Here is a 55,960-nt window from a genome sequence, read left to right as displayed (position 1 = left end):
CTCGCTCAAGTCGAGCGCGATATCGCGCTATCGGCCAGTTTCTTTCGCGAGCATCGAATCGTTCCGTCGTTTTATCGCTGCGATCTGTCCAGCCAGCGGGACGCCGCTTCGCTCGCCGGGCAACTGATCGACTACGACGCGCTCGTGCTCGTGCCGCTCGATTACCCATGGGTCGAGCGGATGATTCAGGACATGGCCGACGCGAATGTGCCCGTCGTCACGGTGTTCTCCGATTTGCCGTCCAGCGCTCGCGCTGCCTATGTCGGTGTCGATAACCGCATCGCGGGACGAACTGCCGCTTTGCTCATGGGCCGCTTTATCGGATCTCGCATCGGCACTGTGGCGGTGTTGTCTGCATCGTCGCGGCTGCACGACCAGCTCGAGCGTCGCACCGGTTTTCTACAGGTGCTCGAAGAGGACTTCCGCAACCTGCGCTGTGTCACCGAATCCGATTTCACTGAAGACGACGAGAGCGCTGGGCTCGCGGTGCAAGGGCTGATCGCCGGACACCGCGATCTGGTCGGCGTCTACGTGACGGGCGGCGGTATTTGCGGCATCGCCGCTGCGTTGCAGGAGCTCGGCGACAAGGCGCGCGTCGTTCTGATCGGACACGAATGCACGGGCGACGCACGCACGCAACTTTCCGAGCGCGCGATCGACGTGATCCTCGATCAGGACGTGCGCGGCATCGTCCATTGGGCGGGCCTTGTGGCCATCAATTTTTTGAACGACGTGCGTGGCGTGCCTGGCATTCCGACGCCCGAAACCCGAATTTATCTTCGTGAGAATGCGCGTGCCTGACACTCGCGACGCGCGGAACGTACTGTGAATCCGCCAAGGCCCGAATACAGCGTCCGGCGCATGGGCGCTGCCCGTCATCAGGTTGAAGACCCAAGAAGACAAGGAGAAGACAAATGTTACGTCTGACGTCAGCAAGGGTAATCGCGGCGGTTTTCGCGTCGATGGGGCTTTGCTTTGGATCGGCGGCGCACGCGCAAGACAAGCAGCTCACGCTCTGTTGGGCCGCGTGGGATCCGGCCAATGCTTTAGTCGAATTATCAAAGGACTTCACAGCCAAGACCGGCATCAAGATGAAGTTCGAATTCGTGCCGTGGACGAGCTACGCGGACCGCTTCCTCAATGAGCTCAATTCGCACGGCAAGTTGTGCGATCTGATCATCGGCGATAGTCAATGGATCGGCGGTGCCGCGGTCAATGGGCACTACGTAAAGCTCAACGACTTCTTCGCGAAGAACAAGATTTCGATGGACGATTTCGTGCCGGCCACCGTCGTCGGCTACGCGGAGTGGCCGAAGAACACGCCGAACTACTGGGCGTTACCGGCGATGGCGGACGCAGTGGGATGGACCTATCGGAAAGACTGGTTCGCAAGACCTGAGCTGCGCGCCGAGTTCAAGCAGAAATACAACCGTGAACTCGAGCCGCCGACCACGATGGATGAGCTCAAGCAGACCGCCGAGTTCTTCCAGGGCCGCAAGATCGACGGAAAGACCGTGTACGGCGTCTATATCTTCACGGAGCGCGGCTCGGAAGGCATCACGATGGGCGTGACCAACATGCTCTACAACTACGGCTTCGAATATCAGGATCCCAAAAAGCCCTATCACCTCGAAGGCTTCGTCAATTCGCCCGGCGCCATCAAAGGGCTCGAGTTCTACAAGGCGCTTTACAAATGCTGCACCGCGCCGGGCATGACGAACGCGTATATGCAGGAAGGACTCGACGCGTTCAAGTCAGGTCAGGTTGCGATGCAGATGAACTGGTTCGCCTTCTTCCCCGGACTTTATAAGGACCCGAATGTCGGCGGCGACAAGATCGGATTTTTTGTGAATCCGAAGGAAGTCAAACAGTTCACCCAGCTTGGCGGGCAGGGCATATCGGTCGTCTCGTATTCGGACCACAAAGCGGATGCGCTCGAATACATCAAGTGGTTTGCACAAGGCGACGTGCAGAAAAAGTGGTGGCAACTCGGCGGCTACTCGGCGGCGAAGTCGGTCGTCGATGCTCCCGACTTCCCGAAGAGCGCACCGTTCGCGCCCGCCTTCCTGAAGTCGATGTCCATTGTGAAGGATTTCTGGGCGGAGCCGGCCTACGCCGAGTTGTTGCTCGATATGCAAAAGCGCGTGCACGACTACGTGGTGGCCGACAAAGGCACCGCGAAAGAAGCGCTGGATCTGCTGGTCAAGGACTGGAACAAGGTCTTCAAGGCAGAAGGGAAGAACTAGGACGGCAGGGACGCCGACGCGCGGCACCGGGCCGAACGGCGACGCGTGTTCCCGTTTAAAAGGAGTCAGGCATGTCGGTCAACAAGCCTTTTCCTTCAGAAGGGTTGCAGGCAAAAACGCAGGCGCGCGCAGCGGCGCGCCTGCGCGGACTGTCGGACCGGACCATTGCCTGGATGTTCATCCTGCCGACCATCGTGCTGCTGCTGGCGATCAACATCTTTCCGCTGATCTGGGCGTTGCGGCTGTCGTTTACCAACTTCAAGTCGAATATGCCAAGCGTACCGGCGCGTTTTGTCGGCATCGGCAACTACACGGACATCCTCACCGACGAAGACATCTGGTATGCGATGCAGGTCACCGCGCGCTTCGTGTTCTGGTCGGTCGGACTCGAGGTTCTGCTCGGGTTCGGCCTTGCGCTGCTGATCAACCGCCAGTTTCGCGGCCATAGTTTCTGGACGACGCTGATCCTGCTGCCGATGATGCTGTCTCCCGCCGTGGTCGGCAACTTCTGGACTTTCCTGCTGCAACCGCAAACGGGCCTCTTCAACGACATCGTCAGTTTCTTTACGGGCATTCCGCCCGGCTCGTTCCAGATGATCGGTGACGTGCCGCTCGCGCCGTGGACCATCGTCATGGTCGACACATGGATGTGGACGCCCTACGTGATGCTGATCTGCCTTGCCGGTCTGCGCTCGATTCCCGACTACATCTACGAGGCCGCCGAAGTGGACCGCGCGTCGCCGTGGCGCCAGTTCTGGTCGATCACGCTGCCGATGACGCTGCCGTTCCTGATGCTCGCCATCCTGTTTCGCGGCATCGAGAACTTCAAGATGTTCGACATGGTGAACCTGCTGACGTCGGGTGGTCCGGGTTCCGTGACCGAAACCGTGTCGATCACGCTCAAACGCGCCGCGTTCGAGAAGTGGCAAACCGGTTATTCGTCCGCACTGGCGATCATTCTGTTTGTCGTCGTGTTTGGCGCCGCAAATATCTATGTGAAGGCACTCAACCGGGTGAAACAGCGATGACCGATCTTGCCCTTCAACAATCCGTCGTGGCTGCCTCGCCGCGCGGCAAGACGTTTGCCGCCGTAGTGGTGATCGCGTATGCGCTGATTGCGGTCTTGCCGATTGTGTGGATCATCCTGACGAGCTTCAAGTCGCAGGAGGACGCGATTGCGTACCCGCCCGTCGTGATGTTCCAGCCATCGATGGAAGGCTACGTGAATCTGTTCACCATCCGTTCGCGGCAGACGCCGGAGTTCATCGCGAGCCTGCCGCCCGCGCAGACCTGGTACGACCGCGATGTGCGCAAGCGCAATATGGTGATCGCGGGGCCGTCTAAGGTGGTGCCGCGTTTTATCAATTCGCTCGTCATCGGCTTCGGCTCGACGTTTCTTGCCGTATTTCTGGGCACGCTTGCAGCGTATGCATTCTCGCGCTTCAAGGTGCCGATGGCCGACGATCTGCTGTTTTTCATCCTGTCGACACGGATGATGCCGCCCATTGCCGTTGCGATTCCAATCTATCTGATGTATCGCGCGCTCGGTCTGGCAGACAGCTACCTCGGCATGATCGTGCTGTACACGGCCGTGAATGTTTCGCTTGCCGTGTGGTTGCTCAAGGGCTTTATCGACGAGATTCCGCGCGAATACGAAGAAGCCGCGCTCGTCGACGGATACACGCGTCTGCAGGCATTTATCAAGGTGGTTCTGCCGCAGGCGATCACCGGCATTGCCGCCACGGCCATTTTCTGTCTGATCTTCGCGTGGAACGAGTACGCGTTCGCCTTGTTGCTGACAAGCGGCGACGCGCAGACGATGCCGCCGTTTATCCCGTTCATCATCGGCGAGGGCGGTCAGGACTGGCCGGCCGTTGCGGCCGCCACGACCCTGTTCGTGCTGCCGATCCTGTTTTTCACGGTCGTGCTGCGCAAGCACCTGCTGCGCGGCATCACATTTGGAGCGGTGCGCAAATGAAAGTGCAACCTGTCCTGCCCCGCCGGCGCCTGTTTCGCCGGCGCTACTGCGAAGGCGCTTCGACGGTGCTGATCGGCGTCGGCATTGCGATGCTCGTGCAACCGTTCGCGGTCGATCTCTACACGTGGTCGTTTGCCGTCATCCTGGTGGGCGCGCTGGCTTTCGTCGTGACCAGCCACTTTCCGGACTGAGCCATGTCGACGATCGTTCTTTCGAATCTTCACAAGCGCTTCGGCGATTTCACGGCCGTGCGCAATACCAACCTGACGGTGAGCACCGGCCGCTTCGTGGTGCTGCTCGGGCCGTCCGGCTGCGGCAAGACGACTACCTTGCGCATGATCGCCGGGCTCGAGCTGCCGACGTCCGGGCACATCCATATCGACGGCGAAGACGTCACGGCGCTGCGCGCGCGTCAGCGCGACATTGCATTCGTGTTCCAGATGTTCGCGCTCTATCCGCATATGAGCGTGCGCAACAACATCGCGTTTCCGCTGAAAAACGAGGGCATTTCGCGTCGTGAGATTGCCGCGCGTGTCGAATCGGCTGCCCGCATGCTGCGCATCGAGACGATGCTGGACCGCAAAACGGGCGGGCTCTCCGGCGGCGACCGTCAGCGCGTTGCGTTGGGACGCGCAATCGTTCGGCATCCGAAGGCCTTTCTGATGGACGAGCCGCTCGGCACGCTCGATGCGGATTTCCGCGAACTGATGTGCCTTGAACTGCGCAAACTGCACAACGCGCTCCATGCCACGACCGTCTACGTGACGCACGATCAAAGCGAAGCGATGGCAATGGCCGACGATATCGTGGTAATGAATCAGGGCGAAGTCCTGCAGTCCGCGTCGCCGCACGAGATCTATCACTTTCCCGCCACGGTTTTTGTCGGCAATTTCATCGGCAGTCCGCCGATGAACTTTCTGCCCGTCGACACGGCGGTCGAAGCGGGAGCGGAACAGGTCTCGCTCAACGGCGAGCCGGTGCCGGTGCCGCTTGTCGAAGCGTCTGCCGCGAAGGCATTGCTGGGCATCCGGCCCGAGCACGTCCTGATCGACGGGCGCAGCGCGTTGCGCGGGCGCGTGATGGCCGACGAGTATCTCGGCTCGCATCAGATTCTGGTCGTCGATACGCCGCTCGGCGTGGTGCGCGTCAGGGTCGGCAAAAATGAAGGGCAGGCGGCCGGGGCGCAGGTCGGCTTGTCGTTTCGCAGGGAACGCACATTGCTGTACGACGCTGCGAGCGGCAAGCTGCTACCGAGCGCCGCACGCCAGATGGCCGTCAATGGCAACGGCAACGGCAAAGGGGGCGCGTATGTCTGAAATCAGCTTGCAGCACGTGACGAAGCGTTTCGGCGATATCGTGGCGGTGGATCAGGTGTCGATCGACGTGAAGGAGGGCGAGTTCGTCGTGCTGCTCGGCCCGAGCGGCGCAGGCAAGACGACCACGCTGCGGCTGATCGCGGGACTCGAACGGCCCGACGAAGGCGCGATCGTTATCGATGGCGAAGCGGCGACCGATACCCACCCCGCGGATCGCGACGTCGCGTTTATCTTCCAGCAATATTCGCTGTATCCGCATCTGACGGTAGCAGGCAATCTCGCCTTTCCGTTGCGTTCGCCACGGCGGCGCCTGAGCGAGGCTGAAGTGAGCGCGCGCGTGCAGGAGGTGGCCCAGATGCTGCACATCGAGTCCAAGCTCGGCAACATGGCGACGCATCTGTCGGGCGGCGAAATGCAGCGCGTGGCGATCGGGCGCGCGCTGGTGCGCCGGCCCAAAGTCTTTTTGATGGACGAGCCGTTGTCGTCGCTCGATGCGAAGCTGCGCGAGGAACTGCGGATCGAACTGAAGCGGCTGCATCGCACGATCGGCGCGACGATCGTTTATGTGACGCACGACCAGGTGGAGGCGACGACGCTTGCCGATCGTATCGGCATACTCGAACATGGCCGCGTGGTGCAGATGGGCACGCCACGCGAAGTGTATGGCAATCCCACTTCGCTTAGCGCGGCGCAGCGTCTCGGCTCTCCGCCGATCAACGTGCTGCCTGCGGCGCTGTTCGATTCCAGTGCGATTCCGGAGGGCACGGCGACGGTCGCGATCCGCCCGGAAGACATCGTGTTGCACGCGCCCGATGCGCACGATGGGATCAGCCTTCGCGTGCTCGAATATTCTCCGCTTCGCCATCTGCTGATTCTCGATCGCGAAGGTATCCCGATTGTCGCGACGACCATGACCGAGCGCAATTTCGCGCCGGGGCAAACGGTCGGCGCATCGCTGCCGCCGCGCAGCCTGCTCTATTTCCGCTCCGACGGCAGGAGGATTACCGCATGAACGGCAAAACGGTCATGGCGTGCATCGAGGCTGCGCATGCCACGTTGAAGGAGCACACCGATGAAATCGCCGCGCTCGATCAGCAGATCGGCGACGGCGACCATATCTTCAACCTGTTACGGGGCGTCGATGCGCTGCTGGCGTTGCGGGCCGATATCGAGGCCAAAGCGTTTGCGCCCGCATTGGACCTGGCCGCGTCGAAGCTGCTGTCGACCGTGGGCGGATCGTCAGGGCCACTATTCTTTTCGCTCTTGCATGGGATGGCGAAAGCGTCGGCCGAACACGGCGACGCGGACGCGCCCGGCGTGGACGACATCGCGCGGATTTTCGCAGCGGGCGTGGACGCCGTCGCGCAGCGCGGCAAGGCGGGCATCGGCAGCAAGACGATGATGGACGTGCTGATTCCCGTCGCGTCGCGTCTTGCGGAACTGGCTGACAGTCATGCGTCGCCGGAGGCGGTGCTCGACGCATTGCCTCAGGTCGCTGAAGCAAGCATGCTCGCGACCCGCGACATGCTTGCGACCAAGGGGCGCGCGTCCTTTCTCGGCGAGCGCTCGCGCGGTCATATCGATCCGGGAGCGCGCTCGACGCAGTTGATGATCGGTGCCATTTGTGCGCGGCTTGCGCAGGACGGCGAGTGAAAGGAGCGTAGGCCATGAAGAAATTCATCAACCACGTCGACGACTTTCTCGCTGAGAGTCTGGCCGGGTTCGCCGCTGCGCATAGCGACCTTGTCGTTCTCAATCAGGAGCCGGTATTTGTGCGGCGCAAGACACTGAAGCCGGGCAAAGTCGCGCTGATCTCGGGCGGCGGGTCGGGGCACGAGCCGCTGCACAGCGGCTTCGTCGGCTACGGGATGCTCGACGCCGCATGCCCCGGCCAGGTTTTCACATCGCCGACGCCCGATCAGATGATGGCGGCGGCCAACGCCGCGGATACGGGGGCGGGCACGCTCTTTATCGTGAAGAACTATTCGGGCGATGTGATGAACTTCGAAATGGCGTCGGAGATGTCGGACTTGCCGAATGCGATGGTGTTGATCAACGACGACGTGGCCGTCGAAAACTCCAGTTACACGACGGGCCGGCGCGGCGTGGCGGGCACCGTGATCGTGGAGAAACTGGTGGGGAGCCTCGCCGAAAGCGGCGCCGACCTCGAGCAATGCAAAGCCTTCGGCGATCGGATCAACAAGCACACCGCGAGCATGGGCGTTGCGTTCTCGAGTTGTACGGTGCCCGCGGCGGGAACATCGACGTTCAAGATCGGCGACGATGAAATCGAAGTCGGTGTTGGAATTCACGGCGAACCGGGGCGGCGGCGCGCGCGCTTTGCCGCGGCCGATGTGATAGCAGGCGAACTGCTGACGGCGATCGTCGCCGATCTGAAGCCGAAGGCCGGTGCGCAATTGCTGGTGCTCATCAACGGCCTCGGCGGTACACCGCCGGGCGAACTCTATCTGTTGTTCAATTCGACCCGCTTATGGCTGCAACAACGGGGTTTGAACATCACGCGCGTGCAGGTCGGTTCACTGACGACCTCGCTGGAAATGGCCGGTGCGTCGATCACGGTTTGTGTGCTCGACGAGGAAATGACGCGGCATTGGGATAGTCCGGTGCATACGCCGTCGCTGCGTTGGGGTTGTTAGCGGTGCGCCCGCGCCTTATTGGTGCATGCGCGAAGCTGGTGCGTGCCGACCTGTTTTCGGAAGACACGGCCGACGGCCCACGCAGGTGATTCGTCAGGAGCGGATCGCGGGCGCACTTGTGTCCGAACCGGGCGCCTGAATTCCACGGTGATTGGCGCGCTTATTGCTCAAGGGCTGCGCAGCCGTCCAGAACCTTCAATGGAATTCAGAACAATGAACCGTATCCGCCGCACCTGGCTCGTCGCGATGTCCATCGCCGTCGCCGTCCCGCCGCTTCTGTTGAACTCCACGCCCGCGCGAGCCGATGCGCTCAACGCCATCATGCAAAGCGGGGTGCTGCGCGTGGCCGTGCCGGAGGACTACCCGCCGTTCGGCTCGATCGGTCCTGACATGCAGCCGCGCGGATACGACATCGATATGGCCGCGGTGATCGCGAAGTCGCTCAAGGTGAAGCTGCAACTCGTGCCGGTGAATAGCGCGAACCGCATTCCGTATTTGCAGACCAACAAGGTCGACCTTGTGATCTCGTCGCTCGGTAAGACGCCCGAGCGCGAAAAGGTCATCGATTTTTCGACGGCCTATGCGCCGTACTTCCAGGGCGTGTTCGGGCCCGCGAACGTCAAGGTGAGCAGCGCCGCCGACCTGACGCCGAATCTGACGGTCGGCGCGACGCGCGGCGCGCTGGAGGAAATTGCGCTCACGCAAATGGCGCCGAAGGCCAATATTCACCGCTTCGAAGATAACAACGCGACGATTCAGGCGTTTCTCTCGGGCCAGGTGGACCTGATCGCGGCAGGCAACGTGGTGGCCGCCGCCATTCTCGCGAAAAATCCCCCTCGCCGCCCGGAGATGAAATTCATCATCAAGAACTCGCCCTGCTTCGTTGGCCTGAACAAGAACGAGCCGGCGCTGCTCGCGAAGGTCGACGACGCCATCGCGCATGCGAGGCAGGACGGTACGCTCGAGGGCATTTCGAAGAAGTGGCTCGGCCAGCCGCTCCCCGCGGGCCTCTGAACCGCTATTGACGATCGCTGCGCGGCAGGCGTCGGGCGTCTGTTCGACATCGCCATGCCGCGCGTGTGTGCGCCTCATCGGCGTGGGATTGACGTTGTCGAACGGATTAGGGTTTCATGAGTTATCAGCTTGAATTCAGCGACCTCACCGCTTATGCCGGCATGTTCGCAAGCGGCGCCGCGGTGACGCTCGGGCTTACCGCAGTCGCCACATTTCTTGGCCTCGCGGTCGGCGTAGGGGGCGCAGCCGCGTGCAATACACGCACGCCCGGCCTCAACTGGCTGCGCGGCTCGGTGCGCGTATACGTCGAGGCGATCCGCAATACACCGTTCCTGATCCAGTTGTTCTTTCTATTTTTCGGCCTGCCCGCACTCGGCGTTCATATCGGCGAATACGCGGCCGCGGTGCTTGCGATGACGCTCAACCTTGGCGCGTACTCCGTCGAGATCGTGCGCGCCGGCGTGGCCGCCGTGCCGCGCGGCCATCTCGAGGCCGCTGCGGCATTGGCGATGTCGCCGGCACAGACCTTTCGCCATGTCGTGCTGCCGCAGGCCTTCGCGAAGGTGTTTCCCGCGCTGGTAAGCCAGATCGTGATCACGATGCTCGGCTCCGCTGTCGTATCGCAGATCTCGGTAGCCGATCTCACCTACGCGGCAAGCTATATCCAGTCCCGCAATTTCCGCGCATTCGAAACCTACTTCGTCATCACGCTCGCGTATCTCGGGCTTGCGCTCGTCCTGCGTGTCACATTGAATGTCGCCGGCCAGCGCCTGTTCGCCCGGAGCATCGCGCGATGATCGAATTCACGTTCTGGCAGATTCTGGAAAATCTCCTGCTCGCGGCGCGCTGGACGATCGTGCTGTCGCTGGTGTCCTTCATTGCCGGCGGAATCGTCGGCGTCGCGCTACTCGTCATGCGTGTGTCGGACTCGCCCTGGCTGCGCGGCGGCGTGCGCATTTACATCGAGATCTTTCAGGGCACGCCGCTCCTGATGCAGATTTTCGTGGTGTTCTTCGGCCTGCCGCTTGCAGGCATCAACGTCGAACCATGGCTGGCCGCGACGCTCGGCCTCACGTTTTTCACGAGCGCCTACCTCGCCGAGATCTGGCGCGGCTGCGTCCAAGCGATTCCGAAGGGGCAATGGGAAGCATCGGCGAGCCTGGCGATGAACTATTTCGAGCAGCTTCGCCATGTGATTCTCCCGCAAGCAGCGCGCATCGCGATCGGGCCGACGGTCGGCTTCGGCGTGCAGGCAATCAAGGACACCGCCCTCGTGTCGATCATCGGCTTTACCGAGCTTACGAAGGTCGGCACAGCCATATCGAACGCGACGTTCCGGCCGTTCCTCGTGTACGGCCTCGTCGCCGTCATCTATTTCGCACTCTGTTATCCGCTCACGCTGTCCGCGCGTGCGCTGGAAAGGAAATGGCATGCCGCTCGTTGAAGCCAAAGGCGTCGAAAAGAACTTCGGCGCGAATCAGGTCCTGAAAGGCATCGACTTCGCCGTTGAGCGCGGGCAGGTGGTCACGATCATCGGGCGCAGCGGCTCGGGCAAGAGCACCTTTCTGCGCGCGTTGAACGGGCTCGAGAGCATCGACGCCGGTTCGATCGAGATCGACGGGGAGCACATCGACGCGCGGCATGCGGATTTGCGCGCGCTGCGCATGAAGGTCGGCATGGTGTTCCAGCAATACAACCTGTTCCCGCATCTTTCCGTCGGACAGAACGTCGCGCTTGCGCAGAAGGTGGTGAGGAAGACGCATCGCGAAAAGGCGTATGCGATCGCGGAAAGCATGCTCGAACGGGTCGGGCTCGCGGACAAGTTCGACGCTTTTCCCGACCAGTTGTCCGGCGGCCAGCAGCAGCGCGTCGCGATCGCGCGCGCTCTTGCGATGAAGCCGGCCGTGCTGCTGTGCGACGAGATTACCTCGGCGCTGGACCCGGAACTGGTCGGCGAAGTGTTGAGCGTCGTCGAAAGTCTCGCGAACGAGAACATGACGCTGATCATGGTCACGCACGAAATGCGCTTCGCGAAGGCGGTCAGCGACCGCGTCGTGTTCATGCATCAAGGGCGTGTATGGGAAAGCGGCACGCCGGAGGACATCTTCGAAAGACCTTCGACGGTCGAGTTGCGACGTTTCGTCCAATGATTCGCGTGCAGCGGCAGGTCTTATTGCGTTAAACCGGCCGCGTTTGTTACACGTACTCTTTCCATGGACAGCGATCGATTCACGCTGTCCGTGCGTCTCTCTCCGATCTCATCGGCACACCTCCGTCTCTTCAAGCCAACTGTCACGACAGACGCTTCCTCTCAGGCGTCGACGGTTTAGATGTCGTAGCGACGACATCCGGATATCACGCGGATAAAACGGCGCAAATCCCTTCGCGCTGCCAATTTTTTTGCTCTATTTTTTGCCGTCCGTGAGCATTTCACGGCGAAAAAATATTGAAATTCTTCTTGTGTCGTTCTTTTTTGTCGTTCTAAATTCGCCGGAACGAACGACCTACCTGATGTTGGTGAGCATCCCACAGCTAGCCTAAACGAATGCCGGTTCGATGCCGGATTCCTTCGGGAATAGCTACCGGGCAAGAAAGCAGTTGCTGACCTGTTCAATACGATTAGTCATCCAAATTTAAATAATATTCACATAACCGGGTTGAGAGAAATGCTTAAGTCCATTCAAGGCTGCTCGGCGGCTATTGTCGTGCTCGCCGCCATTGCCGCAAAACCGGCATGCGCGGAAGTGACGTTGTACGGAATTCTCGATACGTTCGTCGGTTACACCAACGCGGGCGGTAAAGGGGCGCAGACCGCGGAACAGAGCGGCGGCCTGTACGCAAGCCGTATCGGACTAAAAGGCAGCGAAAATCTCGGCGGCGGCTTGCGTGCGACGTTCAACCTCGAGAACGGCATTCTGACCAACAACGGCGCGGCTTCGGATTCGACGCTGGCGTTCAGCCGCAGCGCGTGGGTGGGTCTTGCGAGCCCCTATGGCGAGGTGCGCTTCGGGCGGCAAAACTCAGCGCTGCTGATCATGCACAGCAAGTTCGATGCATTCAACGGCGGTACGTACGGGTCGTTGCTGCACAACGCATCGACGTTCTCGTTCCGCTACGACAACATGATCACGTACTGGTCGCCGAACGTTGCGGGCTTCACATTTTCCGGCGGCGTGAGCCTGGGCGGCCAAACGTCGCCGCACGACGCATTGAACGCGTACGTAGGGGCGATCGACTACCAGCGCGGTCCGGTCTATCTCGGCGTGAGTCATGCCGAGCAGAACGGCGCAAACGGCGAAGTGCTCACGAAAACGACCTTCGCCGGCGGCAGCTATCAGTTCGGCAAGCTGACGGGCTACTTCGGCTTTTATCGCGGCAATAATCTCGGCTCGAATCTCAACACGAATGTCGAGGGCAAGTATCACAGCGTGTACTGGTTATCGGCTGGGTACCTCGTTACGCCCGCTTTGCGCGTGACGGCAGGCCTCGGTTATGTGGAAGACAGCACCGCGCAACATAACAACGCCGGGGAAATCAGTCTCGGGACCTTCTACAACCTGAGCAAGCGCACGCTGCTCTATGCGACCGTCGCACGACTCGTCAACCGGCATGGCGCGACCTACGCACTGATCGGAAACGGGCCGTTCACACCCAATACGCCAGCGCGCGGCGAAGGCGTAACGGGCGCGCAGCTGGGCATCGTGCAGTTTTTCTAACGATGTGAATCACGTGACTGTAGCGATGAAAGACGCGATACAAGACGGATCAACGTTTGAGCGAATGCCCCTGTTTTTCTCATCTGAACAGCTCAAAAGCACTCAATTTTTTCGCGTGCAATTTTTTTATGGCTGTTCTAAGTTAACTCAACGCCTGCCCAGAAACATGCTTGTGAGCAGCTCACGAATCGAAGGAGAGATGTCGTGAAAGAGTCAACCGTTGCGTCGCCGGTGCAGTTGATCGATTGCTCGAACGAAGCCAAGTTGCTTAGCGAGCGCGCATGCGCAACCATCCGGCATGACATTCTGTCCTGCGTGATCGAACCCGCGGCAACCCTGACCGAGGCTTCGTTGATGGCGCGTTACGGCATCGGCAAGGCGACGTGCCGGGTTGCGCTGCAGCGGCTCGCGCAGGAAGGTTTTCTGCGGGCAGTGCCGCGGCAAGGCTACGTGGTGCGGCCGATCACGCTGAAAGACGTCGAGGAAGTATTCGCGCTGCGCCTGCAGCTCGAGCCGCTTTCGGCGCGGCTTGCCGCGGGCAGGGCCGACATCGCGCTGCTCAGGGAACTCGAACGCGCGTGCCGCAACGACGATGTATCGCTTGGTATCAACAACCGCATCGGCATCTTCATGGACGCGAACGCAGCGTTTCATATGGCGGTTGCGGAAGCGTCGGGCAACAGCCGGCTCGTGAAGACCCTCGGCGGTCTGCTCAACGAAATGGCGCGGCTCGTTGCGCTCGGCTTCGGCGTACAGAAAACGAAGCCTGAAATACGACACGACCACACGAAGATGATCGATGCGCTCGAGAGCGGCAATGAGCGCCGCGCGGAACAGATTGCCTACAGGCACGTCGCGACGTTTCGCGACATGACAATGGAGAAAGTGATGGCCAGTCTCAGGGACACTCACGCCGGCTCGCCGATCGTGCCGCTGCGAGGCACACGATGAGCGCGATGCCGATGCGGGTCGTGGCGGCGGCGCCGGCAAGCGAGACGGTGCGTCATGCGGTCGAGCTTGCGCATGTGTCGAAGCGCTTTGGCAAGCTGGCTGTGCTCGACGACATTTCGCTCGCGGCACCGGTAGGCTCCGTGCTCGCCATCGTCGGCGCGTCCGGGTGCGGCAAGAGCACGCTGCTCAACATCATCGCCGGGCTCGTGAAGGCGGATAGCGGCAATGTGCGGATCGACGGCGTGGCGGGCAAGCGCTCCGAGGACACGCGCGTGATCAGCTACATGTTTCAGGAGGACCGGCTGCTGCCGTGGCGCACGATTGTCGCCAATGCGGAGTTCGGACTCGAGGCGGGATCGCTCAATGCGAATGTGCGCCGCGAGCGCGCGCTCGAGATGCTGCACATGACGGGCCTCGAAGGTTTCGAAAACGCGTATCCGCACGAACTGTCGGGCGGCATGCGCAGCCGGGTCGCACTCGCACGCAGCCTCGTCGTCAGGCCTTACATCCTGCTGATGGATGAGCCGTTCTCGAAGCTCGATCCGCAGATGCGCTCGCAAATGCACGCAGAACTTTTGCGCGTGCGCGAACAGCTGAAGATGACCGTGGTGTTCGTCACACACGATGTCGAAGAAGCGATCGTGCTGGCCGACCGGGTCGTCGTGTTGCGGCCGCGTCCGGGGCGCGTGCGCGACATGCTCACGATCGATCTCGCGCGCCCGCGGGACCCGCTTGCGGCCGACGTGGCTGAAACCGTGCGCCGTGTGCGCGCCCTGATCTAAGGACAATGCAATGTCGTCGGTTCCCGTGGCCTCTTCCGATTTAACGACTCGATCCGCACGGATGAGCGGCTTCATACGCGTCGCGTTGCAGCGTCTGTCTCTCGTGGCGGTGCTGCTGGTTTTATGGTGGCTCGCCGCACAGCGCGTGCCGGCATTCATTTTGCCGGGCATCGGCAAAACCTGGGACGCGCTGCGCGAACTCGTCGCGTCCGGTACCTTTACCGAAGATCTCAGCATCACGCTGTACCGCGTGGTGTCGGGCTTCGTGCTCGCGGCGCTAGTGGGTACGCCGCTCGGTATTCTGCTCGGTTCGAACCGGCGCCTCGGCCACTACTTCGAACCGGTGCTGTCGGTGCTCAATACGGTGTCCGCGGCGATCTGGGCGATCTTTGCGCTGATCTGGTTCGGCATCTCGAATGGCACGACGATCTTCGTGGTTTTCATGGAAGCGATGCCGCTGATTTTGACCAACGTCTGGCAGGGTTCGCAAAGCGTCAATGCAGAGTATGTCGAGCTCGCCCGCAGCTTTCAGATGTCGCGTGCGAAGGTGATGACGAAAATCTACCTCCCGACCGTGCTGCCCTACTTCTTTTCCGGCGCACGGCTTGCGTTCGGTTTCGGCTGGCGCGTGTCGCTCGTCGCCGAAACGATCGGTTCGTCGAATGGCGTCGGCTACCGGCTGCGCCAGGCCGCGGATCTCGTGCAGACCGACCAGGTCTTTGCGTGGACGCTGACGTTGATCTGTCTGATGGTGCTGCTCGAATACGGCATTCTGAAGCCGATCGAGAACTACCTGTTCCGCTGGAAGAGAAGAGTGTGACGCGCTAACGCGGATCACACAGAGTCTGCTGATTGTTGTTGCTGCATATATATAGGATTCCAAATGAGTGAAAAGAAGATGAAAGCGTTGATTCTCGATGAGCATGGCGATGTCGACAAGCTGCGGGTCGGCGAGAAGCCGATGCCGAAAGCAATTGCGCAGCACGTGGTGATTCGTGTGCGCGCGTCGTCGTTCAACTATCACGACGTGTTCACCGTCAGAGGCATGCCTGGCATCAAGGTGCCGCTGCCGGTCGTGATCGGACTCGACATGGCGGGCGAGATCGTCGAAGTCGGCGACGACGTCGAAGGCTGGCAGGTCGGTGCGCGCGTGCTGGTGAATCCGCTCAACAAAAAGAAAGGCCTGATGGGCGAAATGCTCGACGGCGGCATGGCCGAGTACTGCCTCGTTGCCGCCGATCAGCTGATCGCGATGCCCGACGAAGTGAGCTTCGAGCAGGCGGCGTCGTTGCCTGTGGCATACGGCACCGCGCATCGCATGATCGTCACGCACAAGACGATCAAGGCCGGCGACCGCGTCGTGATTCTCGGCGCGAGCGGCGGTGTCGGTACGGGCTGCGTCGTGCTGGCCAAGATGCTCGGTGCCGAAGTCGTGGCCGCGGCGGGCAGCGCCGACAAGGCCGAGCGACTGAAGGCGCTGGGCGCGGACCACGTGATCAACTACAAGGAGGTCGATTTTTCGAAGTGGGTCATCGAGAAATACGGCAAGCCGCAGCGCCGCAACTATGAAGGCGGTGCGGACGTCGTGATCAATTTCACGGGGGGCGACACATGGGTGCCGTCGCTCCGGTGCATCAAGCGCGGCGGCAGTCTGCTCGTATGCGGCGCGACGGCCGGGCACGATCCGAAAGAGGATTTGCGCTACATCTGGAGCTTCGAGATCCGCGTGATGGGCTCGAACAGTTTCTATGACGACAACCTGTCCGCGTTGATGGAACTGATCCGCACGAAACAGATTTCCGTGCAGATCGACAAGGTGTTGCCGCTCGAACAGGCCGCCGAGGGGTTGCGCATGATTCGCGACCGCGAAGTGCTCGGCAAGATCGTCGTTACACCTTGAGCGCGGAGGCCAACATGACAGAAGCAAAACAGCTGAGCGCCAAAGACATCGAAGCGCTGCTCACACGCGGTCCTTATCATCAATGGCTCGGCCTGCGGGTGCTGAGCGTCGGCGAAGGGGAAATCGAAATCGCCGCGACATGGCGCGAGGAATGGGTCGTCAACCCGGAACGGCGCTACACGCATGGCGGCATTCTTGCCGCACTCGTCGACCTGACCGCGGACTGGGCGCTCGTTTCGAAAACGGGCAGAGGCGTGCCGACCATCGACTTGCGGGTCGACTATCACCGTGCGGCGATGCCGGGCGATCTGGTGGCGCGCGGCAAGGTCGTGAAGTTCGGCAGTTCGGTGTCGGTCGCCGAGGCGTCCATTTTCGACCAGACGGGCGTATTGCTGGCGAGCGGCCGCGGGGTCTACTCGACCGCGCCGGCGCCCGCTCCCGCGTCGAAAGCGTGACCACGACGTGACGCAGCGCATGAACACCGGCCCTTTAACCGAGATCGGTCGAATACTCGATCACGTCGTCGTCAACGCGATGTTCGACATCGATGCGGCCGCAACCTGTTTCGCCGAACTCGGTTTCGCCCTGACGCCGCGCGGTTATCACTCGCTCGGCTCCGTCAACCATCTGATGATGTTCGGCGATCACTACCTCGAGCTGGTCGGTTTGCCGGCCGGTTCGACGCGGTTGCGGCGCGAAATACTCGAAAGCCGGCTCGGCATCGACGGACTGGTGTTCAGAACGGACGACGCGCGTTCGACCCATGCGCGGCTCATCGCCGCGCGCGTCAACGCGGCTGAACCTCAATCGTTCTCGCGGCCGGTGGCGATCGACGGCGTCGAGCAACTGGCGAAGTTCGCGACGACGCGGCTCGAACCCGGCGAGGTGCCGGCGGGACGCGTCTACTTTTGCGAGCATCTGACGCCGCAATGGGTGTTTCGCGACGAGTGGGCGACGCATCCGAACCGCGCGAAGCGTCTTGCCGGACTCGTTGTGGTCAGCGCGCAGCCGCACGCCGAAGCGCAGCGCTATGCGCTGATCGCCGGCGCGGGCAGCGTGACGGCCGCCGCGGACGGCGCAGGCGTGCAATTGAGCCTGCCGGGGTTCGGCTTGCGCTTCGTCGACGAAGCCGGATATCGGGCACGTTACGGGCCGCTTGCGTGCCACGCCGCCGACCGCGCGAGCTATTTCGGCGCGCTCGTCGTCGAAACCGCGGACCTGCATGCCGTGAGCGAAAAACTGGCGTCGATGGCGCACGCCGATCCCGCCACGGTGAAAGTTGCACACGCAACGACCGGCAATGGCGCAGCGTCCGTTCGCGCGCTGCTGCTTTCATTCAACACCTTGATCGAATTTATCGGAACTGTCGAACATGCACACTCCTGAGAATCTCGGCGATCTGATCGACGCCGCACGCGATCCGCACAAGCTTGCGTTGATCGCGCTCGGGGACCTGGACGAAACGGAGGACGGCTGGCGCGACACGCGCATCACGTACGGGGAACTCGATGCGCTGGCCAATGGCGTCGCGCGCGCGCTCGAACGGCGCGGGTTTGCGCGCGGGCAGCGTGTCGCGATTCTCGCCGCCAATTGCGCGGAGTATGTGGCGGCCTTGCTCGGCATCATGCGCGCGGGGCTTGTCGCGACGCCGGTCAACTTCAGGTTTCCGCAAGCGTTGTCGACCTTCGTGATCCGCGACAGCGACGCGCAACTGGTGTTCTGCGATGCGGCGCGACTCGCCGATTGCCCAGCCGACCTGCCCGTCGTGGTGTTCGATTCGGACGGCGCCGACGGCTTCGCGTCGTTCGTCGATCCCGGCGCCTACGACGCCGTCGTGCCCGAGCCGGGAACGCCCGCGATGTTTCTCTATACGTCGGGGTCCACCGGCAAGCCCAAAGGCGTGATGCTGTCGCACGACAGCCATCTGTGGGTCGCGCGCACGCGCGCCGCCGCGCAGCCGCCCGAGGCGCATCGCTTCCTCGTTGCGGCGCCGCTTTATCACATGAATGCGCTGACGCTCGTGCTGATGTCGCTATACGGTCACGGCACGGTGGTGCTGTTGCCGCAGTTCAAGGCACGCGCGTACATCGCGGCGATCGAGCGCTATGGCGTCACATGGCTTACATCGGTGCCGCCGATGATCGCGATGATGCTGCGCGAACCGGATCTGCTTGAGCGCACCGATCTCGCGTCGGTGCGATTCATCCGGATGGGCTCGGCGCCCGTCGGCGAAAGTCTGCTCGAGCAGATCGCAGAGGTCTTCCCCAATGCGAAAGTTACGAACGTGTACGGCACGACCGAGGGCGGCCCGATCGTGTTCGGTCCGCATCCGGACGGTCTCGAGCCGCCGCCGCTGTCGGTCGGCTACCCGCATCCCGAAGTGCGGGTCAAGCTGCTCGAAGCGCCTGCGACCGGTGCGGCGACCGGCGTGCTGGCGGTCAAAAGCCCAGCGGTGATGCTCGGCTATCACAACCGCAAGGACTTGCCGGTGCCGCTGACCGACGACGGCTTCTATGTGACCGGCGACGTGTTTCATCGCGATGAGCAGGGCTTTTACACGTTCGTCGGCCGCGCGGACGACATGTTCGTTTCCGGCGGCGAAAACATTTTCCCCGGCGAAGTCGAGCGCATGCTCGAAACACACCCCGATATCGCGCAGGCCTGTGTCGTGCCGGTCAACGACGACATCAAAGGCACCAAACCCGTCGCATTCGTCGTGCGCCGCGCGGGCGTCGCATTGACGGAGGACGACGTGAAGCGATACGCACTCGAGCACGCGCCCGCTTATCAGCATCCGCGCCGCGTCTGGTTTATCGATGCACTGCCGCTTGCTTCAACCAACAAGATCGATCGCGCGGTATTGAAGCACACCGCCCATGCGGAATTGTCCGCTAGCGGAGCCGCCTGATGCCCGGCCGGAACTCCGCATTCACCTCGTCGAGGAGACAGGCATGAAAGAAAATTTTCGCGCGTTTCTGGAGCGGCTCAGGGCCGACCAGGAACTGATCGACATCCGCCAACCCGTCGATATCCGGCACGTCGGCACGCTCGTCGATCAGAGCGACAAGGCGCTGCTGTTCCACAACGTGATCGGCTACGGCATGCCGCTGCTGTCGGGCATCATTCGCACGCAAAAGCGCGCGATGATGGCGATGGGCTGCGAGAGCTACTTCGAAATCGAGAAGATGCTCGAGCGTGGCATCCGGAACCCGATTGCGCCGGTGTATGTCGATACGTCCGCGACGAAGGAGGTCATTCACAAGGGCGATGACGTCGATCTGTTCCGCCTGCCCATTCCGATGTCGTCGATTTACGACGGCGGCCCGATGATCACCGCGGGCATCGTGATTTCGCGCGACCCCGAATACGGCCTGAACAGCGGCATCTATCGCTTCATGGTGAAGGAGAAGGCGCTGACCGGCATCGACATCGTGACGCCGAACAACATGCGCATGTTCGCGCAACGCGCGTACCAGCAGGGCAAGCCCTGTCCGATTTCAATTTCGATCGGCAACCACCCGATGGAGATCATGGGTGCGGGCTACCGCGCGCCGATCGGCGTCGACGAAATGGCGATCGCCGGCGGCATTCGCGGTACGCCGGTTGAACTGGCGCCGTGCGAGACCGTGGATCTTCCCTATATCGCGGACTCCGAAGTGGTGATCGAAGCGGAAATCCTGCCTACCGGATGGACGCAGCCCGAAGGCCGCTTCGGCGAATTCACCGCGTTGATGGGCGGCCTGCACTGGAACCCGAATGTGCGCATCAAGGCGATTCTGCATCGGCGCGACGCGATGTACTACTCGCTGCATATGCCGTGGGAAAACACGTGGCTCGCCGCGCCGACCCGTTATCAGGCGATCCGCAGCGCATTGCGCACGGCAGGCGTGCAGGTCAAGGACATCAACGTCACGCTCGGCGGCCGTGCGTTCTGGCACGCGGTGATCTCGATCCGCAAGCAGGCGGGCGAAGGCAAGAACGCGCTGCTCGCGGCGCTGTCGGTGATGGACCTCAAGCATGTGGTGGTGGTCGACGAAGACATCGACGTATTCAACGGCGAGGAGGTCGAATGGGCGATCGCCACGCGCGTGCAGGGCGATCGCGATCTGATCGTGATTCCGGGGGCGCGCGCGAAGCCGCTCGATCCGAGCTTGCCGGTGATGCCGCCCGGACAGGTGCCGACCGGCGCGAAAGTCGGCATCGACGCGACAATTTCCGAAGGCATTCCGCACGAACGCTATGAGCGCATTTCGTATGCGTATGCGGATACCGCGAAAATTGCCGACTACGTCGCGGGCAAAGCCGACGAGGGCGTCGTGTCAGGGCCCGGCAAAGTCGAAGATGCGGCGCGCGATGCGCTTGCGTCGATCGGTGAAACGCCGCTCTATTACACCGCGCTTGCCGAACGTCTTTCCGGCTACGACTTCCAGACGCTGGCGCGCGCGCTGGGCCTGTTGCACGAGCGCGGGCAGATCTGGAAAACCGCGGAAGGCAAGCTGTGCATCCGCGGTTCGCGGTTCGACGCGGTGCCGCCCGCTTCACGGTAAAGCACGGCAACGGGCTATCCAACTTCAACCGGATCGCGCCACCGCGACGACGCGATCCTTCCAGGAAGAGCTGACATGACGCCATTTCGCCAGTGCGCGACGCGACTGCTGTTCGCCGCCGCGTTCTGCTTTGTTTCATTTGCCACCCCGGCCGCACAGGCCGCGCCGCTGCGTATCGGCTACTGGACGAGCGGCGTGAGCCTCGGCCTCGGCGCGGTGCTCGAGACCGGCGATTTCCTGAAGAAGGCGGGCATCGACGATGTGCGCTTCGTGCACTTCGCCGAGATCAACGCGCCGGCCAGCGGGCTCGCGGCAAACGTGATCGACATCAGCTTCAGCGTGCCCGCCACGAGCGCGTTCAGTATCGCGGCGACGGGCGTGCCGATCAGAATCTTCGGCGCCACGGCGCCGGCGGATGTGACTTTCGTTGCGCCCGCGACGTCTTCGGTTACATCGTTGTCCGGTTTGCGCGGCAAGAAGGTTGGCATGTCGCCCGCGGGCAGTTCTGTCGCGCTGATGACCGCCGCGGTGCTGCGCGCGAACTACGGCTTTACGGCCGCCGATTATGCGCTCGTGCCCGGCAACGAAGCGCGGCTGGGGCAATTCCTCATGCAGCAGCAGGTGGACGCGGCCGCGCTGCGCTCGGTCACCGTCGCGCAGCTGACCGAAGTCAAAACGAAACGGCTCGGCACGCTTGCCGACGAGTGGCGCAAGCTCACGCATTCGGACGCGATGCCGTACCTCGGTGTCGGCGCCGCGCGCAGCGAGCTGATTCAACGCGATCCGCAAACGGTGGCGAAATTCATTGTCGCGATTCATAACGCGATTGCGTGGGGCAATGCGCATCCGGATCAGGTCGCCGCGATTCTGCAGAAGGTGGCGAATCTGCCGGCCGGCGACGCACGTATCTATGCCGCGCATTGGGCCGAACTCAATACGATCTCGTTCGAGCCGGCCGATATCGACACACTCAAGCGCGAACAGCAGATTTTCGCGGCAAGCGGCACGATCAAGGGAACACTGCCGGCCGATGTGTTCGTCAGCGAGCCTTATCAGATGGCGAAGAAAATCATCACCGCGCAAAAACCGTGAGGGTTCCATATCGATCGAACAGGCGAGGTCCGTTATGGATATGAACACAGTGCCGTTGGGCCGGCGCCGGCGCATCGTCGTCGGCATCAGCGGCGCGTCGGGTGCGGTTTATGGCGTGAGGCTGCTGACGCTGTTGCGCGAACTCGACGTCGAGACGCACCTCGTGGTGAGCCGTTCGGCACAGGTGACGCTCGTGCAGGAGATGGGCTTGCAGCTTGCCGACGTGAAAGCGCTCGCCGATGTCCATTATCCGAACGCCGATATCGGCGCGGCGATTTCGAGCGGCTCGTTCCGTGTCGACGGGATGATCGTCGCGCCTTGCTCGATCAAGACGCTGTCGGAGATCGCGACCGGCTGCACGAGCTCGCTGCTGTCGCGCGCGGCCGACGTGATGTTGAAGGAGCGCAGGCGGCTCGTGCTGATGGTGCGTGAAACGCCGCTGCATGCCGGGCATATCCGCAGTCTCGCGGCGGTCACCGAGGCGGGCGCGATCGTTTATCCGCCGGTTCCGGCGTTCTATGCGCGGCCGGAATCGATCGAACAGATGATCGACCACACGCTCGGCCGGGTGCTCGATCTATTCGACATCGATGCGCGCACGGTGCGCCGGTGGCAAGGCGCCATCAGTTGATTCAAAGATATTTTGACCGCTGTTTACTCCGAAAATTGCCTCTCCTAGAATGGGTTTCAGAAAGGCTGTGAGGTGCTCACAAAGTCACGTAAGCCTAACAAGTGAAACACAACGGGTGAGGGGAGTGAAGTCTATGGGTGCAAAGATCGTATCGGCGGGTAAGGCGGCGGGAGAAAGCATGCTGCTTGGCGAAGCGACGTATATCGCCATCAGGCAGGCCATCCTGTCCTGCACATTGCTGCCCGGCAGCATGTTGACCGAAGCGGAATTGATGGATCGATACGGTGTCGGCAAGTCCACCTGCCGTCTTGCGCTTGCGCGCCTTACGCACGACGGCCTCGTGCGCTCGGTGCCGCGTCATGGCTATGTGGTCGTGCCGGTCACGCTGAGGGACGTCGAGGAAGTGTTTGCGCTGCGCCTGATTCTCGAGCCGGAAGCTGCACGGCTCGCGGCCGGCCACGTCGATGCGAAAGCCTTGATGCGTATCGACAAGGCGGCGCGCGGCAATACCGCGTCGAAGAATCACGGCAATCAGATCGGCTTCTTTCTCGACGGCAATCGTGCGTTTCATTTGCATATTGCATCGGCATCGGGAAACGAGCGTCTGGTACGCAGCATTTCCGTGCTGTTCGACGAAATGGCGCGGCTTGTCGCACTCGGCTTCAGCGACGAAGACGACAGTCCGGAAATTTCCGGCGACCACCGGCTGCTGGCGGAAGCGCTCGGCGCCGGCGACGGCAAGACGGCGTCGCGCATTGCGCGACGGCACGTCGAACGGTTTCGCGACATGACGATGGAGCGCGTCATGCGCAGCATGAAGCAGGATTTCGAGCATGCGCCGCTGATGGCAATAGGGAAGTAGGCGGCCAGGGCGCGATGCCTTGCCGCGGAACTGGGGTCCTCGATACGAGGTCGTTTCGAGGTCGTTTGACACGGGCCGCATGGCCGCATCCGCGTTCGACACAATGAAGATATCTCGCGTTATCTCGCAGCTTCTGATGGTATGCATCTTCGCGCTCGGCGCGATGCGCGGCGCCGTTGCCGCTGAATTGCGCGTCGGCTACTGGACGAGCGGCATCAGCCTCGGTTTCGGCGCGGTGCTCGAAGCACAGAAGTTCTTCGAGAAGCAGGGCCTGCAAGTGAAGTTCGTGCATTTCCCCGATGTGAACGGGCCCACCACCGCGCTTGCCTCCAATGCGATCGATCTCGCGTTCGGTGCGAGTCTGGCCGGCGCATTCAGTCTTGCCCAGCAGGGCGTGCCGGTGCGCATCGTCGCGGCGACGCAGCTGGTCGACGCGGAACTCGTCGTGCTTGCCGATTCGCCGATTCGCAGCCCGGGCGAGCTGCGCGGCAAGAAGATCGGCATGTCGCCGCTCGGTAGCGGGACGACGGGCGTCGGCACCGCGGTGCTCGACGGCAACTACGGGTTGAAGCTGGCCGATTACCGGCTCATAGCCGGCGACGAGCCTCGCCTCGCGCAGTTTCTGCTGCAAAAGAACGTCGACGCGGCGGTGATGCGCCCGACGACGGTCGCCCAGGTATCCGACAGCGCGACGCGGATTCGCGTGCTCGGCACGCTGTCGGATCAATGGAAGCAGATGACCAGGTCTCCCTCGCCGCCGTACATCGGCGTGGCCGTGATGCGCGACGAGTGGTTGAAAAACAATCCGGCCGACGCGGCCAAGGTTTTGGCCGCGATGCGCGAAGCGGTGCAGTTCGGCGCCGCGAATCCGGATGCGGTCGTGTCGATCCTGAAGAAAGCGGCCAACCTGAACGACAGCGGCGCACGCTTTTACGGCGACCACTGGACCACGATGAACACCGTCGCGCTCGGGCCCGACGATGTCGCGACGCTCAAGCGAACGTTCGACGTGTTCAAGGCGGCGGGCACCTTGAAGGGCGAATTGCCGGCGGACCTGTTCTACCCGAAACCTTATCTTGACGCGGAGAAAATGAAATGACGACGAGTCCCGTCGCGTTGCCGGCGAGCAGGATTTTATGGCCCGCGGAGGGCATCACGCGCGTGCCGCTGCGCGTGTTTTCCGATACAGCCACCTACGAACGCGAGCAGGACGCCGTATTTCGGGGTCCGACATGGAGCTTCCTGTGCCTCGACATCGAGATACCGAACCCCGGCGATTACGTGACGACGAAAGTCGGGCATACCTCGGTGATCGTCGTGCGGCATCAGGACGGCGGTATTCGTGCGCTCGTGAACAAATGCGTGCATAAGGGCTCGGTGCTGTGCTACGAAGCGCAGGGCAATCGCAAGCGCCCGAATTTCGTGTGCCCGTACCACAACTGGGTCTACAACTTCGAAGGCGAGCTGACGAGCGTCGCGTTCGAGAAGGGCGTACAAGGCAAGGGCGGCATGCCCGACGATTTCGACAAGACGCAGTTCCGCTTGACCACCTTGCGCGTGGCGAGCATTCGCGGCCTTGTGTTCGGTTCGTTTTCGGATCAAGCGCCACCGCTCGAAGATTACCTCGGGCCGACCATGGTCGCGCATATCGAGCGCACGCTATACGGCAAGCCGAAAATTCTCGGCCGCTACAGCCAGGTGATGCACAACAACTGGAAGCTGTATGTCGAGAATAGCCGCGACAACTATCACCCGAGCCTGCTGCACGCATTCTTTTCGACCTTCAAGATCAACCGGTTGTCCGCGGAAGGCGGCACGCTGCAAGACGAGGATAGCCGTCATCACATCACGTTTACGAAGCGCTTCACGGACGCCGGCGACGCGGTGTACGACTCCGGCATCATCCGTGCGATGCGCGACGACTTCGGATTGAAAGACCCGTCGCTGATCGATCAGTGGATGGAGTACCCGGACCAGATCACCAACGCGATCCAGAGCATCTTTCCGGGCTTCGTGCTGCACCAGATCATGAACTCGATCGGCGTGCGTCAGGTGGTGCCTCTCGCGGTCGATCGCTGCGAATTGATCTGGACCGTGCTCGGTTTCGAGGAAGACACGCCGGAGCAGACATTGATCCGGCGCAAGCAAAGCAATCTCGTCGGTCCGGCCGGGTTTGTGTCGATGGAGGATGGCACGATCGGCGCCTTCGTCGAGAAGGGGATTCGCGGCGACCTTGACGATGCGGCGGTGATCGAGATGGGCGGCAAGGGCACCGGACCGATGGCGACCCGCGCGACGGAAACATCCGTGCGCGGCTTCTGGAAATTCTATCGGGAACTGATGCATGTCTAGCACAATCACGCGTTTTTCCGACATCGAAGTCGGCGCGCACGCGAAGGCGTGCATCGGCCGCCTGAATGCGCACTATTGCAGCGCGATCGACAATGGCGATCTCGAACGGTGGCCCACTTTCTTTGCAGACGATTGCACTTATCGCATTCTGACGCGCGCCGATTTCGACGCGGGCCGCGATTTCGGCATCTGGTTCTGCAACACACGCGGCATGCTGCTCGATCGCGTCAGCTCGATCCAGTCGGTCAACGTGTTCGAGCCGCACGTGTATCGCCATGTGATCAGCCCGACGGAAATCGTCGGCGTCGACACGGACGGCACGATCCGTTGCGAGACCAGCTATATGGTCGTGCGCACGGGCTATGAAGGGACGATGGTGGTGTTCAGCGCGGGCCGGTACGTCGACGCGGTCAGCATCGAAGGCGACGCCGCGCTGCTGCGCGAACGTACGGTTGTCACCGACTCGTGCCGCTACGACACGCTCGTCGCGTTGCCTTTGTGAGCGGTCGTATCCATGCATGACGCGACGAAGCGTTTCCGGCTGCACCTCGAAAGCCAGAGCCGGCAGGCGCCGGCATTCCATCTGCACCCTGCGGCATGGCAGCAGGCGTCGCTGCGTCACGCCGAGCTGGCGCGGCTCGTCGACGTATCGTTCGGGTGGGACGGCGAACGGTTCGCCACGCCGCTCGACGACGTCGACTTTCTGCTCGCGTCGCGTTTCCCGCATGCGGCCGTCAACGAGGCACGGCGCTTGAGGTGGATTCATACGACCGGCGCCGGCGTCGACCAGTTGTTGCCGCTCGACCGTTTGCGCGACGACCTGATATTGACGAACAGCAGCGGCATTCACGTCGACAAGGCCGGCGAGTTTGTGCAAATGGCGCTGCTGATGTTGAATGCGCAACTACCCGCGGTATTGCGTGCGCAGCATGAGCATCGCTGGGATGCGCGGCTGACCGCGCCGATTCGCGGCAAGACGGCGCTTTTGATCGGTTTCGGCGATCTCGGACACATGGCGAGCCGCGCCGCGAAGACGCTCGGTTTGCGTGTGATCGCGCTCAATCGCAGCGGCCGCGTCCCGGTGCCGGCGGCAGCGGACACGGATAGGCCCGATGTGCTGGCGCCGGTGTCGGAGCTCGACAGGTGGCTTCCCGAAGCGGACTTCGCCGTCGTCACCGCGCCGTTGACGCCGGCAACGCGCGGGCTGCTTTCCGCCGCGCGGCTTGCGACGATGCGCGAGGGCGCGTGCATCGTGAACCTGTCGCGCGCCGCGCTCGTCGACTATCCGGCATTGTTCGAGCGGTTACGTACGGGCGCCTGCGGTGGCGCGGTGCTCGATGTGTTCGATCCGGAGCCGCTGCCGGGCGACAGTGGGATATGGGACGTGCCGGGCCTCATCGTCACGCCGCATATCTCATGCGACGCGCCGGACTATAACCAGCGCGTGCTCGATGTGTGGTTCGGCAATTTCGCAAGATGGCTGCGCGGCGAACAGCTCGCCAATATCGTCAGCCGCGCGCAGGGGTACTGAACCGACGCGCGTCGCGACCGCTCACGGACCAAAGAACGGCACACAAAAACTTGCCGGTCCGGTGCAGCCCGGTTCCCAGTTGGCATTCGGACGCTGCGCCGGCGCGCCCGTGCCGCACGCGGCAAGCTGCAGCAGTGCGCCGGTCGCGAGCAGCACGATGACCGCGCGGAAAAGATGCGTTTTCATCGGAATGGAGCCGCATAAGGAGCGGCGTCGAGCGGGTGACCGACAGCCATCGTTGCCTCGCTTGCGAGCCGGCACGGAGTGATCGTTTCATCTTAGGCTGTGGCGCTTTCATTCTCCACGTCATGCCGTGCGGATCGGCGACCGATCTCGCTGCTGCCACATCCCCAATTCCCGCCCAAAATTCCCGCCCCATTCCCCCCCGGTTCGCGCCCTTTCCGTGGCGAATTCGGGAAAAACTCCTGCCCCATTTCGTTGTCAACGCACGATGCAGTGCCCAAACTGATTGAGGGGGCGCGCGGTCGCCTGCATGCTGCTGCGCGTCAACCGGGCTCGAGCCACAGCATGGCGCCTTAGCGCTTTCGCTCCAAGTACAAACCGGTGGAGACATTCAAATGTATCGCGCAACAAAAAGCGTGCATGCCGCGCTATTCGCAGTGACCGCGTTTGCCGCGGCCACTGCTTACGCCTCCGCAGCGCCGATCGCCTATGTGACGAGCGAGACGAACGGTGTCGGCATTATCGATCTCGACAATATGTCGCTCGAAAAAACCATATCGCTCGGCAAGGACGGCCCGCGCGGCCTGAGCCTCACGGCGGACGGCAAGCGGCTGCTCGTGGCGGCCAAAACCGGCGAACTGATTGCGATCGACACGTCGACCGGCGAAGTGGTCGATCGCGTGAAGATCGGCAAAAACCCTGAGTTCGTCCGCGTGCACCGCGGGTACGCCTACGTGACCTACGAGCCCGGCGAAAGCGGCCCGCCGCCGGAAGCGATGCAAGGCGCCAAACCGGAGCAGAAGCGGCAGCAACAAGGCGCCAAACCCGAGCAACAAGGCGAAAAGCAGGCCGGCAAGGGCCACGACGATGACGACGACGCGAATAGTCCACCCGCCGAAATCGCCATCGTCGACCTGAAGACGATGAAGGTGCTGCGCTCCGTGAAAAGTGGCCACGAAACCGAAGGTGTCGAATTTTCGCCGGACGGCCACGAGATGCTCGTCACCAACGAAGGCGACGACACGGTGTCGGTCTATCAAACGCGTTCGGGCAAGCTGCTGCGCACGCTGAAACTCGACGCCGGCTCGCGTCCGCGTGGCATCAAGGTGTCGCCGGACGGCAAGCAGTATGTCGTCACCCTTGAAAATACGGGCAAATTCGTCGTGCTCGATGCGGCAAGCTTCAAACCCGTGAAGACCGTCGACACGAAGCTCGGGCCCTATGGCGTTGCGTTCGATCCGAGCGGCAAGCATCTGCTCGTGGCCGCGGCGCGCGACAAGACGCTGCAGGTGTTCGATGCGAAGACCTACGAGCATGTCGCCGACGTGCCGGTCGGCCAGCGCTGCTGGCACTTCAGCTTCACACCGGACGGCTCGAAGCTGCTGCTTGCGTGCGGCCGCTCGAATGCGGTTTATGTGCTCGATGCGTCGAATTATCAGACGGTCGGGCAGATCGGCAATCTGCCGCTCGCGTGGGGCATCGTGACGTCGCCGCCAAGCCAGGGCTCGATCGAATCGGCAAGATAAAGCCCATGGTTTGTCTCGCGGGCGGCGTCCACTACGCTGCCCGTTTCGTTTTCTTCGCCGTCCGGCATAGCCCGTGGTCAATCCCACTGATACCGCATCCCAACCCAGAACCCGCGCGGCGCGCCGAGTCCAAGAAACTGCTCGTTGGTCACGTCGTCCGGCGAAAACGTATGGTTCGGCCCGTTGAAGAAGTTCTGGCCGAGCACCGCGAACGTCGCATAGCGCTTGTTCAGCAGGTTCTGGATCGAACCGAATACCTGGAAGTGCTTCGTTACGTTATACGTCGTATCGAGGTTGACCAGAAAGTAACCGGCGAGCGTGCCGTTCACATCCTGATTGTTTTCGTCGCCGCGCGCGAAGATGTTGCCGCGATAGATCAGGTTCGTGCCGATGTTCCATTGCGGCAGCGCCTGGTAGTCGAACCGCACTTTCACCGTGTTCGCTGGAATGCCGGGGATGCGGTCGCCCGAGTGCACGGTGATATTGCCGTCGGCGTCGGCGCTCGAATTGCTCGAACTGCTTTCGGTCCACGTCGAGCGGTAGGTTGCGTTCACGTAGCTGTAGCTTGCGCTTACGCCAAGCGGGCCCCATTGCGTGCGCCCCGCCAGTTCGAAGCCTTGCCGGCGCGTCTTGCCGACGTTCTGGAAGAAGCCGAGCGTGCTCGATGCGCCTTCGCTGCTGATGAACTGGATATCGTCGTCGAGCGTCGTGCTGAACGCAGCCGCGCTCCACTGCGTATTGCTGCCGATGCGGCCGCGCGCGCCGACTTCGAAGGTCTTCGAGACCACCGGTTTCAGTGACGGGTCCGCGATGAAATCGTTCGGCAACGAGCATGGCGCGGCCGGGTCCGCGCACGCAAGCTCGATCGACGTCGGCGTGCGCATCCCTTCGTTGTACGTGAAGTACGCAGTGAACGACGACGTCGGGTTCCAGTTGATGCCGACGGCGGGATTGAAGCGCGAGAATGTATGGCGGCCGTCGAGCAGCGGCTGGATGCCGCTTTCGTCGCCGATCGTCGTGCGCGCCCAGTTATAGCGGCCCGCGAGCGTCATCGACCATTCGTCGGTGAACGAGAACGTGTCGGTAAAGTAAATGCCGTAGTTCTCGTTGCGCGTTTTCGCGTCGGTCTGTTGCACGAACGGTCCGTCGCCGATCGTCGCGCGCGTGTCGGTAAAGAACGCGTTCTGCTGCGATTGCGTGAAGTGTGTGTTTGCGAGATCCGCCGCCGCGCCCACGGTGAACTGGTTGTTCTTGCCGAAAAGCTTCTGCAGAAAGGTGGCCTGAAGGCTCGCGCCATAGCTGTCGGTGACGATCACCGATTGCGCATTCGTTGCCGGCGGTTCGTCGTCGTCGTCCGGATCGAAGTCGTCGTTTACGTTACTGCTCGTGTTGACATTCCGGTAGTGCCGGTAGTACGCGTTGCCGGTTATTTCGATGTCGGGCGTGAAATAGTGCGAACCGTTGATGGTCAGATAGCCAAGCTGGTTCTCGTTCGTGTCCGGGAACGTGTATGCCTGAGACCAGTTGCTCAGAAACGAGCGCGGAATGGTCTGCGAGCCGTTCAGCGTATTGTCGGCGCCGCCCATCGAAACCGACACGGTCGTCGACGAATCCATGTAGCGCAGCTTGCCGAATGCCTGGCGCAAGCGGCTCGAGTTGTGATCGGCCCAGCCGTCGTCGTTCGTGATGTTGGCGGTGAAATAGTAGTCGAGCGGCGAATCGCCGATCACGCCGCCTTGCTGGATCTGCGCAAGCTTGCGGCCCCACGAGCCCGCCTGGATCTCCGCTTCGCCGCCAGGGTTCGAACGGCCGTTCTTCGTCGTCACCGCGATCGCGCCGCCGAGCGTGTTCAAACCGAAGGTCGGATTCGAGCCCGGAATCACCTGGATGGTCTGGATGGCGGCCTGCGGAATCAGATCCCAGTTCACGACGTCGCCGAACGGCTCGTTCACGCGTACGCCGTCGAGAAACACCGATAGCCCCTGCGGCGTGCCGAGCACCGGCGACGCCGTGAAGCCGCGATAGTTGACGTCGACCTGCCACGGGTTGCCCTGCGCGTCGTTGATATCGACGCTTTGCAGGTTGTTCGAGAAGTAGTCGGTCAGCGTATGCGAATTCTGCTGGACGATCTGGCTGCCCTTGATCGTCTGCACGTTGGCCGGCACGAGCTGGATCGGCGTGCCGATGCCGACGAGCGGTGTCGTGCCGATCACGAGAATATTCGGCAGTACCGTTTCCGGTTCGGACGTTTGCGTGTTTTGCGCCACGTCGTCCGGCGCATTTTCCGCTTGTGCGGCGGGCGCTTCTTCGGCTTGCCCCGACGTCTGCTCTTGCGCTTGCCCGCTGGCAGCAGGCTGGTTCGCGCGAGGCGTGGTCTCCGTCTGCGCCCACGCTGCCGCCGCCATCGCGGCCAGCACCGCGGCAACGGAGAGTCTGAGCGCGACTCGGGGTTTTAACGTCTGCACGCACCGCTTTTTGCGTGGCATGGTTCTCATTGTCAGCGTCTCCAATGCTTTTTTTTGTGTGCAGGCGGTGAAGACCGGTTGTGCCCGCATCGATATGCATCGGTGCATGCACCGTGCTTCGCTGGCTTCAAGCGTCGCACAGGCGTGCGCGTATGCGCCCGGGAAAGTTTCCCGAAACTTTCAGGAACCCTTCCTGAACGTCAGGATTCCGATGCGCAGTCCGTCGGTTCGATGAGTAGAATGCGTTCCTGAACCCACCCGACACAGCGATGCATCCCGTGAAAATGGTTCGCTCAGACGTGTCACGGTCGTCCCCGTTCCGCTCCGCTATGTGGCGCGACTTCTCGTGCGTGCTCGTGCTGACGCTCGTGACGGCGGTGCTGTGCTCGATGTTCGACGTCAGCGAGCTCGCTTACCGCTGGACCCGAAGCACCGAGCGTTTCCAGCTCGACGAATTGCCGGTCACGCTTTGCGTGCTGGCAGCGGGCCTCGCGTGGTTCGCGTGGCGCCGTTATCGTGAATCGCAGCGTGAGCTGCGGCACCGGAAGATGCTCGAAGAGCAGGCTGAGCGGCTGCTCGTCGAGAACCGCCGGCTGGGAAGCCAGGCGATCGAGGCACAGGAAGCGGAGCGCCGGCATCTCGCGCGCGAGTTGCACGACGAGCTGGGCCAGTATCTGAACGCAATCACGCTCGATGCGGCGCGCATCCGCGATTTATCCGCCGCGAGCGAGCCGGAAATTCACCGTGCGTCGCTCGCCGTGATGCAGAGCGCGAATTTCGTCTATCGGCAGATCGGCGGGATGATTCGCCGCTTGCGCCCGATCGGGCTCGACGAGCTGGGTTTGCTCAGCGCGCTCGAGCATTGCGTCGACAGCTGGCGCGAGCGTTTGCCGCATGCGTCGTTCGCGTTGGCGGCCGAAGGCGATTTCACGGACCTCGCCGATGCATTGAACATCACGCTATACCGGCTCGTGCAGGAAGCTTTGACAAACGTGTCGAAGTTCTCGCGCGAATCGCGCGTCGAAATCTACCTCGTGCGCACGCCTGCCGACGGGAAGCGGAGCGGCGAGATTGTCGTGACGATCGCCGACGACGGCCCCGGTGTCGATTTGCAGCAGCCGCGCGCGGGGCTAGGGCTCGTCGGCATGCGCGAGCGTGTCGAATCGCTTGGCGGCGAGTTCCATATCGCGAGCCAACCCGGGGATGGATTTATGTTGTGCGCCCGCTTACCGGTTCAGGCGGGCGCGTCCGAACCGGACGGCGCCGCTCGCCGCGATCAGAGCGCCGATCCGAGCGGCGACCCCAATGACGACCCGAGCGACGCGCCCACCGCACCGCCCGGCGCGGTCAGATCGGAGAACTGAAGTCCAAGCCGGCTTGCCATCTGCGCGAGCTGCACGCCGTTGTTCGCACCGAACTTCTGGCGAATGGCCGATTGATGATTCGCGACGGTCTTCTGGCTCAGCCCGAGCCGCTCCGCGATCACCGGCAGCGTGAAGCCCTGCACGAGCAGCCGCAGCACCTCGAATTCACGCGCGGAAAGCTGGCGTCCCGGCGGCCCTTCGTTGAACATCGTGCGCATCGCGAGCGTTTGCGACACGTCGGCGCTCAGATAGCGCACGCGGCGCGCGACCGCACGCACCGCTTCGACGAGCACATCGGGCGCGCTCGCCTTCGTCACGTAGCCGCTCGCGCCGGCATCGAGCGCGCGGCGCACGAAGAGGCTTTCCTCATGCACGCTGAAAATCAGCACGCGCGCGTCGGGCGTGCGCGCGAGCATGCGCCGCATTGCCTCGACACCGCTCGCGCCGGGCAGCGCGAGGTCCATCACCACCACATCCGGTTGCAGCGCGCAGAATCGCTGGTACGCCTGCGTCGCATCGCCTGCTTCGCCGGCCACGCGCACGTCGGGGCTCAATTCGAGCAGGCGTCGATAGCCTTCACGCACGACGGCGTGATCGTCGACGAGCAACACGGAGATATCGGTGGTGGTCATCTGCGCGCTCCCTGATCGTTGGTTTTATCGGTTGCGGTGGCGGTTGCCGTATGCGGCCGAGATGTCGAATGTTCGCCGCTGAGCCGTTCGCCGCTGAGCCGCCGCGAATTCGCGTCGTTGCGAAAAACCACCGGCTGTTCGTCAGGCGCAAGCGCCGCGCCGCGCCGCGCGGCCTCGCGCACTACACGCACGACCGACTCGTGATGCGGGGATTTGTCGCACACCGGGTCCGCATTGGCCGCGTCATGCGTGAGCAGATAGGCCTGGCAGCGGCAGCCGCCCAGGTCGCGCGTTTTCTCTTCGCAACTGCGGCACGGCTCCTTCATCCAGTCGAAGCCGCGAAAGCGGTTGAACGCGTCGCTCTCGTACCAGACATCCGCCATCGACATGTCGCGCACATTCGGGAACGTGAGCCCCGGCAGCGAGCGCGCCGAATGGCACGGCAGCGCGGCGCCGTCGGGCGCGACGCCGAGGAACACCGAACCCCAGCCGTTCATGCAGCGCTTCGGCCGCGTTTCATAGTAGTCAGGCACGACAAAGAAGATCTTGCAGCGGTTGCCGATCTCCTTCCGGTACCGTTCGACGACGGCTTCGGCTTCCTGCAATTGCTCAGCCGTCGGCATCAGTTGCGCGCGGTTCGTATGCGCCCAGCCGTAGTACTGCGTATTCGCGAGCTCGAGATACTCGGCGCCCATCGCAAGCGCCATATCGATGATCTTGTCGACGTGCGGCAGGTTATAGCGATGCAGCACGCAGTTGAGCACCATCGGAAAGCCGTATGCCTTGATCGAGCGCGCGACGCGGTTTTTCAGGTCGAACGTGCGCGTGCTGCTGAGGAAATCGTTGAGCTCCTGCGTCGAGTCCTGAAACGACAGTTGGATATGGTCGAGGCCATTTTCCTTCAGCACGCCGAGGCGCTTGTCGGTCAGGCCGACGCCGGAGGTGATCAGGTTGGTATAGAAACCGAGCTTGCGCGCCTCGGCGACGAGTTCTTCGAGGTCGTCGCGCATCAGCGGCTCGCCGCCCGAAAAGCCGAGCTGCGCGGCGCCGAGCGCGCGTGCTTCGCGCAGCACGCGCAGCCATTCCTCCGTATTGAGTTCGTTCTGCTGCGCGGTGTAATTCACCGGGTTGTAGCAGAACGCGCAGTGCAGCGGGCAGCGGTACGTCAACTCCGCGAGCAGCCACAGCGGCGGCGTGATGCCGGACCGCACGGTGTGCTCGGGCGTATGCTGCGCCGCAACCGAAAGATCAGTCATGCTGAGTGCTCCAGCCAGCCGCGCGCGAAGGCGTGGGCGATAAACGCCTCCACTTCGGGCGCGATACCGGTTGCGTTAAAGCTGCGTTCAAGGTCGCCGACAATCGCCGCGACATCATGTGTGCCGTCGCAGCGCTTCAGGATTTCCGCGGCGCTCTGGTTCAGTTTCACCATACCTTCCGGATAGAGCAATACGTGCGCATCCTGGGCGGGCTCCCACTGCATGCGAAACAGCCTGTTCAGTTTCGGGCGCGCGGCCGTATCGAGCGGTGCGCCGGAATTCGAAGCGGGGTGGGTATCGTGCGTGTCGCTCATGTTGGAAAGGCCTTTTCGATTGCGTCCAGCATGGTCCACAGAATGTCGAGCTTGAATTGCAGGATTTCGAGCGCGCGTTCCTGCTGCTCGCGCGTGCGGAAATAGTCGAGCGTGACCGCGAGGCCGTGTTCGACGTCGCGCTGCGCGAGTGAAATGCGCGAGCGGAAGTAATTGAGGCCCGACGATTCGATCCACGGATAATGCGTCGGCCACGTGGACAGGCGGTCTTTATGGATTTGCGGCGCGAAAATCTCGGTGAGCGACGAGCACACGGCTTCCTGCCACGGTGCGCGGCGCGCGAAATTCACGTACGCGTCGACTGCGAATCGCACACCCGGCACCACATGTTCGAGCGACCACAATTCGTCGCGCGACAGGCCGACCGCGTCGCCTAAACGCGCCCAGGTTTCGATGCCGCCTTCGTCTTCGCCGTAGCCGTCGTGATCGAGTATGCGCAGCACCCAGCGGCGGCGCGTTTCGCGGTCGGGGCAATTCGATAGAATCGCCGCGTCTTTCAGCGGGATATTGATCTGGTAGTAGAAGCGGTTCGCCACCCAGCCGCGAATCTGCTCGCGCGAGCAGCCGCCGCTATTCATCTTCACGTTGAATGGATGATGGATGTGATACGCGCGGCCTTTCGCGCGCAATTGCGCTTCGAATTCCTCGCGGCTCCATGCCGCGCCGGAATCGGTTGCGGAGGGTTCAGGTGCGCGTGTCGCGCTCGTGCTGTTCATTGAAAGTCCAGAGTCAAAGTTCGAAAGTCATGCCGTCGCGGGCCACTTCGATGCCGTGCTGCGCGAGCGTGCGGCGCTCGGGTCCGTCGTCGACCAGAATCGGATTCGTGTTGTTGATATGGATCAGCACCTTGCGCGCGCCGGGGCGATCGAGCCCATCGAGCACTTCGATCATGCCGCCCGGGCCCGATTGCGCGACGTGGCCCATATCGGCCGCGGTCTTCTTCGACAGGCCGAGGCGGATCATCTCGTCGTCGGTCCACATCGTGCCGTCGACGAGCAGCAGGTCCGCGCGGCGCATCGCATCGCGTATAGACGGTTCGAGCGCGCCAAGGCCCGGGGCATAGAACGCGCGCTTGCCCGAATCGACGGCGGTGAGCAGCAGGCCGATGTTGTCGCCGCGCTCGGGCGCGTGGCGATGCGGCGAATAGGGCGGTGCCTTGCTCGACAGCGGCAGCGCTTCGATGCGCACGCCGGGCAGCGCCGGTATTTCAAGCGGCGCGTTGTCGAGTGCGATCGTGTGGCGCGTCACGCCGCAGTAGTGCGACAAGATCTGTGTGACCGGAAAGCCGGTCGACAAGTCCTGCCACACGGCTTCGGTTGCGTAGATCGGCAGCCGCGCGCTGTTTTCGCGCAGCATCAGCAGGCCCGTGACGTGATCGATCTGCGCATCCATCAGCAATACCGCGGCAATGCCCGTATCGCGCGCATGACGTGCGGGCTGCAATTCAGGGTTGGCCGCAAGTTGCGCGAGGATATCGGGCGACGCGTTGATCAACAGCCACGACACGCCGTCCGCGCTTACCGCAAGCGACGATTGCGTACGCGGCTGAGCGGCGATCGTGCCATTGCGCACGCCGCTGCAATTGCCGCAATTGCAATTCCATTGCGGAAAACCGCCGCCCGCCGATGAACCGAGAACCCTGATTTTCATTCCGCTTTCCGCCGTTCGTTGTGTTTTCAACCACATGCAAACGTCATACCTATCAAGGTAGCATTCTCCGCATCAGTCCGTCTTTGTCGACGAGCTGATGCTTGAGCGCGCCCGCAATATGCAACGCGACTAGCGCGATCAGAATCCACGCGCTGGTCTCGTGAATCGTGAACCACAAGTGGCGCAGCGCTTTGTCGTCCCAACCCCACTTCGGCAGCAAGATGCCCCAGAAACGCGTGCCGTATGTGTTGAACGACGAGCCGAGATAGCCGGTCACCGGCATCACCACCATTGCGACGTATAAAAGACCCTGCGTTGCGCGCGCGGCGGCGCGTTGCCACGCTCGCATCGGCGGCAGCGGCGGCCTGCCGTAGACCGTACGGACCACGATGCGTACCAGCACAAGCAGGAAAATCGTCAAGCCCAGCGACTTGTGAAAGTTGATCAGCGATGCCTTGAAAGGCAGACCGCGCGGCAAGCCGACCATATAAAGTCCGATCGCGATCATGGCGATGATCGCGATGCCGATCAGCCAGTGCAGCGCGATGAGCGGCCGCGCGTACCGTTCGCTCGCGACGCGGCCCGTGTGTGAGGCTTCGCTCGTATGCGTTGCGTTCATTTTCACTCCCAGCGGTACAGCTTGTTCTTGACTGCTTGGGCACACTGCAGGGCGCCTGGGTTCATTCGTCAGTGTGCGCCCTGGTTGCCTGCGCGGGCGATCAGCAATTCCCCGCGTCCGTCCACGGCGAGATCGCCTGAGAGGCGGGATGGCATCGTGCGCGAATCGAGCATAAAAAACGGTGCGAGCGCGGCGTTTAACGATGCCGCGCCGGTGGCCGCAAACGGCTCGCGTAGGGCGGCCAAAGCGCGCACGAACAACTGCCAGAACACATCGAAGCCTCGACCGCCTTCGGCGAACGTGGGTGGGATGCATTCGGGCTCGCGTAACAGCAACAGCGTGCCGCGGCGCATTCCATATGCGTGGTGAGCGCCAATACTTCCTGCTATGCAAATTGTTCCGGCGACTAAACGCGATGCGGCAAAATCGCCCGCGTCACCGCCGACCAGCACAAAGCCGCGCCGCATTCTGTCGCCGAGGCGTGCGCCCGCATGACCTGCGATGGCGAGCGTGCCGCCGGTCATGCCTTCCATGTCGCCGGGCAACGCACCGGCTGCGAAGTCACCGGTGCTGCCGTCTATCGTGAGTTGGCCGCCGCGCATCTCGCAGCCGGTAAATGCGCCGGCGTTGCCGCCTATCTGCAATGCGCCACCCGTCATGCGGAGTCCGGCGTAGTCGCCTGCCGCGCCTGTCACGCGCAGATGACCTTCGGCGAGATGTGCGCCGACACGGTCTAGCCACGGTACATCGCCTTCGATGATCAGCGTGGCTTGTGCACCGTTGCCGCGGTCGCTGCGCGACACGTCGAACAGATCGCCGGCCGCGCACGTCACGTCGCCTGCATGCAGCACGATGCGCGCCACCTCATCAGACGATTGAGCCGCGAGCGCCGCCGGCAGCAATCCTGAACCGTCGACGCGAAAACCGGGCGCGGTTTTCACGCGCAGCGTCGTCGTTATGCTCATGGCTTGCCCCCATTGCCGCTTCCCTTAGGATCCTGTTGTTGTTGCGTTGAGCCGCCGCTTCCGCTGCCTGCGGCATGGGACGGTGCACCGATCGACGCCGCGAGCTCACGCAAATGAAAGTGATACGGCCCGAGCTTGCCGCCGTAATTGCCCGCCGAAATGCGCAGCACGCCGCCCGCATTCGACGCGGCCGCAATGCCCGCTGTCATCGCCGCGCCCACGTCGGCATCGGTCAAGCCGTCGATCACGATCTCGAGCACGCAGCCCACTTCGGCCGTGAGTTCGGTGCGTTTCGCGACGCCGACCAGCGTCGGACAGAACGGGTCGTTCGTCGATGCGACCGCGCCCGCATACTTCGACCCGATCTTCGACCCCGACCGCACGACGCCACCCGGAAACGGCGTAATCACATTCGGCAATTGATGCATCGCGGCAACCGCGGCTTCCGCCGCGGCGAGCGCATGGTCGGTATCGCGCGCGAGCAGCAGCAGATTGCCGCCGCCCACCGCCTTGACCGTCACTGCCGATTCCTCGGCGACGAATTCGCCGTCCATCACGGGGACGCGCCAGTAACGCGTGTCGCCGAGCATCTTTGCGATCTGCCAGCCGTCGCCGAAAAAACGCAGTGCGCCGCCGAGCGGTGCGAGGTCGGATAGCGGCGCGCGGCTCGTCTGCGGATCGATGCCGCTGTAGACGGCGGTGGTCGGGCACGTCAGCACGCATTGGCCGACGCGCCGCATGATCTGCCTGGCGAGTTCCTTCGACGACACCGCGAACATCAGCACGGCGATGCCGGGCCGGCCGTCGGGCGTGTCGGCCGGGTCGATCGCGCGCTCGATGCCGGCTTCGCAGCCGCAGTCGATCACCGACGTCGCAAAGCCCGACAGCGACTGAGCGGCGGCGCGCGCCCACGCGGGCGTATGCGCGGTGATGACGAGCCGCGTCGCCTTCATCGGGAAGGCTTCCGCAAACGTGTCGTCGATCAGGGTGCCGTTGATCTGCATCGTTCGCTCGCTTGCCTGGGCTAAGGCCGCCTGGCCGACGGTGGGGGCGCCGGCGCTGCACGCGTGGCGTCATGCGTAAAACATTCGACGGGCAGCAGCCGGCCGCCGCGGCAGCAGGCGCAAATTTCGTCATCGCTGATCGCCGCGTGTTTGAAGCCGCCGACGAGGTTGGCCTCGCTGAATTCGCGCACCGTTTGCGCGATGCCGCGATCGAATTCGGGTGACACGTAGTGAATGCCGCCCGTCGGCGTCGAAACGAGATTGCCGTCGCGCGCGACGAGTTGACCGTCCTTGAACACATACGCGGGCGACGTGAACATGCGCTCGCGATCGGCATCGTCGCGATAGACGGCGATGTCGGCGGCGGCACCGGCGCCGAGCTGGCCGCGATCGGCAAGGCCAAGCAGCCGTGCCGGTCCCGCGCGCGTGATGATCGCGATCTCGTATAGCGAGAACTCGCGCTTCAATTCCGCGAGCACGCTCGCCACTTTCGCCTCCGGATGCAGTTTGTCGAGCTGTGCATCGCGAAAGGGCTTGTCCATCAAGAGGCGGATCAGATGCGGATAGCTCGTAAACGGTGCGCCGTTCGGGTGATCGGTGGTCATCGAGACGCGCCACGGGTCGTCGACGAGAAGAAAGATTTCGAGCCCGATAATCCATTGCAGCGCGTTCACATAGCTTTGTTCGCGGTAGCGGAACGGCACGATGCCGCAACCCGCGTCGCATTCGATGTCGCCCAGAATCCATTTGCGCGGGTTCGCGAGCGGCGCGTTCCTGAACTGCATCATCGTGTCGCCGGACGCGGTGACGGTCTGCCCGAAGATGATCTGTCCGACGTCGATCGACACGTTAGGCCGCGCGTTCACCGCGTCGGCAATCGCACGCGCGCCCGACGAAAACTTGCGTGGCCCTTCGGTGCCGTAGCTGTGAAACTGGATATGCGTCAGATGAATCGGCAGGCCGTCGGCGGCATCCATGGTCGCGATCGTCGAGGCGATATTGCCGGGCACGCCGAGATTGCTCGAATGGACATGCAGCGGATGCGGTACGCGCAGTTCGGTCAGCGCGCGCGTCAGCGTACGCAGGATGTCGCGCGGCGTGATGCCGTAATGCGCATGCGCTTCGTCGACATCGAGCGCGCGCTGGTTGAACTTGAACGCCGAGATACCGCCCGGGTTCACGACCTTCACGCCGAGCGCGCGGCTTGCATGCATGGTCCAGCCCACGTAGTCGCGCACGCGTTCGAAGTCCTGATGGGCGGCGAGCATCTGCAGAAACAGTTCGTCGTTGCCGAGCATCACGTACGCGCCGTGATCGATGATCGGTGTGTCGCCCATCTCGAGATGCGCATGGCGCGCGTTCGACGCGATCATCGCGGGTTCGAACGCGGCCGTGTAACCCATCTCCGCGTAACGGTAGCCGGTGGCGAGCGTGCCCGGCGTGCAGACGCCGCACGACGGCAGGCGCAGATAGCGGCCGTTGGCGTCGCGGACCGATTCGTAGGCCGCGTCGCGCGGACGGTCTTCGCGATGGTCTTCGGGCAACAGCAGGCGCGACAGGTTGGTCTTGCCGCCGCCGATATGCGAATGCAGATCGATGCCGCCGGCCATCACGACCATGCCGTGCGCATCGTAGTCGTGGTCGAGGGTGGCGCCGGCGGGCGCGTCGACAATGCGGCCGTCGCGAAAGTACAAGTCGCGGCGCTCGCCGTTCACGCCATTGGCCGGATCGTAGACGATGCCGCCCGTCAAACGCGCGAGGCTCATGACGGCCTCCTTGCGCTTGCATGCGCGCCGGCCTGTGCGATGAGCTCGGCGAGCTCGGCGGCGATAGCGGCGACGGTGGGCAAATTTGTGCCTTGACGTGCCGCGTGCAGCGGCGTGACCACAGACGCGTCGAGCCGGAACAGATGGCCGTCGCTATCGATGCCCGGTGTCGCGACCGGGATAAACACGGTCGGCGCGCGGCGCGGTGCGCTCGATGCTGCATGCGCGAGGGCGTCTGCCAAAGCCGGCGGCCCGAGCACGATCGCCGGCACCTGCGGATCGAGTGCGGCAGGCAACGGATGCGGGGCGAAGCTCGTGACCCATAGCAACGCGTCGGTTTCGCGCGCTTCGAGCAGGCGGTCGGTTCGATAGCGGTACGGGTCGTGTTCGAGCGGCGGCGTGCCTGCGGGGCGATCGGGGCGCGATACGCGTGTGCGAAGCGGAAAGCCCGACAGCCACGTGACGGTCTGATTCGCGGTCAATGCGCCGTCCGCGCCGCCGAGGGCAAGTGCGCCGGCGCGGCTCGTCCGGTTGATCGCCTTGACGATGCGGTGCAGCGCTTCGATCAGCAAAGCCGCGTGCGGCTGCGGCAGGGCGGCGGGTTCATAGATAAACGCGGTGTAACTCGCGGACGCAATGCGCTCGGTCAGGGCTGCGAGTGATGCCGCAACCGGCAAGCTTGGTGCGGTTTTGGCGGCTTGCAACGCTTGCGCTTGCGCTTGGGTTTGGCTTTGTGCTTGCGTGCGCGTTTGCGGCGGCCTTTTTTCAAAGGCACTCGCGCTACGGCCTTCCGCGATGGCGGACCACAGCGCAAGCAGATCGTGCGGTGCAGCGTCGGCAAGCATCGATTCGCAGGTCACGTGCGCGGTGCCCCCAGCCGACGGATCCACCTCGCAGCCGACAAAGCAGATCGTGCGCGGCCGCGCATGGCCGGCCAGCGCGCGCTCATAAAAACGCGGATGACGCTGCGAGGGCGTGCAGCCGAACACGATCAGCAGATCCGCTCGCGAGCGCACTTCGGACAGCGTCGTAAAGAACGCGCCGCGGTCTTGCAAGGCGAGTGTCGCCGCGCTCAGCGCATCGCCGTGCAGCGTATCGAGCATCGCGCCGCACGCGGCGGCGAGTGTATAGAGCGAGCGGGCGCCGGCGACGTCGGTCGCGCATGCGCCGAACAGCGGCCGTTGCGCGCGCGCGAGGATATCGGCGGTTTGCGCGAGCGCGTCGTCGAGCGCGACGGGCTGGCCATCGATCGACGGTGCGCGGTTGAGATCGGCGACGCCGTAGTGCTTGAGCGCGTCCGCAAGACGCGGGCAATCGGTGGCGGGCGCGGTAATCGTCGCGTCGTCGCTGACGCGGGCTTCGATGTCGTCGCACAGCAGCGGGCAGAACGGGCAGGTCCAGTCGCGCGTGACTGATGGGGAAAAGGCGGTGGAAAAGGCGGTGGAAACAGCGGCGGACGCATCAGATGCCGCGGACGCCGGCCGCGCAGCAGGCGCGGCCGACTGACCGGCAGTCGGCGCGGGGGTGGTGGGTTCGTGCATGAGGCGCGATAGAGCAAGCTCCATGCCGATTGCGCGCGGCGAGGTGCGCGGTAAAGGCGCTGCGCGGAGGTCGGCGACAAGTCAGCACATGCAACACAGTATGTGCGTCGCGCTGGAACACAGTGTCACCCGCGCGAGCCGCGCTGTGCGTTCCTTGCGATTGGATTGCGGCCCATGCGCGCGCAACCGCTTGGCATGGATATTGTGTTTGCGATTCACCTGACAGCGCGCGGCGGCGCGGCGAGCTTGCCGTCGTGCAGCGCCGAGCCGACGAGCCATGCGTGAGCGCCGCTTTGCGCGGCGGCATCGAGATCGTTGCGATCGCGAATGCCGCCGGCGCCGATCAGTGTGCATGCGCGGCCCGCGCGCTCGCGCAGGGCGTGGAACGTGTCGAGGTCGGGACCTTCGTAGGCGCCGACGCGATCGAGCGTCATGACGATTACGCGCGCGGGCCATAAGGCAGGCGTGTCGTGCAGCGAGGTCGTGGTGCCTGATGGATGAAGCAGGCGGCCCGCGCGGCGGTCGAGCGACAGGATCGGTTCGTAGCCGGCGTGTTCCGCTTCGCGCAGCGCGTCAGGTGTACGAAGCGTCTCTGAGCCAAACACGGGGACGATCGCGCCGGGCGCGTTACCGCGTGGCGCGCCGATGCGCATCAGGTGGGCGTGCATCGAGGCGTGGTCGGCGAAGCCGGCGTCGAGCCAGATCTGGATCCGGCGGCCGGTCGAAGCGGACGCGCCTGGCGGGTCGAGGCCTTCGCACAGCGCGGCAAGCGTCGACGTATCGGCGCGCTGCGCGACGATCGCGCCGAGGTCGGCGACGTACAGCGTGTCGGCGCCGCTCGCGGCGAGCAGGGCACGCGCGACAGCGAGCGGTTCGCTCGTCGCGCACAGGGACGACTGGACAGGGCGGTAGTTCGCGCGGTCGCCGCGCACTGCGCGCACCGCCTGTCCGTCGAGCAGATCGAGAACCGGTATTACCCGCATCGGAGCGTGTCCCTTGATCAGACTGTTTGTCTACGAGTATCTCACCGGCGGCGGCATCGACCCCGATCTTGCCGGCGAAAGCGGTCTTGCCGACCTCAGCGCGCTGATCGTCGAAGGCCGCGCGATGCGCGATGCAATCGTGCAGGATGCACGCGCACTCGACAACGTCGAAGTGAGCTTCGCGAGTTCGCGCTTCGAGGCGGCCGCGGCGTCGCGCAGCGCGCTGCCGCATTATTGCGCGGCACCCGGCGAGCCGATGATGGATTTTGTCGCGCGTGCGGCGCGTGCGCACGACTATGCGTGGATCGTGGCCCCGGAATGCGATGGGTTGATGCTGAAGCTTGCGGACGCCGTGGGTGCGAGCCGCTGGCTTGGCTGCACCACGGAGGCGATCAGTATCGCGTCGAGCAAGCGTGCGACGGCTGCCTTGCTCGCGGCGAACGGGATCGCGTCCACGCCGGCGCTCGATCCGGGCGCGCTCGATGTGGATGCTTTAGCCGCGCGTGCAGACGCGAGCGGTGCGGCCGCTTCATGGGTCGTCAAGCCCGACGACGGCGCGGGCGGGCTCGATACCTGGCGCTACGACAACCTCGCCGAAGCGTGCGATGCCTATTGCGCGCGCGTCGCCAATGGGCATCGTTCGGTCCTGCAGGAGTGGGTGGACGGCGAAGCGCTGAGCCTGTCGCTGATCTGCGGCGCGGCGGGCGCGCGGTTGATCAGCATCAACCGGCAGCGAATCGGCGTGGCCGATACGGCGTCCGCAGGGCATACGGGGCGCGTCGTCGCGTTCGACGGCGTCGATATCGATCGGATCGATCGGCATAGTCCCGAAGGGCGCATGCTCGAAACGCTCGCGCAGAAGACCGCGGCCCTGGTGCCGGGGTTGCGCGGGTTTGTCGGGATCGACGTCGTTTGGCACCCGGATCGCGGGCCGATCGTTATCGAAGTGAATCCGCGCGTGACGATGGCGTATGTCGGCTTGTCCGCGCGGCTCGGGCGCAATCTCGCGGCCGATGTGTTTGCCGCGCATGGCGTGCGTGCCGCTTCCGCGCTGCAGCCGCAACGCGACGCGGCCGGCTCCGCGCCGCTTTTCATCGGCAGGACGGCGCCATGAGCGGCTCGTGCGATCGCGATGGCAGCGTGGATACGCCGCGTACCGTGTTCGGCTGGGATGTCGGCGGCGCGCATGTGAAAGTGTCGCTTGCCGATGCCGCGGGGACGCACGTCGAGGTCGCGCAGTGGGCGTGTCCGCTGTGGCAGGGGCTTGTGCATCTCGAACGCGTGATCGACGACGTATTCGCGCGTTGGCCCGCTGCTCGCGCGCCGCGCGCGCGTCACGCGGTGACGATGACGGGCGAAATGGTCGATCTGTTCGCGGACCGTGAGCACGGCGTGCTGGTGCTGGTGCAGACGCTTGCCGCGCGTTTGGGTGAAAACACACGGTTTTTTGCGGGCAAACACGACTGGCTCCGTGCTGCCGATGCGGTCGAACGGTGGCGCGCAGTCGCATCGGCGAACTGGCTTGCCACTTCACAGTGGGTCGCCACGCAAGTGCCGAACGCGTTGCTGGTCGATATCGGCAGTACGACTACCGATATCGTGCCGATCGTCGACGCGTGCGTAGCGGCGCGCGGGACGAACGACGCGACGCGGCTTGTAACCGGCGAACTCGTTTATCAAGGTGTCGTGCGCACGCCGCTGTGCGGCATTGCGCACCGCATTGCGTTTCGCGGCGAGATGACGGGCGTGATGAACGAGTGGTTTGCGACGAGCGCGGATATCTACCGCTTGAGCGGCGAGCTATGGCCGCCGCACGATCAGCATGCAAGCGCCGACAACGGCCCGAAAACCGTCGATGCGAGCTGTGCGCGGCTTGCGCGGATGATCGGTCGCGATGCGGCCGATGCGAGCGTCGATGAATGGCGTGCATTTGCGCGGACGTGGCGGATCGAGCAGCTGCGTGCGATCGGCGAAGGCCTTGCGCAAGTGTGCGCGGCGCATCCGGCGTTGGCGGACGCGCCGCTGGTCGGCGCGGGATGCGGGCGATTCCTGGTGGTGGCGCTTGCGTGCGAAACGGCGCGTGCATACGTGGATTTCAGCGAGCTCGTGGGCAGGCCGAAAACTTCGACCGTGCAAGCGGATGCGGACGTGAACACCGGTGCGGATGCCGATGTGGATCTGAATGCCGACGCGCACACGCCTTCGCACGAACCGAACGAATGGATTGCCACCTGCGCGCCGAGCGTCGCAGTCGCGTTGTTGATGGCGATGGACGAGACACAGCGTGAGCGTGATTCAAAGCATGCGGCTCGCGCCGAACCTGCGCGCGCCGCTTAGCGGGACAGTCGAACGACACAAGCGACACATGCCGTAACCATCCGGCCGCGGACGGCTAGCGCGGATGCCGGTGAAAGTCGGAACAGAGCGAGGGAAAGACATGTGGGTGGTGAAAATCGGGGGCAGCCTGAGTCACGACCCGTCGCTGCGCGATTGGCTCACGCAGCTTTGGGAAGTCGGCGGTGGGCGTATCGTGATCGTGCCGGGTGGCGGCGATTTCGCCGACCGGGTCCGCGACTATCAGAAGGAGTGGCGGTTCGGCGATCTGGCGGCGCACAACATGTGCCTGCTTGCGATGACGCAATACGCGCTGCTGATGCAGGGCGTACTGCCCGAACTTGTGCTCGCGACCAACGAGGATATGATTCGCCGCGCGCTGCGCAACGGGAAGGTCGCGGTGTGGATGCCGATCGGGCTGCTCACGGCGACGCCCAATGCGATGTCGAACTGGGACACGACTTCGGATAGCCTCGCGGCGTGGTTGTCGACGTCGCTCAACGCGGAGCGGTTGATGGTGGTGAAGTCATGCGATGTCGATTCGGGGCGTTCGCTCGAAGTGCTGGCGTCGCAGGGGGTGCTCGATGCGCGGTTTGTCGACTATGTGAACGACGCGAATTATGTGGTCGAGCTGTTCAATAAGGGGGATGTCGGGTTGATGCGCGAACGGTTATTGAATTCGCCGGCGGCTTAGTCCCGGGATCAGGGTTTACCACCGGCTAACGGCGAGCCCGAAGCCCGCCGCTGTCCGTTATCGACAAACATCACGCGTACTGAGCCTGCGGATGCCGATGCAACGCATCCGCCCATTGCGCGACCCGCTGCGGATCGAGTCGTGTCGTGCGCCCACTTTCACATAGGGCGGTACGAAAACCCGCGACATCGGGCGCGTGTGCGCGAATCTTGTCCAGCTGTGCCCAGCCGAGCGAGCCCGCGAGCCCGACCATCGCCCCCTTCGCATGAATCGTATCGATGCACGCTGCAAGCGTCGCCTCGTCGACGCAGTCGAATAGCGTGCGGCCGTCTTTCACAGCGGTGTCGAATATCACGCCGGCGAAGCCGAGGTTCACCGCATGTTCGACGAGCTGCGGATCGATGCCGTCATCGCACAGCAGTACCGGCAACACAGGCGCCGGCAGTCCCGCAAGATGCGTGAGACACGCACGCGCATGCGGACCCGCATTGATGCCGACTTTCACATAGTCGACGCCCGCGTCGCCAATCTCGATGACACGCGCCGCGATTTCGTCGAACGCGTCGGCGGGCATATCGCCGATCGTCGCGCTGATCGGCTTGACCGGGTAGCGTGCGCGCAGTTCGCGCGTGATGCGGGCGATTTTATAGGTCGCGACGCGGCCAAGCGCGCCGCCGTGGGGTTCCTTCAGATCAATCAGCTCCGCGCCCGCGTGCGCGGCATCGAAAGCTTCGTCGGCTGAGCGGACGCTCGCTAGTAATGCAGTCATCGAGGTCTCCGAAACGTTGCGTGGTGAGTGTTCATGAATGAAGCGATTGCGCTCGTTCGATCCATGGCGCAGTGCCGCATTCGCCGTGCCGCACCGCAGTATCGAGCGAGTGCCTTAACGTGTTTCGTGCATGGTGTGCGGTGCATCATCGGGTGCACCGCCGGTTTTCGCTGCGGCGTGTGCGCGATACCGGTCGATTGCCGAGAGAATCCACGACCACGCGGTCTGCTCGTCCGGGCCGGCGGTCTTGTCGATCGCAATCTGCAAATAGGCGATTTCGCGATCGATCTTGTCGGCCGGCAGCATAAAGAGACGGCTTACAAGAATCGCGCCTTCCACCACGGCCGCCTGCGCACGATTGAAACCGCCGAACGGAGCATGCGTTTCCGTGCGCACGCAGCGCATTTTCAGCGTCGGTCGCTGTGCGTCGTCGAGTGTTTCCGCCAGCGCGAGCTCGGTATGCGCGAGCGATTGCGCAAGCCGTACGGACGGCACCTGACTTGCGCGAACGGTCGGCCAGTCGCGTTGCGTGCCGGTCACGCAGCCCGCAAACACCCTGACGTCAGTCGTGAAATTGATTACCGCCGATTGCGTGGCGACGATGTTGTCGAGCGTCGTCGACGGTCGGAACGGCGCGAGAATCGCGAGGCCGTGTTCGAAGCGCACGCCCATCGGCGCAATGTGAGGTGTGCCGTCGCGTGCCGCGGTCGTGATGATCGTCTCGTGAATCATGGCGAACAGGGCGGGTTATGCGACGCGCGATACACCGGCGGTCTGCTAGTGGAAAAACGCTGGAAAAATGGGGTGAAACGCGTGTGCGGCGGTAATACGAATATGCACCGAACACGTCACGAATAAGCAACGAACAGGCAACGAGCCAGCGGAAGCGGAAAGTGCGGGGCCGCCCGAAGGAAGCCCCGCGCGTTCGGCGTTTTAGCGGGTCGCGATGTACATCGTGACTTCGAAGCCAAAACGCATGTCCGTGTAGCTTGGGGTTGTCCACTGCATAGTCTTCCCTCCTTGAAAAAAGACGATTGCCTTGGCGACCAGCGCTTCCATGAGGCGCCAATCGCGTCGACCCATGTCACGACGCAAGGTACGTGCCACAAAGCATAGATTGTGTGCGAGTCAACTACAAACCATCCAGGGTTTGTGCTTACACGTCTTACTGTCGCGATATCGCAGCAAAGTGTTGCACCCGCCGCGTCACTGATTGTGAGCGCATTTGGTTGCGTCGTCACCTGTCTTAACGCATGACTTAAGGCCGCGCAAGAAAATCGTGAATTCACTTCGACGCGCGTCGCGCCTACATTGACCTCCATGGCAGCAAGCTCGCAGCAAGCCAACGACAGGAGGACACCGATGAACGATTTCAGCCAGGCAGCGATCGCACCCGCCGATACACCGACACGGCGCTCGCGCTACGACGCAGGCGTGCTCAAGTATCGCGAGATGGGTTATTGGCAGCCCGATTACGAGCCGAAAGAGACGGACGTGATCGCGCTGTTCCGCATCACACCGCAACCCGGCGTCGAGCCCGAGGAAGCGGCGGCGGCGGTGGCCGGCGAATCGTCGACGGCAACATGGACCGTGGTCTGGACCGATCGTCTTACCGCGTGCGACATGTACCGCGCCAAGGCGTATCGCGTCGAGCCGGTGCCGGGCTCGGCCGGCAATCGCGAGCCGCAATACTTCGCGTATATCGCCTACGAGCTGGACCTTTTCGAAGAAGGTTCGGTGGCCAACCTGACGGCGTCGATCATCGGCAATGTATTCGGCTTCAAGCCCTTGAGGGCTTTGCGGCTTGAAGACATGCGCATTCCGGTCGCGTATCTGAAAACTTTTCATGGTCCCGCGACGGGCATTGTCGTCGAGCGTGAACGTCTCGACAAATATGGACGTCCGTTGCTCGGCGCGACCGTCAAGCCCAAGCTTGGTTTGTCCGGCAAAAACTACGGACGTGTCGTTTACGAAGGGCTTAAAGGCGGACTCGATTTCCTCAAGGATGACGAAAACATCAATTCGCAAGCCTTTATGCACTGGCGCGACCGGTATCTGTTTTCGATGGAAGCGGTAAATCGTGCCCAGGCGGAAACCGGCGAAGTGAAGGGCCATTACCTGAATGTGACGGCGGCGACGATGGAGGACATGTACGAGCGCGCGGAATTTGCCAAGGAACTCGGTTCGTGCATCGTGATGATCGATCTTGTGATCGGCTGGACCGCGATTCAGTCGATGGCGCGCTGGGCGCGTAAGAACGACATGATTCTGCATTTGCATCGCGCGGGGCACGGCACCTACACACGGCAGCGCAATCACGGTATTTCGTTTCGCGTGATCGCCAAGTGGCTGCGTATGGCGGGCGTCGATCATGCGCATGCGGGCACCGCGGTCGGCAAGCTCGAAGGCGATCCGCTGTCGGTGCAAGGCTATTACAACGTGCTGCGCGAAGCGCGCAATCCAGTGGACCTGTCGCGCGGCATTTTCTTCGATCAGCCGTGGGCCGGCTTGCGCAAAGTGATGCCGGTCGCGTCGGGCGGCATTCACGCGGGGCAGATGCACCAGTTGCTCGACCTCTTCGGCGACGATGCCATTCTGCAGTTCGGCGGCGGCACGATCGGGCATCCAGCCGGCATCCAGGCGGGCGCGACCGCGAATCGCGTGGCGCTCGAAGCGATGGTGAAGGCGCGCAACGAAGGGCGCGACCTCGCGAATGAAGGGCCGGATTTGCTCGAAGCGGCGGCGCGTCATTGCCTGCCGCTCAAGCAGGCGCTCGATACGTGGCGCGATGTGACGTTTAACTATGCATCGACCGATACGCCGGACTTTGCCGTGACGCCGAGCGTTGCCTGAGGCTCGCCGACCGCCGGCCGTTGCGCGCGCAACGAGCGCGCAGCGTCCTGATCACTGCGTTCTGTACAAAGGGGTACCGCCATGCGTATCACGCAAGGGACGTTTTCTTTTTTACCCGATCTGACCGACGATGAAATCCGCCTGCAAGTCGACTATGCGCTGGCTCAAGGCTGGGCGTGTTCGGTCGAATACACCGACAATCCGCATCCGCGCAACACATACTGGGAAATGTGGGGGCTGCCGATGTTCGATCTGCGCGATGCGGCGGGTGTCATGCAGGAAGTGACGGCGTGCCGCGACGCGCATCCACAGCATTACATCAAGGTCAATGCGTTCGACTCGGTGCGCGGTTTCGAAACGATGCGGTTGTCGTTCATCGTGAACCGGCCCGATGACGAAGCGACCTATTCGCTCGAACGCCAGGAAAACGAGGGACGTGTGCAGCGTTATGCGTTGAGGCGCCGCGTCGGCGATGCGCAAGGCGATACGCGCAAAGACGCGCGTGCCGACGCCGCGCGAGGCTGGTGATTGCTCCCGGCCGCGCACACGGCGCCCCGTACCGGATTCCATCGAAACGGAGACGACCATGACTGCCGATACGCTTGAATTACCGGCTCGCCGCGAGGCGTTGTCGCAACATCCACCGCATGCACCCGCCGAAACGCCGCCGGACGGACCGCATGTGAACCTGCTCGCGCTGTATCGCGAATCGGGCATCGCGGGTGTGCTGACCGAACTCGATCGCGATCTGGTCGGCCTCGCGCCGGTCAAAACGCGCATTCGCGAAATCGCCGCGCAATTGCTCGTGGAACGCGCTCGTGCCACGCTCGGTATCGCGACCGGCGCGCCGACGCTGCATATGTGTTTTTCCGGCAACCCCGGCACCGGCAAGACGACGGTCGCGATGCGCATGGCCGACGTGCTGCACCGGCTCGGTTATATCCGGCGCAATCATCTGGTGTCGGTGACGCGCGACGATCTGGTGGGCCAATACATCGGCCATACCGCGCCGAAAACGCGCGACGTACTGAAGCGGGCCATGGGCGGCGTGCTGTTTATCGACGAAGCGTACTACCTGTATCGCCCGGAAAACGAGCGGGATTACGGGCAGGAGTCGATCGAAATCCTGCTGCAGGCGATGGAAAACCAGCGCGACGATCTCGTGGTGATTCTGGCCGGCTACGCGTCGCGAATGGATACGTTTTTCCAGAGCAACCCCGGCTTTCGCTCACGGATCGCGCATCACATCACGTTCCCCGATTACGGCCCGGAAGAGCTGCTCGCGATCGCCGAGCGGATGCTCGACACGATGCACTACCGCTTCGATTGCGATTCGCGCCGCTCGTTCGAGGATTACCTGGAGCGGCGCATCAGGCAGCCGAACTTCGCGAATGCGCGCTCGGTGCGCAATGCGATTGATCGAGCACGGCTGCGCCAGGCGAACCGCCTGTTTGCTGCCGCGCTCGACGGCGCACAACCGGCCGATCCCGCCGCGCTCACGCTGATCACAGCGGGCGATATTCGCGCGAGCCGCGTGTTCGACCGGCTCTCGCCTGGCCCGCAACCGGGAACGGTGACGGGAAGCACCGCAGCCGCTAAACCGACGGCTTCCTGAGGAGCGCGCGATGCGAGACGGACGAACGACACTCTCGAAGTTCCTGATCGACGCGCTCGACAGGCAATGTCCGCCGCGGCGCGCGAGCGGTTTGTCGGCGTTGCTGATCGATGTTGCCGCTTCGATCAAGACGATTGCGGCGACACTCACGCGCGGTGCGCTCGACGGCAACTATGGATCGGCGCGCTCGGCCAATGTGCACGGCGAAGAGCAGAAGAAGCTCGACGTGCTCACCAACGATATCTTTCTGCAGCATTGCGAGTGGGACGGGTTGCTCGCGGGCATGGTGTCCGAGGAGATCGAGCACGTGTACCAGATACCGCCGGGCTACCCGCGCGGCGAGTATCTGCTTGCGTTCGATCCGCTCGACGGCTCGTCGAACATCGATATCAACGGCGCCGTGGGTTCGATTTTTTCGGTGTTGCATGCGCCTGCGCAGGACGAGGCGCTGGTAAACGGAAACGCAAGAGCGGGAAACGCAAAAGCGGGAAATGCCAAAGCAGCGGACCGCAGCGCGTTCTTAAGGCCGGGCCACGAGCAGGTTGCCGCCGGCTATGCGATTTACGGCCCCGCGACAATGCTCGTGCTGTCGATCGGCAACGGCACGCATGGCTTCACGCTCGAGCGTGACGTCGGCAACTTCGTGCTGACGCATTCGGACATTCGCATTCCAGAAGATACGAGCGAGTTCGCGATCAATGCATCGAACGAGCGCTTCTGGGAGCCGCCAATACGGCGCTATGTGCAGGAATGCAAGGATGGCAAGAGCGGCTGCCGCGAGCGCGACTTCAATATGCGGTGGATTGCGGCGATGGTGGCCGAGGTGCATCGCATTCTGATGCGCGGCGGCGTGTTTATGTATCCGCGCGATTTTCGCTCGGTGCGCACGACGCAGGGCCGTTTGCGTTTGCTGTACGAAGCGAACCCGATGAGTTTTCTAATCGAACAGGCGGGCGGCGCGGCGATCACCGGGCGCGAGCGCATTCTCGACGTGGTACCTGACGACCTGCACGAGTGCGTGCCGGTGATACTCGGCTCGAAGAACGAAGTGATGCGCATTGGCCGCTATCACCGCGAGCACGATCTCGGCACCGACCGGCCGTTTTCATCGCCGCTCTTCAGGGAACGGTCGCTGTTTTTGCCCGAAGCGCCGGCATAGAGCGTGCATTGACGGAGTCCGCGTATCGACGAAGTTTATCGACACCGATTAGCGAAAGGGAGAAGCGCGTATGTCAGTCAAGCACCCGATCATCGCGGTGACCGGATCGAGCGGCGCCGGCACGACCACCGTCATGAAGAGTTTTCAGCATATTTTCAGGCGCGAGAAGATTAACGCGCAGATCGTGGAAGGCGATGCGTTTCATCGCTACGACCGGCTCGGCATGCGTGACGCGCTGAAGCAGGCCGAGCGGGACGGCGTGCATCACTTTAGCCATTTCGGGCCCGATGCGAATATGCTTGAAGAACTCGAGCAACTATTTGCGAACTATGGGAAGTCGGGCTCGGGAAAATTTCGCCGCTATGTGCACGACGAAATAGACGCGGCGAAGTTCAAGCTGCCCTCCGGTACGTTCACACCGTGGGAGGATATCGAGTCGGGCACCGATATGCTGTTTTACGAAGGGCTGCACGGCGGGGCCGTGACGGATAGCGTGGATATCGCGCAGCATGCGGATCTGCTGGTGGGCGTGGTGCCGATCATCAACCTCGAGTGGATCCAGAAGCTGCATCGCGATCAGAACATGCGCGGTTATTCGCATGAAGCCATTGTCGATACGATACTGCGGCGCATGCCCGATTATGTGAATTACATTTGTCCGCAGTTTTCACGCACGCATGTCAATTTTCAGCGCGTGCCGACGGTGGATACGTCGAACCCGTTTACCGCGCGCGAGATTCCGCAGCCTGACGAGAGCTTTGTGGTGATCCGGTTTGCGCGGCCTAAAGGGATCGACTTCCCGTATTTGCTCACCATGCTCCATGATTCGTTCATGTCGCGGCCGAATGTGATTGTGGTGCCCGGCGGCAAGATGGGGCTCGCGATGCAGCTCATTTTTACGCCGATGATTTTGCAGTTGAGGGATCGGTGTGCGCGGGCTTGATAAATCGCATCCCTTAACACCCGAAGGATCAGGTGCTTTGCGAATGAATTGGGCGTGTTTGCATGGAAAATTATTCTTGAAGCTAGGTAGCCACGAATTTCGATAGATGCTGCGTTATGGAAAGGCGTAAAACCCTATTCGATTGTTGCGGCTCATTGTGAACGTAGAATGTCACTTGCCGCCCGGTGGACCCGGTATTTGAAGTTTCTGCAATATATAATGGGAGTTTTCGATATCTCCGGCTCTTTCGAGTTCAATTTGGATGTTTTTGTATGATGCTATGTTATCTGCTCCTGGGGGGTCGCAGGCCATCAAATTGGTGATGCCCAGGTTTGAAAAAATCAAATTCCGAATCGAAGGATGAAATGGCTTATTTCTGGTGCTTGCATATTCACTCCACAGGATGTTTGCGGTTTTAAATTGATATTGAAGCATCGGTGTATTCGTATCGTATTCCAGTCCCCGTACTATCCAACGGTCCTTCCGCTTGTCCCACACGCCTCCGCATAGTTCGCCGGTTTCGTTACTAACGATGCACCCCGTCGTCGTCTCCAACACCGGGCAGTACTGCCTGCTTTGTACTTCGGCCTTCTCAGAGGGCCCAGCTTGCAGGATGCCTACCCTTACGACGTCGATTACCGCGTACTTGCCGGTAGGGGAGATTTGAGGCGGGTATGAATCGTCAAACAGTATCCCGTTTGAGGATGTCAATGTCTCAAGTGGGAAGAGGTTGAATTGCTGCCCATTCATATTTGAATATATTGCTGTCTTCCAGCCGGTTCCGAACTTTTTCCGCTCTTCAGACGTCAGTGATGATGAAAAAACAAGCGTCGCGCCAGTTGAGAAAGAAATGCGGTCGGTGCTGGCTTTGCACGTAGATACGCTTAAAAAGAATGCCACAGATAAAATTTGTGTCGTCGCAAATTGATTTATGTTCATTGAATTTCCTCATATTTATAAAAGGCTGCCCGCGAGCGCTAAATATCTCGCAGGCGCCACACTGACGCCGTTAATTTTCGCCATTTCCCGATTTGGTCCATATGTTTCTAATATTTCTGATTCATATTTTGCGTGCTGTTGCCCCCATTCATTGGGGTTTCGTGAAACCGACGAATGAATTGCAAAAAATTTGTCCAGTGCGCGACCGATATCTCGACCTGGGTATGCTGGTCGATTAATGCTTTGGTCGAGGGTCCGCCGTCTGTCCGTTCCGGACGATCACCGGTTTGTCCCGGGCAAAGGAGGTGATGAGCCACTGCCTTGTCCAGTACGGGGGTTTCTCGCGGTTCGGGAAATTCGCATAGTCCCCGTCGGACATCAGGTGCATGTACAGGCTGTAGAACGTCAGCGTCGCGCCGCGCGGAAACTCCATCGTGTGGCGCAGCAGCGCAAAGCCGGTGCTGTACGGCGCGCGAACCGTGCCGCCGGGCGCGGCGAACTCGCTGACCGGATAGGCGCGGTTGGCCCGGTACGCAATCAGGTGACCGTCGGCAAGCGCGCGCAAGCCCGCATCGAGGTCCATTGTCTGGCCCGCGCCAGCCTCGCTGATGTGAATGCCGCCGTGCCACATGCCGCTTTTGCTGACGGGATACGAACCGGATGGCTCGCGCCCGGCCAGTAGCCGGTGAAGCTCATGCTCGTCGGTGAAGGGCGATGACTTGTCCGACTTGCCCTGGCCCTTGCGCAGGAACGGGAAAGCGAATTGCAACTGCTTCAGGCCGGGCTTTGCGAA

The 55,960-nt window shown here is 62.6% G+C and carries 56 protein-coding genes and 1 pseudogene (1 of these 57 cut by a window edge); 39 read left to right on the top strand and 18 right to left on the bottom strand.

Features of this window, described 5'->3' with window-relative positions; translation table 11 throughout:
- The 29 genes from ACYPXD_RS11445 to ACYPXD_RS11305 all read left to right on the top strand — a co-directional run.
- A protein-coding gene (locus ACYPXD_RS11445; protein WP_459710930.1) for a LacI family DNA-binding transcriptional regulator crosses the window boundary here: on the top strand, positions 1 to 801 show its 3' portion. It extends 219 nt beyond the left edge of the window; 801 of the gene's 1,020 nt are visible here — the last part of the coding sequence; its start codon lies beyond the left edge, outside the window; its stop codon occupies positions 799 to 801.
- A 113-nt stretch (positions 802 to 914) separates the two neighbouring features.
- Positions 915 to 2,246, top strand: coding sequence for an ABC transporter substrate-binding protein (locus tag ACYPXD_RS11440; RefSeq protein WP_459710928.1), 1,332 nt, complete (start codon positions 915 to 917; stop codon positions 2,244 to 2,246).
- 71 nt (positions 2,247 to 2,317) lie between these two features.
- Entirely contained in the window at positions 2,318 to 3,274 is a 957-nt protein-coding gene (locus ACYPXD_RS11435; protein ID WP_459710924.1) for a carbohydrate ABC transporter permease, read from the top strand.
- Entirely contained in the window at positions 3,271 to 4,224 is a 954-nt protein-coding gene (locus ACYPXD_RS11430) for a carbohydrate ABC transporter permease (RefSeq protein WP_459710921.1), read from the top strand. Before ACYPXD_RS11435 ends, ACYPXD_RS11430 begins: the two co-directional genes overlap by 4 nt.
- Positions 4,221 to 4,415 (top strand): hypothetical protein, encoded by a 195-nt coding sequence (locus ACYPXD_RS11425; RefSeq protein WP_459710919.1) that lies wholly within the window; start codon positions 4,221 to 4,223, stop codon positions 4,413 to 4,415. Before ACYPXD_RS11430 ends, ACYPXD_RS11425 begins: the two co-directional genes overlap by 4 nt.
- A 3-nt stretch (positions 4,416 to 4,418) precedes the next feature.
- Complete coding sequence (locus ACYPXD_RS11420; protein WP_459710917.1) at positions 4,419 to 5,540, top strand: ABC transporter ATP-binding protein; 1,122 nt, start codon at positions 4,419 to 4,421, stop codon at positions 5,538 to 5,540.
- Positions 5,533 to 6,552: an ABC transporter ATP-binding protein gene (locus ACYPXD_RS11415; RefSeq protein ID WP_459710914.1), complete on the top strand. Its 1,020-nt coding sequence runs from the start codon at positions 5,533 to 5,535 to the stop codon at positions 6,550 to 6,552. The genes ACYPXD_RS11420 and ACYPXD_RS11415 overlap by 8 nt, the downstream gene beginning before the upstream one ends.
- The gene (dhaL, locus tag ACYPXD_RS11410) at positions 6,549 to 7,193 is read left to right on the top strand and encodes a dihydroxyacetone kinase subunit DhaL (RefSeq protein WP_459710911.1); all 645 of its coding nucleotides are present in this window, start codon (positions 6,549 to 6,551) and stop codon (positions 7,191 to 7,193) included. The genes ACYPXD_RS11415 and dhaL overlap by 4 nt, the downstream gene beginning before the upstream one ends.
- 14 nt (positions 7,194 to 7,207) lie before the next feature.
- On the top strand, positions 7,208 to 8,197 hold the full coding sequence (dhaK, locus tag ACYPXD_RS11405) for a dihydroxyacetone kinase subunit DhaK (protein WP_459710909.1): 990 nt from the start codon (positions 7,208 to 7,210) through the stop codon (positions 8,195 to 8,197).
- A gap of 213 nt (positions 8,198 to 8,410) precedes the next feature.
- Positions 8,411 to 9,211, top strand: a complete 801-nt coding sequence (locus ACYPXD_RS11400) for a transporter substrate-binding domain-containing protein (protein ID WP_459710907.1) — start codon at positions 8,411 to 8,413, stop codon at positions 9,209 to 9,211.
- 116 nt (positions 9,212 to 9,327) lie between these two features.
- Positions 9,328 to 10,008 carry an amino acid ABC transporter permease gene (locus ACYPXD_RS11395; RefSeq protein ID WP_459710905.1) on the top strand — a complete coding sequence of 227 codons (681 nt, stop codon included), beginning with the start codon at positions 9,328 to 9,330 and terminating at the stop codon, positions 10,006 to 10,008.
- Complete coding sequence (locus ACYPXD_RS11390; protein ID WP_459710902.1) at positions 10,005 to 10,655, top strand: amino acid ABC transporter permease; 651 nt, start codon at positions 10,005 to 10,007, stop codon at positions 10,653 to 10,655. Before ACYPXD_RS11395 ends, ACYPXD_RS11390 begins: the two co-directional genes overlap by 4 nt.
- On the top strand, positions 10,642 to 11,361 hold the full coding sequence (locus ACYPXD_RS11385; RefSeq protein ID WP_459710899.1) for an amino acid ABC transporter ATP-binding protein: 720 nt from the start codon (positions 10,642 to 10,644) through the stop codon (positions 11,359 to 11,361). Before ACYPXD_RS11390 ends, ACYPXD_RS11385 begins: the two co-directional genes overlap by 14 nt.
- 516 nt (positions 11,362 to 11,877) lie before the next feature.
- A complete protein-coding gene (locus ACYPXD_RS11380; protein WP_459710897.1) occupies positions 11,878 to 12,927 on the top strand; it encodes a porin in 1,050 nt (349 codons plus the stop codon).
- 204 nt (positions 12,928 to 13,131) lie between these two features.
- Complete coding sequence (locus ACYPXD_RS11375; protein WP_459710895.1) at positions 13,132 to 13,878, top strand: GntR family transcriptional regulator; 747 nt, start codon at positions 13,132 to 13,134, stop codon at positions 13,876 to 13,878.
- Positions 13,875 to 14,660 carry an ABC transporter ATP-binding protein gene (locus tag ACYPXD_RS11370; RefSeq protein ID WP_459710893.1) on the top strand — a complete coding sequence of 262 codons (786 nt, stop codon included), beginning with the start codon at positions 13,875 to 13,877 and terminating at the stop codon, positions 14,658 to 14,660. The genes ACYPXD_RS11375 and ACYPXD_RS11370 overlap by 4 nt, the downstream gene beginning before the upstream one ends.
- A gap of 61 nt (positions 14,661 to 14,721) precedes the next feature.
- On the top strand, positions 14,722 to 15,480 hold the full coding sequence (locus ACYPXD_RS11365) for an ABC transporter permease (protein ID WP_459710891.1): 759 nt from the start codon (positions 14,722 to 14,724) through the stop codon (positions 15,478 to 15,480).
- A 78-nt stretch (positions 15,481 to 15,558) separates the two neighbouring features.
- A complete protein-coding gene (locus ACYPXD_RS11360) occupies positions 15,559 to 16,560 on the top strand; it encodes a zinc-binding dehydrogenase (protein WP_459711460.1) in 1,002 nt (333 codons plus the stop codon).
- Between the two features lie 14 nt (positions 16,561 to 16,574).
- Complete coding sequence (locus tag ACYPXD_RS11355; RefSeq protein WP_459710889.1) at positions 16,575 to 17,015, top strand: PaaI family thioesterase; 441 nt, start codon at positions 16,575 to 16,577, stop codon at positions 17,013 to 17,015.
- A gap of 19 nt (positions 17,016 to 17,034) precedes the next feature.
- A complete protein-coding gene (locus ACYPXD_RS11350) occupies positions 17,035 to 17,946 on the top strand; it encodes a VOC family protein (RefSeq protein WP_459710887.1) in 912 nt (303 codons plus the stop codon).
- Positions 17,933 to 19,468 (top strand): class I adenylate-forming enzyme family protein, encoded by a 1,536-nt coding sequence (locus ACYPXD_RS11345; protein WP_459710885.1) that lies wholly within the window; start codon positions 17,933 to 17,935, stop codon positions 19,466 to 19,468. The genes ACYPXD_RS11350 and ACYPXD_RS11345 overlap by 14 nt, the downstream gene beginning before the upstream one ends.
- A gap of 43 nt (positions 19,469 to 19,511) precedes the next feature.
- Positions 19,512 to 21,107: a UbiD family decarboxylase gene (locus tag ACYPXD_RS11340; protein WP_459710882.1), complete on the top strand. Its 1,596-nt coding sequence runs from the start codon at positions 19,512 to 19,514 to the stop codon at positions 21,105 to 21,107.
- A gap of 75 nt (positions 21,108 to 21,182) precedes the next feature.
- Entirely contained in the window at positions 21,183 to 22,199 is a 1,017-nt protein-coding gene (locus ACYPXD_RS11335) for an ABC transporter substrate-binding protein (RefSeq protein ID WP_459710880.1), read from the top strand.
- Between the two features lie 34 nt (positions 22,200 to 22,233).
- Positions 22,234 to 22,830 carry a UbiX family flavin prenyltransferase gene (locus tag ACYPXD_RS11330; RefSeq protein ID WP_459710878.1) on the top strand — a complete coding sequence of 199 codons (597 nt, stop codon included), beginning with the start codon at positions 22,234 to 22,236 and terminating at the stop codon, positions 22,828 to 22,830.
- 133 nt (positions 22,831 to 22,963) lie between these two features.
- Positions 22,964 to 23,692: a GntR family transcriptional regulator gene (locus ACYPXD_RS11325; protein WP_459710876.1), complete on the top strand. Its 729-nt coding sequence runs from the start codon at positions 22,964 to 22,966 to the stop codon at positions 23,690 to 23,692.
- A 103-nt stretch (positions 23,693 to 23,795) separates the two neighbouring features.
- On the top strand, positions 23,796 to 24,791 hold the full coding sequence (locus tag ACYPXD_RS11320; protein WP_459710874.1) for an ABC transporter substrate-binding protein: 996 nt from the start codon (positions 23,796 to 23,798) through the stop codon (positions 24,789 to 24,791).
- Complete coding sequence (locus tag ACYPXD_RS11315) at positions 24,788 to 26,044, top strand: Rieske 2Fe-2S domain-containing protein (protein ID WP_459710871.1); 1,257 nt, start codon at positions 24,788 to 24,790, stop codon at positions 26,042 to 26,044. The genes ACYPXD_RS11320 and ACYPXD_RS11315 overlap by 4 nt, the downstream gene beginning before the upstream one ends.
- Positions 26,037 to 26,546 carry an aromatic-ring-hydroxylating dioxygenase subunit beta gene (locus tag ACYPXD_RS11310; protein ID WP_459710869.1) on the top strand — a complete coding sequence of 170 codons (510 nt, stop codon included), beginning with the start codon at positions 26,037 to 26,039 and terminating at the stop codon, positions 26,544 to 26,546. Before ACYPXD_RS11315 ends, ACYPXD_RS11310 begins: the two co-directional genes overlap by 8 nt.
- Before the next feature lie 12 nt (positions 26,547 to 26,558).
- A complete protein-coding gene (locus tag ACYPXD_RS11305) occupies positions 26,559 to 27,575 on the top strand; it encodes a D-2-hydroxyacid dehydrogenase (RefSeq protein ID WP_459710867.1) in 1,017 nt (338 codons plus the stop codon).
- Positions 27,576 to 27,596: 21 nt separating this feature from the next.
- Here the strand turns inward: ACYPXD_RS11305 and ACYPXD_RS11300 are convergent, their stop codons facing one another.
- Positions 27,597 to 27,761 carry a hypothetical protein gene (locus tag ACYPXD_RS11300; protein WP_459710865.1) on the bottom strand — a complete coding sequence of 55 codons (165 nt, stop codon included), beginning with the start codon at positions 27,759 to 27,761 and terminating at the stop codon, positions 27,597 to 27,599.
- Positions 27,762 to 28,153: 392 nt separating this feature from the next.
- On the opposite strand from ACYPXD_RS11300, the gene ACYPXD_RS11295 reads away from it, so the two are divergent.
- Positions 28,154 to 29,284 (top strand): beta-propeller fold lactonase family protein, encoded by a 1,131-nt coding sequence (locus ACYPXD_RS11295; protein ID WP_459710863.1) that lies wholly within the window; start codon positions 28,154 to 28,156, stop codon positions 29,282 to 29,284.
- Between the two features lie 77 nt (positions 29,285 to 29,361).
- Here the strand turns inward: ACYPXD_RS11295 and ACYPXD_RS11290 are convergent, their stop codons facing one another.
- Complete coding sequence (locus ACYPXD_RS11290; protein WP_459710861.1) at positions 29,362 to 31,779, bottom strand: TonB-dependent receptor; 2,418 nt, start codon at positions 31,777 to 31,779, stop codon at positions 29,362 to 29,364.
- A gap of 254 nt (positions 31,780 to 32,033) precedes the next feature.
- On the opposite strand from ACYPXD_RS11290, the gene ACYPXD_RS11285 reads away from it, so the two are divergent.
- Complete coding sequence (locus tag ACYPXD_RS11285; protein ID WP_459710859.1) at positions 32,034 to 33,113, top strand: ATP-binding protein; 1,080 nt, start codon at positions 32,034 to 32,036, stop codon at positions 33,111 to 33,113.
- Here ACYPXD_RS11285 and ACYPXD_RS11280 read toward each other — a convergent pair.
- The 11 genes from ACYPXD_RS11280 to ACYPXD_RS11230 all read right to left on the bottom strand — a co-directional run bounded on the left by ACYPXD_RS11280 (position 33,026) and on the right by ACYPXD_RS11230 (position 43,861).
- The gene (locus ACYPXD_RS11280) at positions 33,026 to 33,745 is read right to left on the bottom strand and encodes a response regulator (protein WP_459710857.1); all 720 of its coding nucleotides are present in this window, start codon (positions 33,743 to 33,745) and stop codon (positions 33,026 to 33,028) included. The two genes, ACYPXD_RS11285 and ACYPXD_RS11280, sit on opposite strands and share 88 nt — an antisense overlap.
- Positions 33,742 to 35,001, bottom strand: coding sequence for a pyrroloquinoline quinone biosynthesis protein PqqE (gene pqqE, locus ACYPXD_RS11275; protein ID WP_459710855.1), 1,260 nt, complete (start codon positions 34,999 to 35,001; stop codon positions 33,742 to 33,744). Before pqqE ends, ACYPXD_RS11280 begins: the two co-directional genes overlap by 4 nt.
- Positions 34,998 to 35,315: a pyrroloquinoline quinone biosynthesis peptide chaperone PqqD gene (pqqD, locus tag ACYPXD_RS11270; protein ID WP_459710853.1), complete on the bottom strand. Its 318-nt coding sequence runs from the start codon at positions 35,313 to 35,315 to the stop codon at positions 34,998 to 35,000. The genes pqqE and pqqD overlap by 4 nt, the downstream gene beginning before the upstream one ends.
- Positions 35,312 to 36,049: a pyrroloquinoline-quinone synthase PqqC gene (pqqC, locus tag ACYPXD_RS11265; protein ID WP_459710851.1), complete on the bottom strand. Its 738-nt coding sequence runs from the start codon at positions 36,047 to 36,049 to the stop codon at positions 35,312 to 35,314. The genes pqqD and pqqC overlap by 4 nt, the downstream gene beginning before the upstream one ends.
- A gap of 13 nt (positions 36,050 to 36,062) precedes the next feature.
- Complete coding sequence (gene pqqB / locus ACYPXD_RS11260; protein ID WP_459710849.1) at positions 36,063 to 36,983, bottom strand: pyrroloquinoline quinone biosynthesis protein PqqB; 921 nt, start codon at positions 36,981 to 36,983, stop codon at positions 36,063 to 36,065.
- Between the two features lie 52 nt (positions 36,984 to 37,035).
- Positions 37,036 to 37,602: a cytochrome b gene (locus ACYPXD_RS11255; protein WP_459710847.1), complete on the bottom strand. Its 567-nt coding sequence runs from the start codon at positions 37,600 to 37,602 to the stop codon at positions 37,036 to 37,038.
- A 68-nt stretch (positions 37,603 to 37,670) separates the two neighbouring features.
- Positions 37,671 to 38,567, bottom strand: a complete 897-nt coding sequence (locus tag ACYPXD_RS11250; protein ID WP_459710845.1) for a formylmethanofuran dehydrogenase subunit C — start codon at positions 38,565 to 38,567, stop codon at positions 37,671 to 37,673.
- Entirely contained in the window at positions 38,564 to 39,571 is a 1,008-nt protein-coding gene (gene fhcD / locus ACYPXD_RS11245; protein ID WP_459710843.1) for a formylmethanofuran--tetrahydromethanopterin N-formyltransferase, read from the bottom strand. The genes ACYPXD_RS11250 and fhcD overlap by 4 nt, the downstream gene beginning before the upstream one ends.
- 20 nt (positions 39,572 to 39,591) lie before the next feature.
- Complete coding sequence (locus ACYPXD_RS11240) at positions 39,592 to 41,337, bottom strand: formylmethanofuran dehydrogenase subunit A (protein ID WP_459710841.1); 1,746 nt, start codon at positions 41,335 to 41,337, stop codon at positions 39,592 to 39,594.
- Positions 41,334 to 42,878 (bottom strand): molybdopterin-binding domain-containing protein, encoded by a 1,545-nt coding sequence (locus ACYPXD_RS11235; protein WP_459710838.1) that lies wholly within the window; start codon positions 42,876 to 42,878, stop codon positions 41,334 to 41,336. The genes ACYPXD_RS11240 and ACYPXD_RS11235 overlap by 4 nt, the downstream gene beginning before the upstream one ends.
- Before the next feature lie 215 nt (positions 42,879 to 43,093).
- On the bottom strand, positions 43,094 to 43,861 hold the full coding sequence (locus ACYPXD_RS11230) for a HisA/HisF-related TIM barrel protein (protein ID WP_459710836.1): 768 nt from the start codon (positions 43,859 to 43,861) through the stop codon (positions 43,094 to 43,096).
- Between the two features lie 13 nt (positions 43,862 to 43,874).
- Between ACYPXD_RS11230 and ACYPXD_RS11225 the strand changes: the two genes are divergently transcribed.
- From ACYPXD_RS11225 to ACYPXD_RS11215, 3 genes are all read left to right on the top strand, one after another.
- A complete protein-coding gene (locus ACYPXD_RS11225; RefSeq protein WP_459710834.1) occupies positions 43,875 to 44,975 on the top strand; it encodes an ATP-grasp domain-containing protein in 1,101 nt (366 codons plus the stop codon).
- Entirely contained in the window at positions 44,972 to 46,198 is a 1,227-nt protein-coding gene (locus tag ACYPXD_RS11220) for a hydantoinase/oxoprolinase family protein (RefSeq protein ID WP_459710832.1), read from the top strand. Before ACYPXD_RS11225 ends, ACYPXD_RS11220 begins: the two co-directional genes overlap by 4 nt.
- Positions 46,199 to 46,298: 100 nt before the next feature.
- Entirely contained in the window at positions 46,299 to 46,889 is a 591-nt protein-coding gene (locus tag ACYPXD_RS11215) for an amino acid kinase family protein (protein WP_459710830.1), read from the top strand.
- Positions 46,890 to 46,959: 70 nt separating this feature from the next.
- On the opposite strand, the gene ACYPXD_RS11210 is transcribed toward ACYPXD_RS11215, so the two are convergent.
- The 3 genes from ACYPXD_RS11210 to pqqA form a co-directional block, all read right to left on the bottom strand.
- Positions 46,960 to 47,658, bottom strand: a complete 699-nt coding sequence (locus ACYPXD_RS11210; RefSeq protein ID WP_459710828.1) for a (5-formylfuran-3-yl)methyl phosphate synthase — start codon at positions 47,656 to 47,658, stop codon at positions 46,960 to 46,962.
- A gap of 114 nt (positions 47,659 to 47,772) precedes the next feature.
- A complete protein-coding gene (locus tag ACYPXD_RS11205) occupies positions 47,773 to 48,390 on the bottom strand; it encodes a DUF447 domain-containing protein (protein WP_459710826.1) in 618 nt (205 codons plus the stop codon).
- 201 nt (positions 48,391 to 48,591) lie between these two features.
- Positions 48,592 to 48,666, bottom strand: a complete 75-nt coding sequence (gene pqqA / locus ACYPXD_RS11200) for a pyrroloquinoline quinone precursor peptide PqqA (protein ID WP_075161304.1) — start codon at positions 48,664 to 48,666, stop codon at positions 48,592 to 48,594.
- Between the two features lie 354 nt (positions 48,667 to 49,020).
- On the opposite strand from pqqA, the gene ACYPXD_RS11195 reads away from it, so the two are divergent.
- The 5 genes from ACYPXD_RS11195 to ACYPXD_RS11175 all read left to right on the top strand — a co-directional run bounded on the left by ACYPXD_RS11195 (position 49,021) and on the right by ACYPXD_RS11175 (position 54,228).
- The gene (locus tag ACYPXD_RS11195) at positions 49,021 to 50,511 is read left to right on the top strand and encodes a form I ribulose bisphosphate carboxylase large subunit (protein WP_459710824.1); all 1,491 of its coding nucleotides are present in this window, start codon (positions 49,021 to 49,023) and stop codon (positions 50,509 to 50,511) included.
- Between the two features lie 81 nt (positions 50,512 to 50,592).
- The gene (locus ACYPXD_RS11190; RefSeq protein ID WP_459710822.1) at positions 50,593 to 51,039 is read left to right on the top strand and encodes a ribulose bisphosphate carboxylase small subunit; all 447 of its coding nucleotides are present in this window, start codon (positions 50,593 to 50,595) and stop codon (positions 51,037 to 51,039) included.
- A 58-nt stretch (positions 51,040 to 51,097) separates the two neighbouring features.
- Positions 51,098 to 52,126 carry a CbbX protein gene (gene cbbX / locus ACYPXD_RS11185; protein ID WP_459710820.1) on the top strand — a complete coding sequence of 343 codons (1,029 nt, stop codon included), beginning with the start codon at positions 51,098 to 51,100 and terminating at the stop codon, positions 52,124 to 52,126.
- 10 nt (positions 52,127 to 52,136) lie between these two features.
- Positions 52,137 to 53,285: a class 1 fructose-bisphosphatase gene (locus ACYPXD_RS11180; RefSeq protein WP_459710818.1), complete on the top strand. Its 1,149-nt coding sequence runs from the start codon at positions 52,137 to 52,139 to the stop codon at positions 53,283 to 53,285.
- A gap of 70 nt (positions 53,286 to 53,355) precedes the next feature.
- Entirely contained in the window at positions 53,356 to 54,228 is an 873-nt protein-coding gene (locus ACYPXD_RS11175; RefSeq protein ID WP_459710815.1) for a phosphoribulokinase, read from the top strand.
- A gap of 171 nt (positions 54,229 to 54,399) precedes the next feature.
- Here ACYPXD_RS11175 and ACYPXD_RS11170 read toward each other — a convergent pair whose 3' ends face one another.
- Both ACYPXD_RS11170 and ACYPXD_RS11165 read right to left on the bottom strand, forming a co-directional pair.
- Positions 54,400 to 55,167: a hypothetical protein gene (locus ACYPXD_RS11170; protein WP_459710813.1), complete on the bottom strand. Its 768-nt coding sequence runs from the start codon at positions 55,165 to 55,167 to the stop codon at positions 54,400 to 54,402.
- 235 nt (positions 55,168 to 55,402) lie between these two features.
- Positions 55,403 to 55,960, bottom strand: a pseudogene (locus tag ACYPXD_RS11165) (glycoside hydrolase family 19 protein); the annotation flags it as partial.

Source organism: Paraburkholderia sp. 2C (assembly GCF_054589215.1).
The sequence above is the reverse complement of the archived record's forward strand: the minus strand, read 5'-3'. Positions and strand labels throughout refer to the sequence as shown.

Coding starts and splice junctions, on each gene's coding strand:
- ACYPXD_RS11420 (WP_459710917.1), top strand. CDS start 4,419: ATGTCGACGATCGTTCTTTCGAATCTTCACAAGCGCTTCGGCGATTTC.
- ACYPXD_RS11180 (WP_459710818.1), top strand. CDS start 52,137: ATGCGAGACGGACGAACGACACTCTCGAAGTTCCTGATCGACGCGCTC.
- ACYPXD_RS11440 (WP_459710928.1), top strand. CDS start 915: ATGTTACGTCTGACGTCAGCAAGGGTAATCGCGGCGGTTTTCGCGTCG.
- ACYPXD_RS11220 (WP_459710832.1), top strand. CDS start 44,972: ATGAGCGGCTCGTGCGATCGCGATGGCAGCGTGGATACGCCGCGTACC.
- ACYPXD_RS11380 (WP_459710897.1), top strand. CDS start 11,878: ATGCTTAAGTCCATTCAAGGCTGCTCGGCGGCTATTGTCGTGCTCGCC.
- cbbX (WP_459710820.1), top strand. CDS start 51,098: ATGACTGCCGATACGCTTGAATTACCGGCTCGCCGCGAGGCGTTGTCG.
- ACYPXD_RS11190 (WP_459710822.1), top strand. CDS start 50,593: ATGCGTATCACGCAAGGGACGTTTTCTTTTTTACCCGATCTGACCGAC.
- ACYPXD_RS11305 (WP_459710867.1), top strand. CDS start 26,559: ATGCATGACGCGACGAAGCGTTTCCGGCTGCACCTCGAAAGCCAGAGC.
- ACYPXD_RS11430 (WP_459710921.1), top strand. CDS start 3,271: ATGACCGATCTTGCCCTTCAACAATCCGTCGTGGCTGCCTCGCCGCGC.
- ACYPXD_RS11425 (WP_459710919.1), top strand. CDS start 4,221: ATGAAAGTGCAACCTGTCCTGCCCCGCCGGCGCCTGTTTCGCCGGCGC.
- ACYPXD_RS11300 (WP_459710865.1), bottom strand. CDS start 27,761: ATGAAAACGCATCTTTTCCGCGCGGTCATCGTGCTGCTCGCGACCGGC.
- ACYPXD_RS11345 (WP_459710885.1), top strand. CDS start 17,933: ATGCACACTCCTGAGAATCTCGGCGATCTGATCGACGCCGCACGCGAT.
- ACYPXD_RS11255 (WP_459710847.1), bottom strand. CDS start 37,602: ATGAACGCAACGCATACGAGCGAAGCCTCACACACGGGCCGCGTCGCG.
- ACYPXD_RS11335 (WP_459710880.1), top strand. CDS start 21,183: ATGACGCCATTTCGCCAGTGCGCGACGCGACTGCTGTTCGCCGCCGCG.
- ACYPXD_RS11325 (WP_459710876.1), top strand. CDS start 22,964: ATGGGTGCAAAGATCGTATCGGCGGGTAAGGCGGCGGGAGAAAGCATG.
- pqqD (WP_459710853.1), bottom strand. CDS start 35,315: ATGAGCGACACGCACGATACCCACCCCGCTTCGAATTCCGGCGCACCG.
- ACYPXD_RS11230 (WP_459710836.1), bottom strand. CDS start 43,861: ATGCGGGTAATACCGGTTCTCGATCTGCTCGACGGACAGGCGGTGCGC.
- ACYPXD_RS11240 (WP_459710841.1), bottom strand. CDS start 41,337: ATGAGCCTCGCGCGTTTGACGGGCGGCATCGTCTACGATCCGGCCAAT.
- ACYPXD_RS11210 (WP_459710828.1), bottom strand. CDS start 47,658: ATGACTGCATTACTAGCGAGCGTCCGCTCAGCCGACGAAGCTTTCGAT.
- ACYPXD_RS11205 (WP_459710826.1), bottom strand. CDS start 48,390: ATGATTCACGAGACGATCATCACGACCGCGGCACGCGACGGCACACCT.
- ACYPXD_RS11280 (WP_459710857.1), bottom strand. CDS start 33,745: ATGACCACCACCGATATCTCCGTGTTGCTCGTCGACGATCACGCCGTC.
- ACYPXD_RS11415 (WP_459710914.1), top strand. CDS start 5,533: ATGTCTGAAATCAGCTTGCAGCACGTGACGAAGCGTTTCGGCGATATC.
- pqqE (WP_459710855.1), bottom strand. CDS start 35,001: ATGACTGATCTTTCGGTTGCGGCGCAGCATACGCCCGAGCACACCGTG.
- ACYPXD_RS11175 (WP_459710815.1), top strand. CDS start 53,356: ATGTCAGTCAAGCACCCGATCATCGCGGTGACCGGATCGAGCGGCGCC.
- ACYPXD_RS11250 (WP_459710845.1), bottom strand. CDS start 38,567: ATGAGCATAACGACGACGCTGCGCGTGAAAACCGCGCCCGGTTTTCGC.
- ACYPXD_RS11395 (WP_459710905.1), top strand. CDS start 9,328: ATGAGTTATCAGCTTGAATTCAGCGACCTCACCGCTTATGCCGGCATG.
- ACYPXD_RS11360 (WP_459711460.1), top strand. CDS start 15,559: ATGAAAGCGTTGATTCTCGATGAGCATGGCGATGTCGACAAGCTGCGG.
- ACYPXD_RS11400 (WP_459710907.1), top strand. CDS start 8,411: ATGAACCGTATCCGCCGCACCTGGCTCGTCGCGATGTCCATCGCCGTC.
- ACYPXD_RS11195 (WP_459710824.1), top strand. CDS start 49,021: ATGAACGATTTCAGCCAGGCAGCGATCGCACCCGCCGATACACCGACA.
- ACYPXD_RS11435 (WP_459710924.1), top strand. CDS start 2,318: ATGTCGGTCAACAAGCCTTTTCCTTCAGAAGGGTTGCAGGCAAAAACG.
- ACYPXD_RS11330 (WP_459710878.1), top strand. CDS start 22,234: ATGGATATGAACACAGTGCCGTTGGGCCGGCGCCGGCGCATCGTCGTC.
- ACYPXD_RS11320 (WP_459710874.1), top strand. CDS start 23,796: ATGAAGATATCTCGCGTTATCTCGCAGCTTCTGATGGTATGCATCTTC.
- ACYPXD_RS11310 (WP_459710869.1), top strand. CDS start 26,037: ATGTCTAGCACAATCACGCGTTTTTCCGACATCGAAGTCGGCGCGCAC.
- ACYPXD_RS11215 (WP_459710830.1), top strand. CDS start 46,299: ATGTGGGTGGTGAAAATCGGGGGCAGCCTGAGTCACGACCCGTCGCTG.
- ACYPXD_RS11365 (WP_459710891.1), top strand. CDS start 14,722: ATGAGCGGCTTCATACGCGTCGCGTTGCAGCGTCTGTCTCTCGTGGCG.
- dhaL (WP_459710911.1), top strand. CDS start 6,549: ATGAACGGCAAAACGGTCATGGCGTGCATCGAGGCTGCGCATGCCACG.
- ACYPXD_RS11355 (WP_459710889.1), top strand. CDS start 16,575: ATGACAGAAGCAAAACAGCTGAGCGCCAAAGACATCGAAGCGCTGCTC.
- ACYPXD_RS11390 (WP_459710902.1), top strand. CDS start 10,005: ATGATCGAATTCACGTTCTGGCAGATTCTGGAAAATCTCCTGCTCGCG.
- pqqB (WP_459710849.1), bottom strand. CDS start 36,983: ATGAAAATCAGGGTTCTCGGTTCATCGGCGGGCGGCGGTTTTCCGCAA.
- ACYPXD_RS11315 (WP_459710871.1), top strand. CDS start 24,788: ATGACGACGAGTCCCGTCGCGTTGCCGGCGAGCAGGATTTTATGGCCC.
- ACYPXD_RS11385 (WP_459710899.1), top strand. CDS start 10,642: ATGCCGCTCGTTGAAGCCAAAGGCGTCGAAAAGAACTTCGGCGCGAAT.
- ACYPXD_RS11290 (WP_459710861.1), bottom strand. CDS start 31,779: ATGAGAACCATGCCACGCAAAAAGCGGTGCGTGCAGACGTTAAAACCC.
- pqqC (WP_459710851.1), bottom strand. CDS start 36,049: ATGAACAGCACGAGCGCGACACGCGCACCTGAACCCTCCGCAACCGAT.
- ACYPXD_RS11295 (WP_459710863.1), top strand. CDS start 28,154: ATGTATCGCGCAACAAAAAGCGTGCATGCCGCGCTATTCGCAGTGACC.
- ACYPXD_RS11350 (WP_459710887.1), top strand. CDS start 17,035: ATGAACACCGGCCCTTTAACCGAGATCGGTCGAATACTCGATCACGTC.
- ACYPXD_RS11170 (WP_459710813.1), bottom strand. CDS start 55,167: ATGAACATAAATCAATTTGCGACGACACAAATTTTATCTGTGGCATTC.
- ACYPXD_RS11285 (WP_459710859.1), top strand. CDS start 32,034: ATGGTTCGCTCAGACGTGTCACGGTCGTCCCCGTTCCGCTCCGCTATG.
- ACYPXD_RS11235 (WP_459710838.1), bottom strand. CDS start 42,878: ATGCACGAACCCACCACCCCCGCGCCGACTGCCGGTCAGTCGGCCGCG.
- dhaK (WP_459710909.1), top strand. CDS start 7,208: ATGAAGAAATTCATCAACCACGTCGACGACTTTCTCGCTGAGAGTCTG.
- ACYPXD_RS11370 (WP_459710893.1), top strand. CDS start 13,875: ATGAGCGCGATGCCGATGCGGGTCGTGGCGGCGGCGCCGGCAAGCGAG.
- ACYPXD_RS11340 (WP_459710882.1), top strand. CDS start 19,512: ATGAAAGAAAATTTTCGCGCGTTTCTGGAGCGGCTCAGGGCCGACCAG.
- fhcD (WP_459710843.1), bottom strand. CDS start 39,571: ATGCAGATCAACGGCACCCTGATCGACGACACGTTTGCGGAAGCCTTC.